This window comes from Desulfobulbus sp., assembly GCF_031547805.1.
Classification (GTDB): domain Bacteria; phylum Desulfobacterota; class Desulfobulbia; order Desulfobulbales; family Desulfobulbaceae; genus Desulfobulbus.
This window is the reverse complement of sequence record NZ_JAVBRQ010000012.1, coordinates 57672-115342: the sequence shown is the minus strand read 5'-3', so window position 1 is coordinate 115342 and position 57671 is coordinate 57672. Positions and strand designations below refer to the sequence as shown.

48 protein-coding genes and 2 tRNA genes (2 of these 50 cut by a window edge) are annotated in these 57671 nt (G+C 61.2%); 18 read left to right on the top strand and 32 right to left on the bottom strand.

The annotated features are described in order from the left end of the window. Both RMR13_RS04475 and RMR13_RS04470 read right to left on the bottom strand, forming a co-directional pair. Positions 1–155: the 5' end (the start) of an SH3 domain-containing protein gene (locus RMR13_RS04475; protein ID WP_310599441.1), read on the bottom strand. 526 nt of this gene lie to the left of the window's left edge; 155 of the gene's 681 nt are visible here — the first part of the coding sequence; its start codon is at positions 153–155; its stop codon lies off the left edge, out of view. A gap of 233 nt (positions 156–388) precedes the next feature. Next, the gene (locus RMR13_RS04470) at positions 389–1423 is read right to left on the bottom strand and encodes a hemolysin family protein (RefSeq protein WP_310599440.1); all 1035 of its coding nucleotides are present in this window, start codon (positions 1421–1423) and stop codon (positions 389–391) included. A gap of 162 nt (positions 1424–1585) precedes the next feature. On the opposite strand from RMR13_RS04470, the gene RMR13_RS04465 reads away from it, so the two are divergent. From RMR13_RS04465 to RMR13_RS04450, 4 genes are all read left to right on the top strand, one after another. Next, complete coding sequence (locus RMR13_RS04465) at positions 1586–3145, top strand: leucyl aminopeptidase (protein ID WP_310599439.1); 1560 nt, start codon at positions 1586–1588, stop codon at positions 3143–3145. A gap of 52 nt (positions 3146–3197) precedes the next feature. After that, positions 3198–4217, top strand: a complete 1020-nt coding sequence (fbp, locus tag RMR13_RS04460) for a class 1 fructose-bisphosphatase (RefSeq protein ID WP_310599438.1) — start codon at positions 3198–3200, stop codon at positions 4215–4217. Positions 4218–4466: 249 nt separating this feature from the next. Then, complete coding sequence (gene leuA, locus RMR13_RS04455; RefSeq protein WP_310599437.1) at positions 4467–6164, top strand: 2-isopropylmalate synthase; 1698 nt, start codon at positions 4467–4469, stop codon at positions 6162–6164. A 1-nt stretch (position 6165) separates the two neighbouring features. Further along, positions 6166–6666: a CreA family protein gene (locus RMR13_RS04450; RefSeq protein ID WP_310599436.1), complete on the top strand. Its 501-nt coding sequence runs from the start codon at positions 6166–6168 to the stop codon at positions 6664–6666. Between the two features lie 42 nt (positions 6667–6708). Here RMR13_RS04450 and RMR13_RS04445 read toward each other — a convergent pair whose 3' ends face one another. Continuing rightward, entirely contained in the window at positions 6709–7224 is a 516-nt protein-coding gene (locus RMR13_RS04445; protein WP_310599435.1) for a hypothetical protein, read from the bottom strand. 81 nt (positions 7225–7305) lie between these two features. Continuing rightward, complete coding sequence (locus RMR13_RS04440) at positions 7306–7893, bottom strand: TetR family transcriptional regulator C-terminal domain-containing protein (RefSeq protein WP_310599434.1); 588 nt, start codon at positions 7891–7893, stop codon at positions 7306–7308. Between the two features lie 195 nt (positions 7894–8088). Here RMR13_RS04440 and RMR13_RS04435 point away from each other — a divergent pair, with 195 nt between their 5' ends. Next, positions 8089–8988: a universal stress protein gene (locus RMR13_RS04435; protein WP_310599433.1), complete on the top strand. Its 900-nt coding sequence runs from the start codon at positions 8089–8091 to the stop codon at positions 8986–8988. Further along, on the top strand, positions 8985–11102 hold the full coding sequence (locus RMR13_RS04430) for a SulP family inorganic anion transporter (protein WP_310599432.1): 2118 nt from the start codon (positions 8985–8987) through the stop codon (positions 11100–11102). Before RMR13_RS04435 ends, RMR13_RS04430 begins: the two co-directional genes overlap by 4 nt. 76 nt (positions 11103–11178) lie before the next feature. Here RMR13_RS04430 and RMR13_RS04425 read toward each other — a convergent pair whose 3' ends face one another. Continuing rightward, entirely contained in the window at positions 11179–12819 is a 1641-nt protein-coding gene (locus RMR13_RS04425; RefSeq protein ID WP_310599431.1) for a fatty acid--CoA ligase, read from the bottom strand. 276 nt (positions 12820–13095) lie between these two features. Here RMR13_RS04425 and RMR13_RS04420 point away from each other — a divergent pair, with 276 nt between their 5' ends. Both RMR13_RS04420 and RMR13_RS04415 read left to right on the top strand, forming a co-directional pair. Continuing rightward, entirely contained in the window at positions 13096–14901 is a 1806-nt protein-coding gene (locus tag RMR13_RS04420) for an LTA synthase family protein (protein WP_310599430.1), read from the top strand. Positions 14902–14923: 22 nt separating this feature from the next. Beyond that, positions 14924–16228 carry a helix-turn-helix domain-containing protein gene (locus tag RMR13_RS04415; RefSeq protein ID WP_310599429.1) on the top strand — a complete coding sequence of 435 codons (1305 nt, stop codon included), beginning with the start codon at positions 14924–14926 and terminating at the stop codon, positions 16226–16228. A gap of 57 nt (positions 16229–16285) precedes the next feature. Here RMR13_RS04415 and RMR13_RS04410 read toward each other — a convergent pair whose 3' ends face one another. From RMR13_RS04410 to RMR13_RS04390, 5 genes are all read right to left on the bottom strand, one after another. Beyond that, positions 16286–17923, bottom strand: coding sequence for a glutamate synthase-related protein (locus RMR13_RS04410; protein ID WP_310599428.1), 1638 nt, complete (start codon positions 17921–17923; stop codon positions 16286–16288). Positions 17924–18423: 500 nt separating this feature from the next. Continuing rightward, positions 18424–19137 (bottom strand): GAF domain-containing protein, encoded by a 714-nt coding sequence (locus tag RMR13_RS04405; protein WP_310599427.1) that lies wholly within the window; start codon positions 19135–19137, stop codon positions 18424–18426. Between the two features lie 16 nt (positions 19138–19153). Beyond that, positions 19154–19396: a hypothetical protein gene (locus RMR13_RS04400; RefSeq protein ID WP_310599426.1), complete on the bottom strand. Its 243-nt coding sequence runs from the start codon at positions 19394–19396 to the stop codon at positions 19154–19156. Between the two features lie 325 nt (positions 19397–19721). After that, positions 19722–21044, bottom strand: a complete 1323-nt coding sequence (locus RMR13_RS04395) for a M18 family aminopeptidase (protein ID WP_310599425.1) — start codon at positions 21042–21044, stop codon at positions 19722–19724. A 34-nt stretch (positions 21045–21078) separates the two neighbouring features. Next, complete coding sequence (locus RMR13_RS04390) at positions 21079–21828, bottom strand: putative metalloprotease CJM1_0395 family protein (protein WP_310599424.1); 750 nt, start codon at positions 21826–21828, stop codon at positions 21079–21081. A 182-nt stretch (positions 21829–22010) separates the two neighbouring features. On the opposite strand from RMR13_RS04390, the gene RMR13_RS04385 reads away from it, so the two are divergent. Next, positions 22011–22697 carry a DUF533 domain-containing protein gene (locus RMR13_RS04385; RefSeq protein WP_310599423.1) on the top strand — a complete coding sequence of 229 codons (687 nt, stop codon included), beginning with the start codon at positions 22011–22013 and terminating at the stop codon, positions 22695–22697. A gap of 62 nt (positions 22698–22759) precedes the next feature. Here the strand turns inward: RMR13_RS04385 and RMR13_RS04380 are convergent, their stop codons facing one another. Further along, positions 22760–23755, bottom strand: coding sequence for a TIGR00266 family protein (locus RMR13_RS04380; RefSeq protein ID WP_310599422.1), 996 nt, complete (start codon positions 23753–23755; stop codon positions 22760–22762). A 419-nt stretch (positions 23756–24174) separates the two neighbouring features. Here RMR13_RS04380 and RMR13_RS04375 point away from each other — a divergent pair, with 419 nt between their 5' ends. Both RMR13_RS04375 and RMR13_RS04370 read left to right on the top strand, forming a co-directional pair. After that, a complete protein-coding gene (locus RMR13_RS04375; RefSeq protein WP_310599421.1) occupies positions 24175–24654 on the top strand; it encodes an SET domain-containing protein-lysine N-methyltransferase in 480 nt (159 codons plus the stop codon). Next, positions 24654–25865 carry a diaminopimelate decarboxylase gene (locus RMR13_RS04370; protein WP_310599420.1) on the top strand — a complete coding sequence of 404 codons (1212 nt, stop codon included), beginning with the start codon at positions 24654–24656 and terminating at the stop codon, positions 25863–25865. Before RMR13_RS04375 ends, RMR13_RS04370 begins: the two co-directional genes overlap by 1 nt. Before the next feature lie 46 nt (positions 25866–25911). Here RMR13_RS04370 and RMR13_RS04365 read toward each other — a convergent pair whose 3' ends face one another. Beyond that, a complete protein-coding gene (locus tag RMR13_RS04365; RefSeq protein WP_310599419.1) occupies positions 25912–27426 on the bottom strand; it encodes a sigma 54-interacting transcriptional regulator in 1515 nt (504 codons plus the stop codon). Between the two features lie 149 nt (positions 27427–27575). Then, a complete protein-coding gene (gene mutY, locus RMR13_RS04360) occupies positions 27576–28682 on the bottom strand; it encodes an A/G-specific adenine glycosylase (RefSeq protein ID WP_310599418.1) in 1107 nt (368 codons plus the stop codon). Positions 28683–28750: 68 nt separating this feature from the next. Between mutY and RMR13_RS04355 the strand changes: the two genes are divergently transcribed. The 6 genes from RMR13_RS04355 to RMR13_RS04330 all read left to right on the top strand — a co-directional run bounded on the left by RMR13_RS04355 (position 28751) and on the right by RMR13_RS04330 (position 34105). Continuing rightward, on the top strand, positions 28751–29881 hold the full coding sequence (locus RMR13_RS04355; protein ID WP_310599417.1) for a TIGR03790 family protein: 1131 nt from the start codon (positions 28751–28753) through the stop codon (positions 29879–29881). Positions 29882–29991: 110 nt separating this feature from the next. Then, positions 29992–31221, top strand: coding sequence for an AmpG family muropeptide MFS transporter (locus RMR13_RS04350; protein ID WP_409070259.1), 1230 nt, complete (start codon positions 29992–29994; stop codon positions 31219–31221). 78 nt (positions 31222–31299) lie between these two features. Beyond that, positions 31300–32763 (top strand): cysteine--tRNA ligase, encoded by a 1464-nt coding sequence (cysS, locus tag RMR13_RS04345; protein ID WP_310599415.1) that lies wholly within the window; start codon positions 31300–31302, stop codon positions 32761–32763. A gap of 40 nt (positions 32764–32803) precedes the next feature. Then, positions 32804–33610 carry an AmmeMemoRadiSam system protein B gene (amrB, locus tag RMR13_RS04340; protein WP_310599414.1) on the top strand — a complete coding sequence of 269 codons (807 nt, stop codon included), beginning with the start codon at positions 32804–32806 and terminating at the stop codon, positions 33608–33610. 111 nt (positions 33611–33721) lie between these two features. After that, a tRNA-Val gene (locus RMR13_RS04335) sits at positions 33722–33796 on the top strand. 235 nt (positions 33797–34031) lie between these two features. Then, positions 34032–34105: transfer RNA gene (locus RMR13_RS04330), tRNA-Gln, on the top strand. A 227-nt stretch (positions 34106–34332) separates the two neighbouring features. On the opposite strand, the gene RMR13_RS04325 is transcribed toward RMR13_RS04330, so the two are convergent. Then, positions 34333–35043 (bottom strand): MFS transporter, encoded by a 711-nt coding sequence (locus tag RMR13_RS04325; protein ID WP_310599413.1) that lies wholly within the window; start codon positions 35041–35043, stop codon positions 34333–34335. A 22-nt stretch (positions 35044–35065) separates the two neighbouring features. After that, positions 35066–35476, bottom strand: a complete 411-nt coding sequence (locus RMR13_RS15370; RefSeq protein ID WP_409070258.1) for an MFS transporter — start codon at positions 35474–35476, stop codon at positions 35066–35068. Positions 35477–36094: 618 nt separating this feature from the next. Between RMR13_RS15370 and RMR13_RS04315 the strand changes: the two genes are divergently transcribed. Next, entirely contained in the window at positions 36095–36310 is a 216-nt protein-coding gene (locus RMR13_RS04315; RefSeq protein WP_310599412.1) for a hypothetical protein, read from the top strand. A 114-nt stretch (positions 36311–36424) separates the two neighbouring features. Here RMR13_RS04315 and aspA read toward each other — a convergent pair whose 3' ends face one another. The 17 genes from aspA to RMR13_RS04230 form a co-directional block, all read right to left on the bottom strand. Next, entirely contained in the window at positions 36425–38296 is a 1872-nt protein-coding gene (gene aspA, locus RMR13_RS04310) for an aspartate ammonia-lyase (RefSeq protein ID WP_310599411.1), read from the bottom strand. A 324-nt stretch (positions 38297–38620) separates the two neighbouring features. Next, the gene (locus RMR13_RS04305) at positions 38621–41062 is read right to left on the bottom strand and encodes a hypothetical protein (protein ID WP_310599410.1); all 2442 of its coding nucleotides are present in this window, start codon (positions 41060–41062) and stop codon (positions 38621–38623) included. Between the two features lie 153 nt (positions 41063–41215). Beyond that, on the bottom strand, positions 41216–42217 hold the full coding sequence (locus RMR13_RS04300) for a hypothetical protein (RefSeq protein WP_310599409.1): 1002 nt from the start codon (positions 42215–42217) through the stop codon (positions 41216–41218). 59 nt (positions 42218–42276) lie between these two features. After that, a complete protein-coding gene (locus tag RMR13_RS04295) occupies positions 42277–44031 on the bottom strand; it encodes a SulP family inorganic anion transporter (RefSeq protein WP_310599408.1) in 1755 nt (584 codons plus the stop codon). Positions 44032–44076: 45 nt separating this feature from the next. Continuing rightward, positions 44077–46599 (bottom strand): glycogen/starch/alpha-glucan phosphorylase, encoded by a 2523-nt coding sequence (locus RMR13_RS04290; protein WP_310599407.1) that lies wholly within the window; start codon positions 46597–46599, stop codon positions 44077–44079. A 50-nt stretch (positions 46600–46649) separates the two neighbouring features. After that, positions 46650–47462 carry a polyphosphate kinase 2 gene (gene ppk2, locus RMR13_RS04285; protein WP_310599406.1) on the bottom strand — a complete coding sequence of 271 codons (813 nt, stop codon included), beginning with the start codon at positions 47460–47462 and terminating at the stop codon, positions 46650–46652. Between the two features lie 230 nt (positions 47463–47692). Next, positions 47693–48781 carry an AI-2E family transporter YdiK gene (ydiK, locus tag RMR13_RS04280; protein ID WP_310599405.1) on the bottom strand — a complete coding sequence of 363 codons (1089 nt, stop codon included), beginning with the start codon at positions 48779–48781 and terminating at the stop codon, positions 47693–47695. A 96-nt stretch (positions 48782–48877) separates the two neighbouring features. Beyond that, the gene (locus tag RMR13_RS04275) at positions 48878–49480 is read right to left on the bottom strand and encodes a PqiC family protein (protein WP_310599404.1); all 603 of its coding nucleotides are present in this window, start codon (positions 49478–49480) and stop codon (positions 48878–48880) included. Next, positions 49473–51104, bottom strand: a complete 1632-nt coding sequence (locus tag RMR13_RS04270; protein ID WP_310599403.1) for an MlaD family protein — start codon at positions 51102–51104, stop codon at positions 49473–49475. The genes RMR13_RS04275 and RMR13_RS04270 overlap by 8 nt, the downstream gene beginning before the upstream one ends. Next, positions 51101–51730 (bottom strand): paraquat-inducible protein A, encoded by a 630-nt coding sequence (locus RMR13_RS04265; RefSeq protein WP_310599402.1) that lies wholly within the window; start codon positions 51728–51730, stop codon positions 51101–51103. Before RMR13_RS04265 ends, RMR13_RS04270 begins: the two co-directional genes overlap by 4 nt. Continuing rightward, on the bottom strand, positions 51727–52431 hold the full coding sequence (locus RMR13_RS04260) for a paraquat-inducible protein A (protein WP_310599401.1): 705 nt from the start codon (positions 52429–52431) through the stop codon (positions 51727–51729). Before RMR13_RS04260 ends, RMR13_RS04265 begins: the two co-directional genes overlap by 4 nt. Before the next feature lie 109 nt (positions 52432–52540). After that, entirely contained in the window at positions 52541–53383 is an 843-nt protein-coding gene (locus RMR13_RS04255; protein ID WP_310599400.1) for a MipA/OmpV family protein, read from the bottom strand. 36 nt (positions 53384–53419) lie between these two features. Further along, positions 53420–54091, bottom strand: a complete 672-nt coding sequence (locus tag RMR13_RS04250; RefSeq protein ID WP_310599399.1) for a DUF3313 domain-containing protein — start codon at positions 54089–54091, stop codon at positions 53420–53422. A 34-nt stretch (positions 54092–54125) separates the two neighbouring features. After that, on the bottom strand, positions 54126–54719 hold the full coding sequence (locus RMR13_RS04245; RefSeq protein ID WP_310599398.1) for a twin-arginine translocation pathway signal protein: 594 nt from the start codon (positions 54717–54719) through the stop codon (positions 54126–54128). Positions 54720–54809: 90 nt separating this feature from the next. Continuing rightward, on the bottom strand, positions 54810–55415 hold the full coding sequence (locus tag RMR13_RS04240) for a hypothetical protein (RefSeq protein ID WP_310599397.1): 606 nt from the start codon (positions 55413–55415) through the stop codon (positions 54810–54812). A gap of 87 nt (positions 55416–55502) precedes the next feature. Beyond that, complete coding sequence (locus tag RMR13_RS04235) at positions 55503–56993, bottom strand: efflux transporter outer membrane subunit (RefSeq protein ID WP_310599396.1); 1491 nt, start codon at positions 56991–56993, stop codon at positions 55503–55505. Next, positions 56986–57671 carry the final stretch of a multidrug efflux RND transporter permease subunit gene (locus tag RMR13_RS04230; RefSeq protein WP_310599395.1) on the bottom strand. 2503 nt of this gene lie beyond the right edge of the window, so the window shows 686 of its 3189 coding nt (coding positions 2504–3189); the start codon falls outside the window, past its right edge; the stop codon is at positions 56986–56988. Before RMR13_RS04230 ends, RMR13_RS04235 begins: the two co-directional genes overlap by 8 nt.

Here is a 57671-nt window from a genome sequence, read left to right as displayed (position 1 = left end):
GCGCCGTCGCCGGGACTCTTGCGCATCAGCACTTCCAGGCTTGGCTTGATATAAAGAATTTCCGCGCAAGCCGGTGCGGCGAGCCAGCCGGCGAGCAGCAGGGGGAGCAATGCGGCTCCTTTCCAACAGTATATGGAAAACAAGGGACTTTTCATGGAATCTTCCCCGGAGGGATGAGCGAGAAGACGATCGGGAAATAGGGGTTTGTTCGTACAATGCCCTGAAGAGCATATCCCGTGTCGATTATCCGGCATGGGATGTACGATTGTTTGCAAGCTTCTTGCCGGAATCTGTTGACAGTATAAAAAACACTGGGCGGCACCCTACCACGAAATGGCAGCACCTGCCAGTTCCGCCTGAACCATGCCGAGTCCTTTTTTCGCAAGGTTCAGATGGTATGGAGCTTCTTGCTCCTGATTATGGCCAGTTCCCGCATGTTGCGGGCCTTGTCGGATTCGTCGACAATCTCCCGGCCGATAATTTCTTCCAGGATATCCTCCATGCTGATCACCCCGGTGACGCTGCCGTACTCGTCGACCACCACGAACAGGTGCTGGTATCGCTCGAAGAAATCGACGAAAATGCGGTCCAGGGGCGCGGTTTCCGGCACAAAATGGACCGGCCGCATGATTTGCGAGAGCTTGAGGGAATCCTGGCCGACCGCCGCCGCCATGAGCACGTCCTGGCTGAGCACGATCCCCACCACATTGTCGGGCTCGCCGTCGTACACCGGCACCCGGCTGTGCATCCGCCATTTGCCCTCCATGCGGGCCGCTTCCTTGATCGTCAGCGACTGGGAGGTGGAAAAGGTGACGGTGCGCGGAGTCATGACCTGGCGGACGTTTTTTGCACCCAACTGGAGGATGTTGGCGATCACCTTTTCCTGGTCGGCCTCGATGCCGCCGGATTTCCGGCTTAAACTGGCGATGGTCTTGAGTTCCTCCGCGGAGAGTTGCTGGGGGGCGTGGCTGTTGGGCACCAGGCGGGTCATTTGCTGCGCCAGCCAGATCAACGGCAGCAGGATCATGATCATGAAACGGAGCGGACCGACGATATGGGGCCCCATCTGTCGGGCAAAGGTGACACCGACGGTCTTGGGCACCACCTCGGTGAACAGCAGGATGGCCAGGGTGAAGATCAGGGAAAACCAAATGAGACCGTCCTGGCCGAACAGGGCGACTGCTGAGGCGCCGGCCACCGATGCGCCGATGGTGTGTGCCACGGTGTTGAGGGTGAGGATGGCGGTGATTGGCTGCTCGATGTTGTCCTTGAGCAGTTTCATGCCCTCGGCCTGGCGGGGATGGGTTTCGGTCATCAGTTCGACCTGCGCCGCCGACAGGGACAGGAGAATGGCTTCGAACAGCGAGCAGGTGGCGGAAACCAGCAGAGCGATACTCACGGCAAGAATGAAAACGAGCAGCACGAATAACCTCCCGAAACCAGGACGCAATTGAGGAGAATTCCAGTAACCGGCGGTTTTGCCGATTGAGCTTGGATCAAGTTTAGTGTATGAAAAACTTACATTAAATCAGTTGTCGTCGCTTTTCAAAGCATTCCGCCATCCGCCCGAGGAGGAACCCTTTCTGTGCCCGATCAGACCGTGACCATTGAATTTTTCGACCAGGAACCGTCCACTTTTGCCGGCGATTTGCTGGTCTTTCTGGTGGAGGAGGGCATCCCCCAGGCTGCCGAGTCCGGCATGGGCATCAACCGGCTGCTGGCCAAGGTGCAGGCAACCGGCGATTTCAAGGGGGAAAAGGATCAGGCCTTTGTGCTGTACCCCGGTTTGGTCGGGACGGATGCAGCTCAGGGCGTGGCGGCGAAACGAGTGTTGTTCGTCGGTTTGGGCAAGCCGGACGAGGCGATCAACAGCCGGAGGGAGCGGCTCCGCCTGGCCGGCGGCACCATCGCCAAGCAGGCCGGCGCGGTGAAGGCCAAGGAAGTTCTGCTCGTCCCGCCCAAGGAATATTTGCTCGACGCGGTCGAAATCGGCCAGTGCCTGTGCGAGGGATTTTTGCTCGGCAACTATCGTTTCGATCTGTACAAGCAGCCGAAGGAGGACGACCCGCCGGTTCGGGTGGAACGCTTGCTGCTTCACGACGGCGGCCTGGCGGCCAGCGCGGTCCGCAAGGGCCTTGAGCTCGGACGGATTCTGGCCGAGGCGACCTGCGCCGCCCGCGACATGGCCAACCAGCCCGGCAACGGCTGGACCCCGGCCGACTTTGCCGAATATGCCAAGAAACTGGGCAAGAAAAGCCGGCTGAAATGCACGATCCTGGACAAGGGCGACCTGCAGAAGCTGCGCATGGGCGGCATTCTCGGTGTCAACCAGGGCTCGGCCCAGCCGCCGTTTCTGGTGATCCTCGAATACAAGACCAACAAAAAGAATCCGACCGTTCTCCTGGTGGGCAAGGGCCTGACCTTCGATTCCGGTGGCATCAGCGCCAAGCCGCCGGCCGGCATGGAAGACATGAAATACGACATGTGCGGCGGCGCGGCGGTGCTTGCCGCCATGCAGGCCATTGTCGAGATCGGGGTGCCGGAGGTGAACGTGGTGGCCCTGGTGCCCGCCACCGAGAACCTGTCCGGAGCGGCGGCCCTCAAGCCGGGCGACATCATCCGCCACTACGGCGGCAAGAGTTCGGAAATCATCAATACCGACGCCGAGGGCCGGTTGATCCTTGCCGATGCCCTGGCCTACGGCATCGAAACCTACAAGCCGCAGGCGGTGATCGACGTGGCCACCCTGACCGGCGCGGTGATCATCGGCCTGGGCCATCACTACACCGGCCTGCTCGGCAACAACGACCAGTGGGCCGATCAGCTGACCGAAGCCGGCGCCCGGGTCGGCGAGCCCCTGTGGCGGCTGCCGCTGGGGCCCGAATACCGTAAGCAGATCGATTCGCGGATCGCCGACATCAAAAACGCCGGCAGCGACCGCAGCGGCGGCACCATCACGGCCGCCTGCTATCTCCAGGAATTCGTCGGCGAGACCCCCTGGGTGCATCTCGATATTGCCGGCACCGCCTGGGATTTCACCGAAAAAACGTATATTCCCAAGGGGCCCTCGGGCATCGGGGTACGCACCTTGGTCGATTGTTTGCGCCAATGGCGGCCAATCCAGTCCGCTGACAAGAACCAATAGACACGCCTTCCGGCCGGCATGCGTCCGGTCGGGAACAGCCAAGGAGAACAGTATGCTTGTCAAGAGAAAGGGAATCACCGTCAGTCGACAGATCATGGACGATCAGCTGCTGCACCCGGGAGCGACCGGCGAGTTGACCGGCTTGCTCAACGATTTGGTGGTGGCCGGCAAGATCATCAGCGCCGAGGTCAACATGGCCGGTTTGGCCGACATCCTCGGCCAGTCGGGCCGGACCAACATCCAGGGCGAAAACGTGCAGAAGCTCGACGTGTTCGCCAACCAGACCATCAAGCGGCGGATGGAACAGTGCGGCCATGTCTGCGTCATGGCCTCGGAGGAGGACGACGACATCATCCCGGTGCTCGAGGGATACGAAGGCAACTACACCATCGCCTTCGACCCGCTCGACGGCTCCACCAACATCGATGTCAATGTCTCCATCGGCACCATTTTTTCCATCCACCGGCGCCTCAGTCCGTCACCGGGCCAGGGCAACGTCGGCGACCTGTTGCAAAAGGGCGGCAAGCAGGTGGCGGCCGGCTACATCATCTACGGCTCCTCCACGGTGATGGTCTACACCACCGGCTCCGGGGTGCACGGCTTTACCCTGGACCCGAGCGTGGGGGAATTTTTCCTCTCCCATCCGAACATCAAGATTCCGGACGCCTCGCTCTACTACAGCGTCAACGAGGCCTATGCCAACCACTGGTTCGACTCCACCCGCCGGTTCATCGACCACCTGAAAACGACCGACGGCGGCAAAGGGGCCTACAGCCTGCGCTATATCGGATCGCTGGTGGCCGATTTCCACCGCAACCTGATCAAGGGCGGCATCTTCCTTTATCCCCGCGACAAGAAAAGCGGCGAGAAATCCGAGGGCAAGCTGCGGCTCCTCTACGAAGCCGCCCCCCTGGCGATGATCGCCGAACAGGCCGGCGGCCGGGCGATCACCGACGATGGCCGGCGCATTCTCGACATCGAGCCGACCAAGCTGCACCAGCGCGTGCCTCTGATCATCGGTTCCAAGCGCGACGTCGACCTGGCGGAAAAATTCCTCCGTGGGGAAATGTGACCGTATCGCGGCGCTCTTGCCCCCTTTTCCCCCTTGACAAATGCGGTTGGGGCTTTAGTATGAAAAAACATTCAACAAAGGGCCACACCATGACACGCACTCTCGCTCTCCTTCTTCTCCTTAGCCGACTGCACGGATTCACCGTGGCAGGGGAGGAAGGTGTGTCCTGACAGGCCGCTGACAATCTGAACCCGCAAAGCCACGGTTATTCAACCGTGGCTTTTTTTTTGACCGAGACAAGGAGAGAACATGGATCAGGAGAAATTGAAGAAATACCGTCCCTATGCGCCGGTGCGGCTGACAGGCCGCACCTGGCCCGACCGGGTCATCAGCAAGGCGCCGATCTGGTGCAGCGTCGATCTGCGCGACGGCAACCAGGCGCTCATCCAGCCGATGAACCTGGAGGAGAAGTTGGAGATGTTTCAACTCCTGACCCAGATAGGTTTCAAGGAAATCGAAGTCGGGTTTCCCTCGGCCTCGCAGGTCGAATACGATTTCCTGCGGCTGTTGATCGACGGCAAGCATATCGCCGGCGACGTGGTGCCCCAGGTCCTGACCCAGGCCCGCGACCATCTGATCAAGAAGACCTTTGCCGCGCTGCAGGGGGCCCCCGAGGCGATTGTCCACCTCTATAATTCCACCTCGACCCTGCAGCGAGACGTGGTGTTCCAGAAGGGGCGCCGGGAGATCGTCGAACTGGGGGTGGCCGGGGCGCGGCTGATTCGCGAGCAGGCCGAGCGGACCGACGCCAAGATCCGCTACGAGTATTCGCCGGAGAGCTTCACCGGCACCGAGCTTGATTTTGCCCTGGAGATCTGCCAGGCGATCATGGATGTTTGGGAACCGACCCCGGACAATCCGGTGATCATCAACCTGCCCGCCACGGTGGAAATGTCGACCCCGAATATTTATGCCGACCAGATCGAATGGTTCTGCCGGCACCTGAAGAACCGCGACTGCGCGCTGATCAGCCTCCATGCCCACAACGACCGGGGCGAGGCGGTGGCCGCCACCGAGCTGGCCCTGATGGCCGGGGCCGATCGGGTGGAAGGAACCCTGTTCGGCAACGGCGAGCGCACCGGCAACGTGGACATCGTCACCCTGGCGCTGAACATGTTCACCCAAGGGGTCGATCCCGGACTCGATTTTTCGCGGATCAACAGGGTGATCAATATCTACGAGCGCTGCACCAAGCTGCAGGTGCATCCCCGCCATCCCTATGCCGGCGAGTTGGTCTACACCGCCTTTTCAGGATCGCACCAGGATGCGATCAACAAGGGCATGACCGCCCTCGAACTGACCCAGAGCGGTCTGTGGGAGGTGCCCTACCTGCCGATCGACCCGCAGGACGTCGGCCGCACCTACGAATCGATCATCCGGATCAACAGCCAGTCGGGCAAGGGCGGGGTGGCCTACATCATGGACCACGAGTTCGGCTTCAAGCTGCCCAAGGAAATGCATCCGGGGTTCGGCCGGGTCATCCAGGAGGTGACGGACACCCATGGCGACGAGTTGTCCGCCGAAATGGTTTTTCATACCTTTGAGAAGGAGTATTTGCTCAACACCAATGGTTATGCCTTGAAATCGTTCAACGTGCTCAAGCGCCATTTCGAGCGGAACGAGGAAAGCTCGATCGCCGAGATCGAAGCGGTGATGGTGACCAAGGATGGGGAAAAAACGATTCGCGCCACGGGCAACGGCCCCCTGGATGCCTTTTGCGCCGCCTTGCGCGACGGATTGGGGCTGCGGTTCGTCCTCCACTCGTACCACGAACACGCCCTGACCCGCGGCAGTTCCTCCAAGGCGGTGAGCTATATCGAAATCCTCGACCAGGACGACGAGAGCTGGTGGGGGGCCGGAGTGGATACCGACATCATCGTCGCCTCGATCAAGTCGCTACTGAGCGCCCTGAACCGTTCGGCGACCAAAGTGAAAAAGGGGAAATGACATGGGAAAAAAACGGATGATCGCCCTGGGCTGCGGCCTGCTGTTGGCCGTGGCCGCCGTGGCATCCGCCGAGGAGATCGGCGAGGTCAGCACCACCTTCAAATTGGTGGGCGCCAACGACAAGATCGTGGTCGAGGCCTTTGACGACCCGGATATCGGCGGCGCCACCTGCTATGTCAGCCGGGCCAAGACCGGCGGCATCAAGGGCTCGATCGGGGTGGCCGAGGATACCTCGGATGCCTCGATTTCCTGCCGCCAGACCGGTCCGATCACCCTGCCGGAACGGGTGGCCTCGGGCAAGGACAACGGCAAAGAGGTGTTCAAGAAATCCGCCTCGCTGATTTTCAAGAAGATCCAGGTGGTGCGCTTCTACGACAAGAAGCGCTCCACTCTGGTCTATCTCACCTACAGCGACCGGATCATCGAGGGATCGCCGAAAAATTCCATTTCCACCATTGCCCTGCCCCAGGCGATTCAGGGCGGGGCAAGTTCGGGCAATTAAGTCCGGCCGCCTTGCGGTTTGGGCGGGATTCCGCCGGTCCGCCTATTTGCTGAAGGCCCCGAACAGGCTGGACATCCCCATCATGTTGGTCGCCTGGGCGCAGGCGTCGAGGATGTCGCTGTCCTTCCAATCGAGGGCGCGGAGGCGCTGGATCTCGTCCTCGTTGATCCGCTCCTTGCGCAGCACCTTGGCCACCGTTGCCAGCAGGGCGTTTTCGGCCTCGCTGAAGGCCTCGACCTGCCGACCGGCGGCCAGATCGATCAGATCTTCGGCCGAAAGTCCGGCCTTGCTCAGCCAGGTCTGGTTGAGATTGACGCAATGGTCGAAGCAGACCTGCTGGGCGGCAAGGAAGCGGATGGCGGCCAACAGGGGGAAGCTGAGAGTCTCATGCCGCATGAAATACGATATCTGGGCGAAAAAGACCTCGAACAGTCCCGGACTGGTGCTCATGAGCTGCAGGGGCGCCGGTACCGGGATGTTTTTTTGCAGGAAGACGTTGTAGGTCTCCGCTACGGTTCCTGTCGCCTTTTCCGGGGTTTGATAATCAAGCACGAACATACGTTTTCTCCTTGTAGTAGACTGGTCGTCTAGTTTTATGGGGGTGCGTGGCCGCACAGGGACACGCGGGTTAAGCTGTCGTCAGGCCAATAGAACCTCGAAGGTCATGCGCTGAAAGGTGTCCAGGGGTTCCGGACCGGCGGCGGCCTTCATTCGGATGAGGGCGCCCTGCCAGGCGGAAAGGATGTAGCGCGCCGTGGCCTCCGGCTCGAGACGGGCCGGCAGTTCGTTTCGTTCCCTGGCTTCCTGGAGCAATCGGGCCACGAAGCGGATCAAGCCATCCAGGGAACGATTGAGTTGTTCGCGGAAGGCGGGGTTGACGTCTCCCAGTTCCTGGACGAGATTGCCGATGGGGCAGCCCTTGATGAATCCTTCCCGCTCGAACTGGCCGCGGAACCAGAGGAAGAAATCGGCCAGCCGCGTTAACGGCGGCTTGGAGTCGTCCTTGAGAATCGGGCTCACCTGCTCGGCGAGCCGGGCCTGATAATAGTCCACCAGGGCGAGGCCGAAGGCCTCCTTGCTCTTGAAATAGAAATAAAACGAACCCTTGGGCACGCCGGCCGCCTGCAGGATTTCCTGCAGGCCGGTGGCGTTGAAGCCTTTGTGGTGGATGATCTGCCCGCCACAAGCCAGGATGTGCTCACGGGTGTCGACTGTCATGGTCGCCATAATAGACCGGTCGTCTATGGCCGTCAAGAAAAAAAGGCGGCCAATATCGGCTGGCGCCGTTGAACGCCTCGGGACGTATCGGGCAGAGCAGGGGGCAGGCAAAGGCGAAACCGGACGGCCGCAAGCAGTGCTTGTTTCGTTCGCGCAAGAATGGTAATGCTTTGAAACTGATTGTTTTTTGCGCGAGGATTCGCCATGGACCAATTTTCCGGCACCCTGCTCGGCCGAGCCAAAACCTTGCTGCTGGCCACCGATGGCTCCCGCTTCAGCGAAGGGGCCGTGCAGGAAGCCATTTTTTTCGGACAAGCCTGCCGGGCCAAGGTGATTGTCCTGCATGTGGTGCCGACCCGAACCGAATCGATCGGGGCCGCCAATTTTGCCGTTCGGCAGAAGCGAAACGATCTGGCGCCGCATTTTGACCGTATCCGGGTCATGGCCGACGACAGCGGGGTGGAGATCGAAATCGTGGTGCTCGGCTCCAGCAATCCGGAAAAGACCCTAGTCGAGCAGGCTCGCCTGCGGCAGGCCGACGTCATCCTCATGGGACGCCGCGGCAAGGCCAACCGCTGGTCGCGGCTGGTGGGCAAGACCACGACCAGGGCGATTGCCCAGGGATTTCCCCGAATTGTGGTGGTGCCGAAGGATTGCACGCTCACCGGCCAGCACATTTTGGTGGCTGTGAACGATTCGCCCAACAGCCGGCAGGCGGCGCTGGAAGCCTTGAGCCTGGGGAGCGTCTGTCCCACGCTCCGGAAAATAACGGTCATGGCCGTTGCCCGGCGCCAGGAGGATCTCGCCGTGGCCAAACTCTTGGCGGACGCGGTCTGCGCCCAGGCGCGCCAAATGAATCTGGCCCTTGCCTGCGAGCCGCTGGCCGCGGAAGGCGATCCGGCGGATGCGGTGGTGATGGCGGCCCGGGAACGGGAGGTGGACATGATCCTCCTCGGCGGCCCCGGCCGGGGCGGGCTGGCCAAGATGCTCACCGGGCATGTGACGGAACATGTCATCGGCCGGACGCCCTGCGCGGTGCTGGTGGTTACCGCCCAGGACGGTGCCGAGACCCCATCATCTCCTTTGTCCGATCCGACCTTATGATCAGCAAGCTGGCGTCGCGTCTTTTTCCTTTCCTGGCCTGGTTTCCCATCGCCCCGCTGGTTTTGCGCGCCGATGTGATCGCCGGCATCACCGGGGCGCTGGTCCTGGTCCCCAAGGCCATGGCCTATGCGCAGCTGTCCGGCCTGCCGCTCCAGTTCGGCCTTTATACCGCCCTGATCCCGGCGGCGATCGGCGCCCTGTGGGGATCGTCGCGGCAGTTGGCCACCGGCCCGGTCGCCATCCTGTCCCTGATGACCGCCGCCGCGGTCGCCCCGCTGGCCCCTCCGGGATCGGAAGAGTACATCGGGCTGGTGCTGCTGCTCACCCTGATGGTGGGCTGCATCCAATTCGTGCTCGGCCTGGTCAAGCTGGGCAGCGCGGTCAATTTCGTTTCCCACCCGGTAATTCTCGGGTTCATGAACGCGGCCGCCCTGATCATCGGGCTTTCCCAGCTGGACATGTTCCTGGGGATTCCCAAGGGGCGCAGCGATTTTTTCCTCAAGGATGTCTGGGAGATGTTCAGCTACATCCCCCTGACCCACCTGCCCACCCTGGCGATGGCCGCTGCCAGCCTGGCGCTGATGCTGATCGTGCAGAAGATCCGGATTCTGGCCAAACCCGGGGTGCTGGCGGTCGTTGTCCTCGCCACTCTGGTGAGCGCCCTCATCGATTTTGAACATACCGCCACCGGCCAAATCGAGGATATTGCGGCGCCGGCGGCCAGGGAAATGATCCAGAACTACAACGCGACCACCCAACGCATCACGGACATGAACAACGCGGTGGCCAGCCTTGCGACGCGGTTGCGCCAAGCCGAGAAGGAATCCGATTCCCGGGTGGCGGCCGATCTGCGCTATCGCCTGGAGCTGCTCGACCTCGACATCAAGGCGGCGGAAAAGGAGGGCCGCAACCAATTGCGCGGCATTCGCAAGCTGTATTTCGTCCGCACTTCTCCCGCCGAGGGGCAGCCGGCCCAACTGTATCGGATGGGCGCGGTCCCGGAAGGCATGCAAACCGACGGCCGCCTGTGGCATGTCAAGAAGGTCGAGCAGGGGGGCTTGAAACTGAGCGGCGGCGGCGATGTGGTCGGAACCATTCCTTCCGGCCTGCCCGCGTTCCGCCTGCCCGCGATCAGTTTCGACGGGGTGCTGCAGTTGATGAGCGCGGCCCTGGTCATCGCCCTGGTGGGCTTCATGGAATCCATTTCCATGGCCAAGGCCATGGCCGGGAAAACCAAGCAACGGCTCGATCCCAATCAGGAGTTGATCGGCCAGGGCCTGGCCAACATCGGCGGTTCGTTCTTCCAGGCCTATCCGGCCTGCGGTTCCTTCACCGGTTCGGCGGTCAATCTACAGACCGGGGCGAAAACCGGCTTGGCCATGGTGTTCAACGGCGGCTTCGTGGCCGTGACCCTCCTGTTCCTGACCCCGTTGCTCCATCATCTGCCGCAGGCGGTGCTGGCGGCCAACAACCTCCTGGCGGTCTCGGGCCTGATCACTTTCCAGGCCTTCAAACATACCTGGAAGGCCAGCCGTGCCGACGGCATCGTGGCCCTGACCACCTTTGGCGTCACCCTCCTGGCCGCGCCCCACCTCGACAAGGGGGTGATCATCGGGGCCCTGCTGGCCATCGGCCATTACCTGTACCGGACCATGGCGCCTCGGGTGGCCATCCTCGGCCGGCACGAGGACGGCACCCTGCGGGATGTCAAATACCATCCCCATCTGGCCACCTCGACCAAGGTGGTGGCCATCCGGTTCGACGGTTCGCTCTATTTCGCCAATATCGCCCATTTCGAGGACGCGGTCCTCGGCGCCATGGCCGACCATCGCGAGGCCAGGTTCCTGTTGGTAGTTGCCGACGCCATCAACACCATCGATTCGTCGGGCGAGGAGATGCTCCACAACCTGGTGGGCCAGCTGCAACAGTCCGGGGTGGAGGTGGTCTTCTCCGGCTTGAAAAAACAGGTGCGCGATGTCATGCGGGCCACTGGCCTGGATGGCTTCATCGGCGAACAGAACATCTTTTCCACCGAGGATCAGGCCCTGGTCGCCATTTCCTGCCGCCTGGGCGAGGAGGGAGAGGCCTGCGCCCTGTTCAGGCCGAGGGGATGAGGCGGCGGCAAAAAAAAGGCGACCGTAAGGGACATTGCCCCGGCCGCCTTCTCCACCCGCCATGCGGGGGGGGATTCTATCCCAGGTGCTTGACGCGCAAGGTTTTCTTGTCGGTCTTGCCCACACTGGTCTTGTCGATGGATTCGACGAATCGGACCTTGAGCAGCATGGCCTGCTTGGACAAAAGCCCTTTGTCGATGAACTGGTTGATGTGGCCCACCAACTGCCGGGGCGTCGGGAGCACCGCATCCTTTTTCGGCACCACCAAGGCCAGGGGCCGTTCGCCCCATTTCTTGTCGAGCATGCCGATCACCGCCACTTCGGCCACGGCCGGATGGAGGCCGATCACATCCTCCAGTTCGAGCGAACTGAGCCATTCGCCGCCGGTCTTGATCACATCCTTGATCCGGTCGGTGATGCTGACATAGCGCCGCGCATCGATATTGGCCACGTCGCCGGTATGCAGATAGCCGCCTTTCCACAAATTTTCCGAATTGCGCTGGTCCTTGAGATACCCCTGGGTCAGCCAGGGCGCCCGCACCACCACCTCGCCGACCTGCTCGCCGTCGTGGGGCACTTCGTTCATCTGCTCGTCCAGCAGGCGCAACTGCACCAGCGGAATCGGCCGTCCGGTCTTGCAGCGCAGGGTCACCTCTTCCTCCTCGTTCAGATCGTCGCGGTCGACATGGGCAATGGTGAGGATCGGACAGGTCTCGGACATGCCGTAACCGGTGAACACGTCGATGCCGCGGTCCAGCACCTTCTTGCACATGGCCTTGGTCAGGGCCGAGCCGCCGATCAGCACCTTCCAGCCGGACAGGTCGAGTTCCTCGAAGCTGGGGTGGTTGACCAGCATGTGCATGACCGTGGGCACGCAATGGGAAAAGGTCGCCCCTTCCCGGGCCACCAGCTGGAGAATCGGGCCGGGGGCGTATTTGCCGGGGTACACCTGCTTGATGCCGAGCGTCGTGGCGACATAGGGCATCCCCCAGGCGTGGACGTGGAACATGGGGGTCAGGGGCAGATAAACGTCCTGTTGATGCACTCTTCCCTGGCTCGTCGGGGTGCCGAGGGCGATCAGGTTGGCCAGGGTGTGCAGCACCAGCTGGCGGTGGCTGAAATAGACGCCCTTGGGCATGCCGGTGGTGCCGGTGGTGTAAAAGGTGGTGGCCCGGGTGTTTTCGTCGAAATCCTGGAAATCGAAATGATCGCCGGCCCGGGCCAGCAACGCTTCGTATTCCCCGGCCAGGGGGAGAAAGGTCTGGGGCGGATGGTCGAGGTCGGAGAGCAGGACATAGCGTTTGACCGTGTCGATGCGGCCCTTGATCTGCTCGATGATCGGTAGGAACTCGTCGTTGAGCAGGAGATAGTCGTCCTCGGCATGGTCGATGGTGTAGAGGATCTGCTCCGGCGACAGCCGGACGTTGATGGTGTGGAGGATCGCCCCCAGCATCGGCACCGCGAAGAAGCACTCGAGATAGCGATGGCTGTCCCAATCCATCACCGCCACGGTGTCGCCCGGCTTGACCCCCAGCGCGGTGAGGGCGTTGGCCAGCCGATGCACCCGCTTGCGGAAATCCCGGTAGGTGTAGCGCAACTGATCGCGATAGACGATCTCCTGGTCCGGGTTGTCGACCGCCGGGGCAAGCAACAGGTTCTTGATCAGCAGGGGATAGGTGTAGGCCGAGGCGGTGCGCTGAATGAGGGTGGCGGTCATGTTTGTCCTTTTCTTGAAAATCGGGCAAGCAACAGGGTACAATTCGGTGCTCACCATTAACTGAACCGGCGGGCGCTTGTCAAACAGGTTCGACGGCAGAGCGCAAAAAGCCAGGAGACGGCGGCCGTGCCGAGGTGGTAAAATATCTGTTGACGGATCATTTTTCTCTTACGATAGTGTCTGCCATCAATGGACCCACCCCAATGCTGCACCGGTCGGTTCGTGCCCGAGACGTGGGCCATCTTTCACTCCATCCGTTTTCTCTGCAAACAATCCATGGCTGTAATCCACATGATCGCGGCAATCGCGCGCAAAACCGCGCGGGGTGTCGTCAGTGCAATCGTTTTTTTGCTTTTCAACCGCTACACCGCCTTCATCATCGGGGTCTACGCCTACTCTCTGCTCATCCTGCACCTGGGCGGACTGGGGGGCATGTTCGGAGCCATCGAGATCCGGTCGATGTGGCTGTTCCCCCTGGATCAGGTCCGGGGAGCATACCTCAAGAAGGAATATCTGGAGCTGTTTTTCCTGTTCTACCTGTACTGCTATTTCAACGCCATCTTGCGTCCATCCCGCTGGCAGGCGCTGCTGGCGGCGTTGCCCCTGTTGTTGGCCTATCTTGGCCAGGACATTTATTTTTTGATGTACAGCAACGTGTTTCGGGCTGCGGAGCTGGGCGAGGTGCCCGAGTTGATCGAGGTGATGACCTGGCCGTATCTCCTGGGCCTGCTGTTCCTGGTCGGGCTGCCGCTGGGATTCTTTCTCTGGTCGATCGACTATCGCAAGTATAGGGTCATCGTGTCCGGGGCGTTGCCGCCGGCCCTGCTGATCGCCGCCACGGTCTACTATCCCGGGCAGTATATCGAGATGTACCGCAAGGTGGGCCAGGAGATTGTCGATTGGTCCGACAAGGACACCCTGGAGAACAACGGCCGCTTCATGATGTTGCTCTACCGCGAGGCGGAGCGGCATCTGGCCCAGGTCAAGACCGAGCTGTTCCGCAACCGCGCCCAGTACGAAGAACAGGCGAGGCAATTTGCCACCTGGCTCAAGGAAAGCGGCGGCCCCAAGCGCAATGTCCACCTGGTGGTGATGGAAAGTTTCTTCGATCCCACCCTGTTCAAGGGCGCCACCTACACCAAGAACCCGCTGCATCCGAGTTTCAGGAAGCTGTTCGGCAACAAATGGGGCTTTTCGCTTTCGCCCGTGGTGGGCGGCAAGACCGCCCAGGCTGAATTCGAGGTGCTGTGCGGCGTGCCGGCCTTCGAGGAAATGAGCGGGGTGGAGTTCAACAGCTTCACCGGGGCCTCAGCCTACTGCCTGCCCGGTAAGCTGGAGTTGGCCGGCTACCAGACCATGGCCTCCAACGCCTTTAACCCCAGCTTCTTCAACACGCCCAACGCCTACCGGGGCATGGGCTTTGGCAAGATGTTCTTTCCCCGCGAATTTGCCGGCGGCAACGATACCTATTTGATCAAGGGCGATACCACCGGCGAAGGGGAATATATGTTCGACAGCGTCATCTTCTCCCAGAATCTCGACTATGTTGCCAAGCTGCTGCACGAAAAGAACGCGCCGCCGCTTTTCAACTACGTGCTGACCATCTACGGCCACTTCCCGCACAAAATAAACGAGGAAAAACGGCCGAAGGTACTGAAGATGATTTCCGACTTCGAGGATGAGCAGCTCGAGCGGGGGGCGAATCAAATGTACTACCGCACCCAGGCCGTGGCCGACTACGTCAACCGCTTGATCGAGCTCGATCCCAAAAGTCTGATCATCCTGGTGAGCGACCACCTGCCTCCGGGACAGCACGGGCGAAGAAGCTTCCAGAAACTGCGTTATCTCGACAACAGCAACGAAAGCCTGAACATGAACCGGATCATGGTCATCGAGGAGGGCAAACCGAAAAAATACGCGGTGGTCCACCACTACGACATCCCGGCCATGGTGTACAATTTCGTCTCCAACGGGGCGTACTGCAAGGTCAACACCTGCGGCTTCGTGGAGAACAAGCTGCTCGACGATCGCATGCAGCGGCACGACGACTACATGCGGACCATGGCGCACGCGGCCAAATGAGGAGGATGGGCACGGTATGGAGATGATGAAGAAGAAACCGGTTTCCTCGGGCATTGCCCAGCTCGACAATCTGCTCGGCGACCTCTACATCGGCGACAATGTCCTGTGGTATGAGGATGCGGGCAGCCTGACCTCGGTGTTTTGCATCCACTTCATCCGCGAATCGCTGGCCCTGAAAAAGCCGACCATCTACGTCAGCTTCGACCGGTCGCCGAAAAACGTCGTCACTTTCCTCGGCCCGCTGGCCGAAAGCCAGAATTTTACCATCCTCGACTGCTTCACCAACGGCAAAGGCGATCGCTCCGAAGTATTCGGCAAATTTTATGAAAAGGACGGAGCCCAATGGCCCTATCAGGTCATCCGGGTCAACGATCCGACGCACCCTGGCCAGGTGGCCGAGGCCATTTACGGGCTGCATGCCAACCTATCCGGCGACACCCGCTTCATCATCGACAGCCTGACCGGCATGCAGGATCTCTGGGGCGGCGAGGAGCAGGTGATGAAATTCTACGCCCGCACCTGCCCCCGCCTGTACGAACTCGACACCATCGCCTACTGGATTGTCGAGAAGGATGCCCATTCCAGCCGCCTGCGGGCCAATATCAACAAGATAACCCAGGTGGCCATCGATCTGGCCATCAAGAACGACAAGCCGGCGCTGAAGATCATCAAGGCCGAGAAACGCAACTCGCGTTTTCTCAACGAGCCGCAATCCTTCACCTGCACGGGTACCGAAATCGTTTTCGAACTGCCCAAGCCGCTGCCGGAACGGCTGGATTTGGGCGGGAGAATCAAGGCGATGCGGAAGAAGCAAGGGCTCAGCCAAAAGGACTTGGCCGAGAAAATCGGGGTGACGCCGAGCAGCATTTCCCAGGTGGAAAAAAACCTTATCTATCCGTCCATACCGGCGCTGTTTCGCCTGGCCGAGAGCCTTGCGGTCGATGTGGGCTATTTTTTCGAGGGGACGCAAGCCGCCGGCTGGTCGAGGTGCGTGTTTCGCCTTGGCGACGGGGTGGGGGCGCGGCTCGAAGGCGCCGCCAGGGGCCAGGTCGAGGGCATCCGGCTGCTGCCGCCGTCCATCCGGGATGCCGAAACCGAACCGTATCTGCTCAGGATCGAACCCGGCAGAAAGGTGGTGGGGCATTTTTTTCGCCACAAAGGCGACGAATTGGGCTATGTCCTGGCGGGAACCCTGGTGTTCTGGGTGAACGGCCAACGGCAGGAGGCGGTGGCCGGCGATCTCATCTATCTGAAAACGGATTCGCCGGAGCAGTGGGAAAATGCCGACGAAACAACGGCCGAACTGCTCTGGTTGATCGTCAAATAGGGCTCGGCCTCGATCCGGGCGGGAGAGCCCCGCCCGGAAATGAAGCCGTACTACATTTCACGCGGCAAGAATTTTCTTGGCGCTCTGGTCGTTGGCATCGGTGATGTACGTGATGCCCGTTTCCTTGGCTGTTTCCCGGTTGCCGGCAAACAGGTCGTTGCGGCTGAGGGTGTTCATCCGGAACTTGCGGGCCCCGGCCATCAGCTGCTGCAGGCCGCAAGCCAGCTTGTCGGCCATGGTCCACATGGCGACGGCACCGAACGGAATATTTTTCATCTCGTCCTTGCCCACCTTCTTTTCCACATCGTAATAGGAGGCAAAGATCTCCTCCGCCGAGTTGCCCATGGCGGCGATGCTGGCCGGCAGCTTGTCCCAGTTGCCGTTGACCTTTTCACGCCGCTCCGGATGGAGCGCCCCTTCGATGTTGGCGCCGAGGAAGCCGGGGATCATGATGCCGCGGCCCATGCAGATCAGTTTGGTGAAGGGCGCGCCCAGGGCCAGCCCCTTGAAGATGCTGTCTTCCAGGGCAAAGCCGCCGGCAAAGGAGAGATCGACCACCTTTTTGCCCTGGGCGGCGAGGAGGCTGGCGTACTCGTAGGCCTTGGCGTGCAGGTTGATCGAGGGCACGCCCCAGCTCTGCATCATGTTCCAGGGGCTCATGCCGGTACCGCCGCCCGCGCCGTCGATGGTCAGCAAGTCGAGCTTGGCTTCGGAGGCGAACTTGATGGCCATGGCCAACTCTTCCATGCCATAAGAGCCGGTTTTGAGCGAGATGCGCTTGAAGCCGATCTTGCGCAAATAATCGACCGTTCTCATGAAATCCTCGCGGACCAGGTCCACGGTTTCGAGGTTGGTGCCGCCCAGCCTGCTGTGGCGGGCAAATGCCTTGATCGCTTTCTTTTCAAAGGCCTTCTGCACTTCGGGCAGGCTCGGGTCCGGGTCGACGATGTAGCCGCGATTCTTGAGGAATTGGGCATAGTTGATGCTCGTCACCTGGATTTCGCCCCCGATATCCTTGGCGCCCTGGCCCCATTTCAACTCGACGATGCAGCGGTCGCCGTATTTCTCGACCACGTACTCGGCCACGCCGTTGCGGGTGTCCTCGACGTTCAACTGGACGATGACGGCGCCGTAGCCGTCATGGTAGCGCAGATAGGTGTCGATGCGCCGGTCCAGTTCCGGGGCCTTGGAGATTCTGCCGTTCTTGATCTCCGAGTTTTTGTCCACGCCGACCACATTCTCGCCGACTACGATGGGGATACCGATCAGGGCGCCGCCAACGGCAAAGGAATCCCAGTATTTGGCGGCGATGAAGGTCGAGCCCAGGGCGCCGGTCATGAGGGGCAGGCGGGATTTGGTCTTGATCTCGTTGCCGAACTCGGTGGTCAGGTCCACGTTGGGAAAAATACAGTTATCCGGATCGTTGGGCAATCCCTCGGGCAGCCCCTGGGCACCGTAGGCGTAGCCCTGGATACGCAGGGAGTTGTAGGACACGCCCACATGGGTGACATTGTTGGCGCCGGCTGTGACCACCCCGAAATCGCGGGGATAGAGCAGCTTTCTTCCGACCAGGCTCGATTTCCAGGTCTCGCATTGGCCCATGCAGTCGGCACGGCACAGGGTGCACAGTCCGGATTCCGCAGGATTACCCCTGTTGGTGGTTCCCAATACATCGTTATTTTTCGCAAAACGCATGGCTTTCCTCCTTAGTTTTCTTAATCCGATTGCCAGCGAACTTCAGCCAGGTTCCAACTCGGAAACTCGGCGTTGTTCTTTACGGCTGTGAGAGCCGGTTGATTGCAATGAGCTCTCTTGCGGCGTTCGAGATGACAATGTGGTGAGCGTTGTCATTGTACCGAACGTCCCCCGTTTGTCATTTCTACGAACGCAAAAGGGAGAAATTTCAAGAAATTTCAGCAAAATGCCGTCCGAGATGGAGTCGGCTGAATTTTAGTGGCAATCGGTTCTTTTATGGGACGAGTTGTTTCAAAAAAAAGGTACTAGCGCTGCCAGCGTGAGCGCACATGCCGAAAAAAAAAGGCGTCTGCCCCCGTAAAGGGAGACAGACGCCTTTGTCGTGTCGGAATATGCGAAACTGAGGAGGGATGCACGCCATTGTGCACCCGGTCTCTACGTAATTCCTTTATTCAAACTTAATTTATTTGTCAACAAATAAATTTTAATCGATTGTCGGTTCAGTACAACTCGTCGGCGAGCAAAATGGCTTCCGCCACCTCCAGCATGGTTTTGCGCAAATCCATGCTCCGCTTCCGCATCCATTTGTATGCATCGTCGCCGTTGAGCGATTGGCGCTCCATGACGATTTCCTTGGCCCGTTCGATTTTTTTCCGCGCCTTCAGCTCTTCTTCGATGATCTTGGTGTTGATGATCAACTCGGTGTTGCGAATGGCCACCGCCGCCTGGTTGGCCACCGCGGTGAGTAGATTGATGTCGGTGCTGGAAAAATCGTGTGGGGCGGAGGTGAAGCAATTGAGTGCGCCGATAATTTTTTCCTTCTTGCCTTGCAGGGGGACGCCAATCATGGAAACCAGGCCCAGTTTCCGGGCCATGGCCTTTTCCTTGAAAATATCGCACTGCAGGACATCGGCGATGATCAGGGGCTTTTGGGTGGACACCACGTATCCCACCACGCCTTCGTCCAGATTGAGCGAACGATCGATCATGTATTCGGGCTCAATGGCCTGGGTGGCCTTGAGGCGGATCTTGGGCGGCGTGGAGTTCTCGTCGATCAGCCACAGCGAGCAGATGTCGACGCCGGTGACCTTGGCGACCACCATGACGATCAATTTGAAAATATCCTCGAGGAAAAGATCCGAGGTGACCGCCTGGCTGATATCCATCAACGCCTTGATATAGTGGTCGTAACTCTGGTGATGATGTTCGGTCATGAGCTGGCGGGGACGATCAGTTGACGCTTTGCCGTTCCAGGTATTGGAGGCCCTTGCGGGTGATCAGCGACAGGCGGTGATCGACGTTGCTCTCGATCACGCCCATGTCGTTCATGATTTTCAGCAGCAGATGCGTCTCGGACATGCTGAGGTTCAAGTGGTTGGCAATGTGGTCGGAGTCGACCAATTGCGGGCTCGGGTTCCGCAAATTCTGCGACAGGATCTGCAGCACCTGGATTTTTTTGGCTTTGAGTGGCATGGCAAACCTCTTGGCCGGATGGGCGGCGCAGGTGGCTACGGTTGTCTGCCGCTGGAGGCGGTAATGCGGGCCGGGGCTGTCGTTCCGGCGTGAATAAGCCCCGCGACGAGAATGAATACGATCAAAAATCGTACCGCGACAAGGGATGGCGGGCAAGGGAAATTAAATAAAAATTAATTTTTATTTGCATAAATTATTTTTAATAATACGTCGGGCGACGGCCATAAACAGCGGCTTCGGCCGGCAAGGATGCGGGAAAGGAGAAGGCGAAACGTGCCGGAAATTTGCGGTGTTGCCGGTGCGGACAGGTAAGAGAGGGAGAGCTTCAGGGATTGATTTCGGGGCAGCGGATGCCTTGGTCTTCTGCCGAGAAGAATGCGGCCAGGGCCCGCAGCAGATACCAGCCGTCGAGATGGCCGACTGTTTCCCGGATCGAGTGCATGGCCAGTTGCGGCACGCCCACGTCGACCGTGGCAACGCCGATTTCGGCCGCGGTGAGGGGACCGATGGTGGAACCGCAGGCCAGGTCGTTGCGCATGACGAACTGCTGGCAGGGCACGCCGGCCTTGTCGCAGAAACGGCGGAATAGGGCACCGGTCAGGCAATCGGTGGCGTATCGCTGATTGGCATTGGCCTTGATGACCGGTCCGCCGTTGAGCCGAGGCAAATGTTCGGGGTCGTGTTTCGCGGCAAAGTTGGGATGCACCGCATGGGCATTGTCCGCCGAGACGAACAGCGAGCCGGCGATCACCTGCCGGCGCAGGTCGGTGTCGGGGTACAGGCGTTCCAGCACGCTCTGGAGGAAGGGGCCTTGCGCCCCGGCGGCGGACACGCTGCCCACCTCCTCGTGATCGTTGAGAATAATGAGCCGGTTCCGGTCGGTTCCGGATTGCACCAAGGCTTGGAGGATGGCGTGGCAGGAAAGCAGGTTGTCCAGCCGGGAGCCGGTGATCAATTCGCCTTGCAGACCGACCCGGCCCAACGGCTGGGTATCATAGAGGAACAGATCGAAGGCCAGAATGGCCGCCTGGGCGGCTTCGGGGTGGCGGCCGGCAAGTTCGTCGCGCAGCAGGGCGTGGAAATCCGGCGGTACGGTTGCAGTCGACAACGCCACCAGCGGCACCAGGTCGGTCTGCTTGTTGATACTTCTTTTGTCGTTGGCCTCGCGGTCGAGATGGATGGCCAGGCTGGGGATGACCGCCAAGGGCCGCCGGCAGTCGATCAGGCTGCATCGCAAGATGCCGTCGTTTCCGCTCCAACTGACCCGGCCGGCGATGGACAGCGGGCGGTCGAACCAGGGAGCGAGCAGGGCGCCGCCGTACACCTCGATCCCTATCTGGACGCAGCCGTGCCGCATCTGGATGGGGTTGGGTTTGATCTTCAGGCCCGGGCTGTCGGTGTGGGCGCCGACCATCCGAAGCGGGGTGCCGGTTTGCGGGCTGTGGCTCAGGGTGAAGGCGATCAGGCTGGCGTCGTTGCGGGTGAGGTAATAGGAGCCCGGGGCGAGGATACCCCAGGTGTCGGCCTCGCGCAGGCGTCGGAATCCGCGGCTTTGCAGCAGGGCCGCGCTGTTTGCCACCGCATGGTAGGCGGTCGGGGAACGGTCGATATAGGCAAAGAGGTCGTCGAGATAGTCGCTGGCTTGCATGGCTGGTGCCGTTGGTTGGGCTGGGGAGGGCGAGTCAGGCGAATACGTCTACCGGCATGTGTTCCTCGCTTGCCGCTGCGGAACGAACAGAGGAAGATGGCTGGTCGTCCCGATTGTCCGGAGCGTCGTTATCCATCTCTTGGCGGACATCGGCGGCCTTTTGGGCCTGCAACTCCTGGCGGGCCTGGCTTGCCGTGGCCGCGGCGGTGGCGGCAATGGCGCGGTCGGCCGCCGAGGGTTCGGCCGGAGCCAGGGCGGCCTGCTTGACCGCTTCCATTTTCTCGATGGTTTCTTCCGGCGTGGCTGCCTTGCCGGTGTCGATTGGCACCTCGCCGCCGATCGCATACTGCCGTCCGTCGGGTCCCTGCTGGTAGGTATAGCTGGCGCCGCCCCGGGCGTGCTGTCCGGCGCTGGCAAGATGCGCCATCTCGTGCGCCCTCACCTCGCGGTCGCGGGACTGGAGCTCCCTAATCATCTTCGTTTCCGCCGCGGTCAACTCCTGGGAACCGGCCGAAGTGCCTTTTTCCTGCGCCGCGCCATCGGTTTTCGCCTCTCCGGCTGCCGCTTGGCCCTCCTTGCCGGAGTCTCCGTTTTTCCTCGATTTTTCGATGCCTGCCGCCGACAGACTCACTTGATCTCGATAGGTGTCGACGCTTGTGCTCCCCTGGTCGCCGAGGACCGCCACGGGACGCACCGGCTCCGAGCGCAGCGAAACGTCCGTCCGTCCGCTGCGGTCGTAGGCGGTGTTCAGGGAGGAGTGGGCAAAAGAGGTGGCCGTCAACATAAGCAACAGGAAAAAATGGTATAGTTTACAACTTGACTATACGCTATCATAACCCCTGGAGACAAGCCGAATTTTTCGTGGAAGCGAGGTTGGTTGGTTGGGTGGAAGGGGCTCGGAAGCCGGAGGTCTGGCGATTCCGTCGAGCCGCCGCGATGCAACAGATTTCAGCAGGAGGTGAGACTATGTTCGATGTGGAAAAGCTGTTGGGAAAGATGGTCGGCGAAGTGGTCGGCAAGAGCGGTTCGTGGGGAGGCGGCAAGGCCTCGAAGCTGGGCGGGCTGGGAGCCGGTTCCGGTTTGATGACGCTCATCGGTCTCGGTGTCGGCGCCTATGAGATATTGCAACAGCAAAAACAGCAGTCCTCGGCCGGCGGCCAAACGCAGCCTCCTCCTCCGCCAGGTGCCGGCATGGGCGGTTCCGTGCCACCTCCCCCGCCGCCGATAGCGACTCAAGCCGCCCAATCTAGTCCGCTTTTGCCCGGGGGCGAGGTGCCGAATGCGGCCGCGCTGCCGGCCGGAGGATTGGGGGCCAGGGAACTGGCAACGCGTATGATCCAGGTCATGGTGGCCGCCGCCCACGCCGACGGCGGCATGGACGCCGACGAGGAAAGGGCCGTGCTGGATCGGCTGCGGGGCGCGGAATTGACCCAGGAAGAAAAAATGTTTCTGCTGGAGGAACTCCATCGGCCCCAGCGCCTCGAGGCATTGGTCGCGGGCATCGACGACCCGGCGGTGGCGAAAACCATGTACATGTTGGCCGTCGCCGCCATCACCATCGATACCGAGGCGGAACGGGCCTGGCTCGATCAACTGGCGGAACGCCTCGGCATCAGCCAAGGAATGCGGTCGTTTCTCGAAGAACAGCGCTGAAGGCGATATCGGCGGGCAGGGGGAATGCGCCGGTTTCCTGCCCGCCGGTGGCGATAGAATGTTTATCGCTCAAAGATATTGGCCAGGCCGCCCAACACCGAACCTTCACCCTTGCCGCCGCCCCCGGTCTGGGGTGCGGCTTCCCAGATGCGTCCGGCCAGGCGGGAGAAGGGCAGGGATTGCAGCCAGACATGCCCCGGTCCGCGCAGGGTGGCGAAAAAGAAGCCTTCGCCGCCGAAGATTGCTGACTTGATATTGCCGACAAATTCAATGTCGTACTCCACCGAGCCGGTCAGGGCCACCAGGCAGCCGGTATCCACCCGCAGAAGTTCGCCGGCCGCTAGTTCTTTTTCGACGATGGTGCCGCCGGCATGGACGAAGACCAGGCCGTCGCCGTCCAGCTGTTGCATGATGAAGCCCTCGCCGCCGAACATGGCCACCCCGATTTTCTTCTGAAAGGCAATCCCCATTGAAACGCCCTTGGCCGCGCAGAGAAAAGCGTCCTTCTGGCAGACGATCCGGCCGTTGTATTTGGTGAGTTCCAATGGGATGATCTTGCCCGGATAGGGAGCGGCAAACGCCACCTTGCCCTTGCCGCTGCCGATGAAAGTGAACATGGTGATGAACAGGCCTTCGCCGGTGATCAGCCGTTTGCCGGCACCAAGCATCTTGTCGAGGAAGGAGCCGGAATTGCCGGAACGGGAGCCGTCGCCGAACACCGTTTCCATCGCCACCTGATCGTGCATGTACATCATCGCCCCTGCCTCGGAAACGACGCTTTCCTGGGGATCCAGCTCGATTTCGACGAACTGCATCTCGTTGCCGAAAATGGTGTAGTCGATTTCGTGCGCTTCCTGGCCAAAGACCGGCGGGGGAACAGGGGCGCCTTGGCCGGTCCGCAGTTCCGCCACCTTGCCTGCCGGTTGCCAATCGGCAAAGCCGTCGCGCCAGACCAGGGTTGTCTCGTTGTATTGGCCCGAAGCCAGGCCGCCAAGAAGCTGTTGCAGGGTGAAAGGGCCCAGGGATTTGCCGTCTGCGGCAACAAACCAGTTTGACATGGAGAACCTCCGGCCTACTGTGGGGAAATGAGGGAATGCCTTCTTTTGAACAATGGTACCGGGATTGGTTGGCGGTGCAAGGAAAATGTTTATATCTCCTGGCAATTGCACGATTTTTTCGCTTGAATGCCAGGTGGTGCGAACCGGAGTCCGGAGCGGTTGAAAACGTTTTGCGCTTCTTTTTCATCCGGAGTCTGATGGCTGCCGCCCCATCCCGGTTGACGTCAAGACGGTGCTCATATTTTTTTGAGTAATATTAACACGTTAAATGGTAAATTATTTTTTATGCCCACCTGTTTATAGTCCTTGCCAAGGACTCGGAAGAGCTGTATAGAGCACTGCTTTTATATGGCTGCCTTTTCCCATGCAACAGCGCGCTGTTGATGCAGTCTGTACTTCCACATTCGAGGAAAACGCTCATGTTGTACCCGGACCTGTTCGGCAAAGATCCGCTCTTTCCCAAAAACTCTGATTTCGCGGTGGTGTTCAAAGACGATGCGGTCGGTCGGGGCGTAATGACCTACCGTGGCTTCAATAAAGGCGAGGTCATCGCCAGGATGGCCGGGCACGTTGTCCACGATATCAGGCAACACACCCTGCAACTCTCACCGGATACTCATCTGTACGACCCCTATTTTTCCGGATTTTTTCTTCATTCCTGCTCGCCCAATATTTCGCTGAACATGGTGGATTTGATCGTCGTGGCCCTCAGGGATATTCCGGCCAACAACTACCTGTACATGGATTACGCCGAAACCGAGGACGTGCTGTTCAAGCAATTTCCCTGTTCCTGCGGTGCCGACTGCTGTCGCGGCTGGATCACCGGCCGCAAGGAAATGATCAGCGGGGAGATCATTCCGCCCGATTACCTGGCCCAGCTCAACCAGGGCCTGCGTTGATGCCGGACGCCTCTTTGCCCTGGTGGCAACGGGAGGATCTGGGCTACCGGGACGGACGCCTCGTTTTCGCCGGCCGGCCGGTCCAGGCCCTGGCTGATCGGTTCGGCACGCCATCTTTCGTATATTCCGCTGCCCGGATCCGGGCGAACCTCGACCGGCTGCATGGCGTGCTTGCCGCCGCCGGACTGGCCGGTCGGTTTTCGCTCTACTATGCCATGAAGGCCAACCGGTTCGCGCCGCTGCTGACCTTCCTCAAGCAAAGCGGCCTGTGCGGCATCGATGCCTGTTCGCCGGCAGAGGTCGAGCATGCGGTGAGCTGCGGTTTCTCGCCCGAGGAGATCTCCTTTACCGCAACCAGCCTCTCCGCGCGGGATCTGGGTTTGCTCGCCCGTTACGACGGCCTGTTCATGGATTGCGATTCCCTGCATGCCATCCGGAGCTGGGGCGCGCGCAAGCCCGGCACCGCCATCGGCCTGCGGGTCAACCCCGGCATGGGAATCGGCCGGGCCGCCAACGACAAGCTCCACTATGCCGGCGCGGTCACTACCAAGTTCGGCATCTACGAGGAACAGTTCGCCGAGGCCCTGGCAACGGCCAAGGCGTACGATCTCAGGGTCGTCAAGATCCATTTTCATACCGGCTGCGGCTATCTGACCCCGCAGTTGGAGCAGCTTTCGCGGATTATCGGTCATTGTCTCCGATTCGTGGAAGCGGCGGGGGAGGTGGAACGGGTCAATATCGGCGGCGGCCTGGGAGTGCCCCATGTGGCCGCCGACCAACCTCTTGATCTGCGGCAATGGGCGGACGTGCTCCGGCGCCAGTTCGGTGACAGGGGATTGCACGTGGAAATCGAGCCGGGGGATTACATCGTCAAGGATGCGGGCATCCTGTTGGTGGAGAAAACCTACGTCGAGCGGAAAGAGGATGTGCTGTTCGTTGGGGTCGACGCCGGTTTCAACATCGCCCCGGAGCCGGCCCACTACAGCCTGCCGTTTCTGCCGTTGCCGCTCCGCGATGCGGACGGTCCGCGCCTGGCGGCCCAGGTGGTCGGCAACATCAACGAAGCCTTGGATGTATGGTATGAAAATGCCCAACTGCCCGACCTGGCCGACCACACCCACCTGGCCTTGATAAACGCCGGGGCCTATTCCTCGGCCATGGCTTCGCAGCACTGCCTGCGCGGCCAGTTCAAGGAATTTCTGCTGTTCTGAACAACCGCCTGTGGCGTACCCGATCGGGGTGCGGCCGCGGGCGCGATCAGTTACTCTTCTTGGACTGCTTGATGCTCTTGGCAGAGATGCCGTGCTGCTTGATTTTGTCGTACAGGGCTGTTTTGCCGATCTTGAGCTGGTTGGCGGCGGTGGAGACGTTGCCGTTGTACTTGTGCAGGGCGCGTTGGATGATGGCGGCCTCGAAATCGGCCACGATGGACTTGAGGGCAAGGGCTCCGAGCTTCTCGTCGATATCGAAGCTTTCGGCCTTTTCCGGGGTCATGCCGGGATCCTGGTCGAAGATCAGATCGGTTTCGGTGATCATCTTGCCCTTGGCCATGAGGACCGCGCGCTGGATAAGGTTCTCCAGTTCGCGGACGTTGCCCGGCCAGTCATGGGCCAGCAGCCGGTTGATGGTCGATTTGGGCACGAAATCGATCTCTTTCTTGAAGGCCTCCCGGTAGTGGTTGACAAAGTGGGAAACCAGCTCGACGATGTCTTCCTTGCGCTCGCGGAGCGGGGGGATGTCGATGTTGATGATGTTGAGCCGGTAGTAGAGATCCAGCCGGAATTTTTTCTCCTTGACCGCCTGGGCGAGATCGACGTTGGTGGCGGCGATCACCCGGACACTGACCTTTACCGGTTCCGTGCCGCCGACCCGAATGATTTCGCCGTTTTGCAGCACGCGGAGCAGGGCGACTTGCATCCTTGGGCTGATGTCGCCGATTTCGTCCAGGAAAATGGTGCCGCCGTCCACCACTTCGAATTTGCCTATCTTGCGGCTTTGCGCGCCGGTGAAGGCCCCTTTCTCGTACCCGAACAGATCGGCCTCGAGCAGTGAATCGTTGATGGCGTTGCAGTTGATTTTCAGAAACGGCTTGTCGTCGCGGGTGCTCGTGGCCTTGACTAGGTTGGCCACCAATTCCTTGCCGGTACCGGATTCGCCCGTGATGAGGATGGTGGCGTCCGAACTCGACACCTGATGGATCATTTCCCGCAGTTCGCGCATCTTGCGGCTGCGGCCCACCATTTTGTCCGCCTTGTGGTAATGGCCCAGCTGGCTCTTGAGGCTGTTGACCTGGCGGGAAAGGCGTAGCCGCATCTCCTCGCTGGCCTGCAATTCATTGATTTTTTGTTCCAGAATGGTTTCGATGCTGGTGTTGAACTGGAGCAGCTCGCGTTCGAAATTCTTGCGCTGGGTGATGTCGCGCATGATCAGCATGATCAATTGCTCGCCGGTGTAGCCGACAAAAGGAACCGCGGAATATTCCACCGGCGTGGAGGCGATGAGGTCTTCGACGATGGTCCCCTCGCCATTGGGCGCCGCGGGATGCAGTTTCTCCCGGTAATTGTTGCGGGCCTCTTTCAGGCTTTCGTGGACAGACTGCGGGCACGGATTGCCAAAGCACGTCTTGGCGCTTCTGTTCATGTACTGGACGGTGCCGTCGTCGCGAAGCAAAAACACCATCTCCGGCATGGCGTCGAGCAAGGTCTGCCAGTTGGTGCTGAGCCGCAGGACTTCGTCTTCGGCGTTGGAAAGTGTCAGGTTCTTATAAGGCATATTGTCGCAAAAAATCCACGGGTGTGAACTAAATTTCCTTATATTAACACCGTCGACTATGAATGCCTATTTTTTTCCGGTATTTTGTACTTTGTTTAGTTATTTTTTTGTAACTATTCGTTTTTAAAAAGAAATAGATATAGGTAAACTTACCTAATTTCCGGAAAACGGACGCGAAGGGCTGCCACCAGCTGGCGATGGCCGGCCGGGAAGGGGTAGTCGCCGAGGTGCTCCAGGGATACCCAGGCGCAGTGGCTGGCGGCGGTCAGAACGGGCTCCGGGGCCGTGGGGGGCAGGCGGGTGAAAAAAGCGTGGAGGGTAACGCGGTAGCGGGTGTAATGGTGGATGACCGTGGTGAATGCGGTCAGTTCGCCCACTTCCCAACCGGTTTCTTCCCGAATTTCACGCCGGGCGGCCTGTTCGGGAGATTCTCCCGCTTCGAGGCGGCCGCCGGGGAATTCCCACAGGTTGCCCCAGATGTCGTCGGGCAACCGCTGCTGAATGTAAAAGGCCTCGCCCTTGCGAAGAATGCCGCAGGCCATGGCGATGTCGATTTTTTTCTGCTTGCCTGTGGGGACGGGGCGGAACTCGACGGTATCGACCCGATGGGCCTGGCAGAACGGCTGGAGCGGGCAGACGGGACAGTCCGGATTCCTTGGAGTGCAGACCAAAGCTCCCAGTTCCATCAGCGCCTGGTTGTGGATTCGGGGGTGGTCCCGGTCGAGCAGGGTTTCGGCCATGGCGGCGAGTTGTTTTTTGGTCGCGCTCTGTTTGAGGGGCCGGTCGATATCGGCCAGCCGGGCAAAAAGCCGCTCGACATTGGCATCGAGGAGCGGATGGGGCTGGTTGAAGGCGGTCGACAGGATGGCGGCGGCGGTGTAGGGACCGATGCCGGGCAAGGCCAGCAGGCGCTGGCGGTCGGCAGGTATCCCGGATTCGCCGGCTGCGATCAGCTGTTGCGCGGCCCGGTGGAGGTTGCGGGCTCGGCTGTAATAGCCCAAACCTTCCCAAGCTTTGAGAATGGCCTGTTCCGGAGCGGCGGCTACTGCGGCCAGATCGGGAAATCGCGCGAGCCACCGCAAGAAATACTGCACAACCCGATCCATCTGGGTCTGCTGGCCCATGATTTCCGCAATCCAAACCTGGTAGGGATCGTAGGCCTGCCGCCAAGGCAGGGGGCGTTGGTGGGTCGTGAACCAATCGTGCAACCGTTGCTGCAGCTCATGTATTTCTGCGGGATTTTCCTTGTCAGCCATACGCATGCGTTTATTTTGTACGATATGTTTTTTCACCGGCAAACAGGGCTGAACAGTAAGGCATTATAATGCACCGCGCCACTCGTCTTCTGATGATCATGCTTCTTCTGGTTCTGGCCAGGTACTTGGCGCCGCCCGCCGCCTGGGCGCTTGCCCCGGAAGAGGTGGCGGTTGTCGTCAATACGGAAGTCGGCGACAGCCTGGAATTGGCCAAATATTACATGCAGCGGCGCCGGATTCCAGACGACCATTTGATCCGCCTCAGAGTTGCGGCCAACGAGCGCTGTTCGCGGCACGAATACGACAAGCGGATCAGGGAGCCGGTGCGCCAAGCCCTGGCGAAGCTCGACCCGGAGCGGCGCATTCGCTGCTTGGTGGTGATGTATGGCGTGCCCCTGGCTGTTTTGCCGATCCCGACCAAGCAGGAAGATGAGCCGCAAGCCCAGGGCGTCAAAGGCGAAACCGCCGCCGCGGTCGATTCCGAACTTGCCCTGGTCCTGGCCGACGACTATCCCCTGGCCGGATGGCTGCCCAATCCGTATTTTATCGGTTTTGGCGGCAAGGCAACCCAGCTGGCTCGAGATTCGGTGCTGATCGTGGGCCGTTTGGACGGACCCGATCCGGCGACGGTCCGGCGGATCATCGACGACACCCTGTATGCCGAGCAGAAAGGACTGCGCGGCCGGGCCTATTTCGATGCCCGGTGGCCCAAGCCGGCCGACACCAAGCTTGACGGCTACGCCATGTACGACGCCTCGATCCATGCGGCGGCGGAAGGTGTCCGCGCCAGCGGCCGGATGGGGGTGCGGCTTGACGACAAGGAGCAGCTTTTTCAACCCGGCGACTGTCCCAAGGCCGCTCTTTATTGCGGTTGGTACAGTCTATCGCACTATGTCGATGCCTTTGACTGGGTGCGGGGCGCCATCGGCTATCATATCGCCAGCGGCGAGTGCGCGACGCTCAAGGGAAAGGATTCGCAAGCGTGGTGCAAGCGCATGCTGGAACATGGCGTGGCCGCGACCATCGGCCCGGTGAACGAACCCTATGTCCAGGCTTTTCCCTTGCCGGAGCTGTTTTTCACCCAACTGGTCGAGGGCTACCTCAGCCTGGGCGAGACCTATCTGGTCAGCCTGCCTTTCCTCTCCTGGCAAATGGTCCTGATCGGCGATCCCCTGTATCAGCCGTTTTCGCCGCGCTGAGTTTCCTGTCCTTTTTTACCCGGCTAAGTCGGTCCGGCCGGATTCCCCTTTGCAAACAGGGCGGGTGTGGTAGAAGGGAGCTTTTGATTTTTCAATCCACCCCGGCCACGATGAACACGCACCTGATCCGCCAATTTTTCACGCCGCGCATGCTGGTCGCCTTTTTGATGGGCTTTGCCTGCGGCATGCCGCTGTTGCTGACCTCCACCCTGCTCCAGGCCTGGATGACCGACCAGGGGGTCGATCTGGCCACGATCGGTTTCTTTTCCCTGGTGGGATTGCCCTATACCGTCAAATTTCTGTGGGCGCCGATCTTCGACCGGTTCTCCTTGCCATTTCTGGGGCGCCGGCGCGGTTGGCTGCTGGTGATGCAGATTCTGCTGATTTTCGCCCTCGTGGGGTTGGGCATGACCGATCCCGGCCAGACCCCGTGGCTGGTGGCAGTGGCCGCCTTTTTCGTCACCCTGTTCTCCGCCTCCCAGGATACCGTGGTCGATGCCTATCGGCGGGAAGACCTGAGTGACCATCAATTGGGGCTGGGCAGCTCCCTTTATGTCAATGGATACCGGTTGGGCATGCTGCTGGCCGGCAGCGGCGGCCTGATTCTGGCCGATCATCTCGCCTTCGACCGCGTGTATCTGCTGATGGCGGCCACGCTCCTGCTGGGCGTCGCCACCACTTTGCTGTGCCGGGAACCTCCGCTGACCAGGGGCACCCCCTGCACCTTCCGGGAGGCGGTGGTCGAGCCCTTTGTCGAGTACTTCAGCCGCGACCGGGCACTGTGGCTGTTGCTCTTCATCCTGCTGTACAAAATCGGCGACCAGATGGCCTCGACGCTGACGACCCCCTTCTATTTATCCCTGGGCTTCAGCAAGACCCAGATCGGGGTGGTGGCCAAGCTGTTCGGTTTCTGGTCGGCCCTGGCTGGCGGCCTGCTCGGTGGCATTATTCTGCTCCGTATCGGCATCATTCGCAGTCTGTGGCTTTTCGGCATCCTCCAGGCACTCACCATTCCCAGCTTTTCGGTGCTGGCCCTGATCGGCAATTCGATGCCCGGCCTAATCACCGCCATTGTCCTGGAACAGCTGACCAGCGGCATGGGCACCAGCGCCTATGCGGCCTACATGGCCTCCCTGACCAACAAACGATTCACTGCTACCCAGTATGCCCTGCTTTCCAGTTGCATGGGGATTCCCAGGGTAATCGTGGCCGCGCCGGCCGGTTGGCTGGCCGAATTGACCGGTTGGCCGCTGTTTTTTCTCGGCTGCACCCTGGCGGCGATTCCCGGCCTGCTGCTGCTGCCCCTGGTGGCCAGGCAATACCGGCAGGACGCGCAATAACATTTTGAGTTCTCGCCCGGTTGTAGTACATTATTCGATCATCCCATCAACTTGTCCCGACCATTCCGCGAAATTCAGATGCCACCCAAAATATACAATACCCTGACCCGCAAGAAGGAGCCGCTGCAACCTCTTGAAGAGGGGCACGTCAAACTGTACGTCTGCGGCATCACCTCCTACGATTACTGCCACGTCGGCCATGCCCGCTCGGGCCTGGTATTCGACATGGTGGTCCGCTATTTGCGCCACCGCGGCTATAGGGTCACTTTCGTCCGTAACTTTACCGATATCGACGATAAAATCATCAGGCGTGCCGGCGAGCAGGGGATCGAGAGCGCCTTGCTGGCCCAGAAATTCATCGAGGAATTCTATACCGACATGGATGCCCTCGGCACGCTCAGGCCCGACATCGAACCCAGGGCCACCGAGCACGTGGCGGAAATGATCGGTCTGATCGGCGAGTTGATCGACAAGGGCATGGCCTATCCGGCCAATGGCGACGTGTACTACCGGGTGGAGAAATTCGCCGGCTATGGACAGCTCTCCGGCCGCAGCCTGGACGACATGCAGGCCGGAGCGCGGGTGGAGGTCAACGAGAAGAAAGAGCACCCCATGGATTTCGTGTTGTGGAAGGGCGCCAAGCCCGGCGAACCGAAATGGCCCAGCCCCTGGGGCGAGGGGCGGCCGGGGTGGCATATCGAATGCTCGGCCATGAGCCGCAAGTACCTGGGCGATACCTTCGATATCCACGGCGGCGGCAAGGATCTGGTCTTTCCCCATCACGAAAACGAGATCGCCCAGAGCTGCGGCGCCTCGGGCAAGCCTTTTGCCAAGCTGTGGATGCACCACGGATTCGTCACGATCAAGGACGAGAAGATGTCCAAATCGCTGGGGAATTTTTTGACCATCCGCGACGTGCTCAAGGCCTATGAACCGGAAGTGCTGCGGTTGTTTATTTTTTCCACCCATTACCGCAACCCGCTCGATTTCACCGAGACCGCCCTGCAGGATGCCCGTTCCGGCCTGGAACGGATGTACGAATGCCTGGCCCAGATTGATGCCCTGCCCGCTGGCGAGTCCGACGCGTCCGGCCGCATCGCCGCCGCGGACCGGCAAGGTCTGGAGTCACTAGCCCAGCGGTTTGACCAGGCCATGGACAACGACTTCAATACCGCCCAGGCCCTGGCGCATCTCTTCGACACGGTCAAGGCGCTGAACAAACTGCTGCGCACCCTGCCGGAGCGGCCGGCGGAACAGGATGTCCGGATTCTGCGCGACGCGGCTACGGTTTTCCGCGAACTGGCCGAAGTGCTGGGGCTGGTGCGCCGCGACCCCGCGGCGGTGGTCGCCGCCGCCAAGGCCAAGGTCCTGGCCGGACTCGACCTCAGCGAAGCAGAGATCATGGAATTGATCGCCCTGCGGAATCAGGCTCGGGCGGCCAAAGATTGGGCAACTTCCGATCAGGTGCGGGATCGCCTGCTGGCGCATGGGATTGTCCTGAAGGACAGTCCGGAAGGGACGAGCTGGGAAGTCGGGAAATAGCAAATTCCCGTGGAATCTCCACGAGGGCAGGAGGATAACCATGACGCGCCTACCGGCAGTGGCTGACCGTTTTTATCCCGGAGATCCCGAACATCTGCACTCCGCCATGAAAATGCTGGTGCCGTCCGTGCCCAAGACGGAAAAGCAGCAGGCCCTGGGGGTGGTCATGCCCCACGCGGGCTACATTTATTCCGGGGCGACCGCCGGCAACACCATCAGCCGGGTGCGGGTACCGGAGACGGCTCTGGTCCTGGGGCCCAATCACCACGGCCGGGGGGCCGCATTGGCGCTGGGCACCGACGATTGGCAAATGCCGATGGGAACGGTACCGATCGACAGGCAGCTGGCTACGGCCATCCTTCAGCACTCTCCCGGGATCACCGAGGATTCCGAGGCCCATGTGCCCGAACATTCGCTCGAGGTGCAGGTGCCTTTCCTGCAGCAGGTTCAGCCAAGATTGCACCTCGTTCCCCTGATGGTTGCGCAGGTGTCTTTCGAGATCTGCCAGTCAGTAGCCAGGGGGCTGGCCGCTGCCATCCGGGAGTTCGGCAAGCCGGTCTTGACCGTGGCCTCGACCGACATGACTCATTACGAGTCGAGGCCGCAAGCCGCCAAGAAAGACCGGCTGGCAATCGAACGTATCCTTGCCCTTGACCCGCAAGGCCTGTACGCGACCGTACGCGGCAGCGGGATTTCGATGTGCGGTGTGATCCCCACCACTCTGGCGCTGCTGATCGCGCTGGAGCTGGGCGCCACCCGCGCCGAATTGGTTCAATACACCGATTCCGGCGAGGCCAGCGGTGACATCCGCCAGGTGGTCGGCTATGCCGGCTTGATTATCTCCTGACTGGAGCGCGCATTTTCGGAACAGTTGCACGGTTTTTGCGACAGGGAAAATGTCCGTGCAGAAAATGCTTGATTTTCTTTGTGGTTTGTTTGTATTTTTGCGATCTCTTCAGGGCGATTAACTCAGCGGGAGAGTGCCACCTTCACACGGTGGAAGTCACAGGTTCAAATCCTGTATCGCCCACCAAGCGATCTGCCCAAGGGGTTCTTGCTCGTGCAAGAACCCCTATTTTGCTTATCGACGCATCATGCATCGTCTCGCATGATTCGAGTACGATGAATTGGCTCGGCCCGAAAAGGCTTGGTTCCCTTGCCTCGGTCAGAGCAGGGTAGAACAGAAGGAAAACGGGCGGTCCCGGACATTGGGTTTTCCCTTGACAATCGGGACTAATCTTTCTATTTTCACCGCACTTCTCGCCTGCTGGGGGATGGTCTAACGGCAAGACGGCGGACTCTGACTCCGCTTATCGGGGTTCGAATCCCTGTCCCCCAGCCAACAGCATGTGCAAGCGTTTATCGAGCAATCGGTAAACGCTTTTTTTGTGCCCCAATCCAATCACGTCACTTTGGCGCGACAGGAGCGACACAGACCTTCCTCTCTTCTCCAAACGTTAGCTGGGAGGACAATCGACAAATGCTTTTTTGTGCTCCCATCGCCGATGGCCAAAGCGTTTCGGCTGCTAGAGCGCCACTCGATTGTCACTGATCGGGATGCGGGCCGAATCACGAAGGTTGTCTCTTACCCTGGCAAAGAGAAAGGATCACTCCCAGGCAGGAAAAGGCCGAAAAGATCACCAAGGCTGTCTGCATGCCCAGCAGGAACCGTGGCAGGTTGGCGTCGGTGACGCCCTGATCGCCCAAAAACAGCGAGAACACCAGGGTAATGGTGGTGAAACTGGTGGCCATGCCCAAGGTACGCATGGCGCCGATCATGCCCGAGGCCACCCCGTATTGCCGCCGCTCGACGCTGTCCATGATCGCGGTGGAATTGGGGGTGATGAAGATGCCGAAACCGGCGCCGATCAGCATGAGCTCCAGGCCCACCAGCCACAGCGGAGTATGCACGCCGATGGTCATGGCGGTGAGCAGCAATCCGGCGGCACTGATCAACATGCCTACGGTGACCAGTTTGGCGATCGCGATCCGTCCTGCGAGGGGCGAGGTCAGAACCTGCATCAGCGGCTGGAGCAGGAGAATGAACCCGGCCTGGCGCGCGGTCAGCCCCTTGGCGTACTGGAGAAAGAGGCTCATGAAGAACACAATGCCAAAAGTGGCGGCGTAGTTGCCCAGGGCGGCCAGACAACTCAAGGTGAAAAAGCGGTTACCCGACAGCAGCTTGACATCCAGCAACGGGTTTTTGCTTCGGCTCTCCGTGACCAGGAACAGCCTCATGGCGACGACCCCAGCGACCAGCAGGGGCACGCCGAATTCCACCTGCTGCCATGGGTGGCACCGATCATGATGCCGCCGATGCTGAGCGCGTAGACCAGGCTCCCCGGCCAATCCATCCGCTCGCCTGGGCGTTTTTCTCCATTTCCTTCATCCCGAACAGACAGGTCAGGATTGCGGCTATGCCGATGGGGACCGGCATGAGAAAGATGTGGCGCCAGCTGAAATGAAGGGTGACGTAGCTGCCGATTACCGGGCCGGTGGAAAGGCCGACGTAGGTGCAGGCCGAGACCAGTCCGATCTTGCTCGCCCGTTGCAGCGGTGGATAGGCGGCCGCCACCAGGGCCATGCTGCCGGAGAGGACCATCGAGGAGCCCAATCCCTGGAAAAAGCGAAGGACGATGACGGTGAGGATGCTGGTGGCGTGCCCCAGGAACAAGGTGAACAGGGTAAAAACCACCAGGCCCATGAGGAACATGATCCGCTGGCCGACGATATCGCCAGGCGGCCGAAGGGCAGCATGAACATGATGGCCAGGGACAGGGTATAGCACTGCTCGATCAGACCGATCTGCATGGCCGAAGCTTCGAGTTCCCGGCCCAGAGAGGGCAGGGCCATGCCGATCGAGGTCAGCATGAACGGGACCATGAATTGGGCGATGCAGACCGTCAGCAGAATCATGGTCGCCGATGTCGCGTTTTTTTGTTCCATGAAAAGTGTATCCTGGCTCCGGCAAAAAGCGGAAAACTGTCGGATCATTCCGGAAAGGGGTGGTGTCCGTTGAGGTCGGTCGCATTGGGCGGCAATCCGACCAAAATTCAATAATTCCCGATGGATGAAAAGTCAACTCCGGCCTTTTGTCGGTATGTTTCCGTGTTTTCCGGCAAGAGAGGCTGCACAAGGCACCGGGTGGCGCGATCTTGCCGACAGCAGGACGGAACAGGGCGGATGCTGGTGCGAGCCGCATAAACGGTTTCTCCATCGTCTGATTTGATGTATAGTATCTCAACAGGGAACAGGCTGGGGCTGTGGCGCGAAAGGCTGGTCAGGCACAGGCACCCCGCAGGCATTGACCCCCTCTACATTGGAGCATGACATGAATATCGGTGGAATCAGCGGATCGATGATCGGCGGCCAGCTGTATCAGCCGCAGGAACAAAAAATTGGCGGGCAGGTGGTCCAGCAGGCGCGGCCGGTGCAACAACAGGGGCCACCCGAGGAAAGCAAGGAAAGCGTCGCCGCCGTGCAGGGCCGGGAGGTCGGCACCGAGGGCGGGACTCCGGAAACGCGCTCGATAGATATTTACGCCTGATACAAGAAACAAGAAAAGAGACCGCGTTGCCGAGGCCGCATTCCTCTGGCAGGCGTGTTCAAAGTTTTCCGGGATGGACGAAGGGAGACGGCATGGTGCCGCCTCCCTTCTTTTTTAGATCCCGTTGGCAATCTCCCGCGGGTCGGTCATGTTTTCGGGCCTGAGCATGTCGTCCAGTTGCGTTTTCGAGAGCAGGCCCTTGTCCAAAATGAGGTCGTACACGCTGCTGCCCGTCTTCAGGGCTTCCTTGGCGATGGCGGCCGACTGCTCGTAGCCGAGGACCGGCACCATGGCGGTGACCAGGCCGATGCTTTGCTCGACATACTTGCGGCAGATGTCGCGGTTGGCCTCAAGCCCGGTGATGCAGCGCGAGACCAGCATCACGCAGGCGTTTTTCAAAATCATCATCCCGTGCAGCAGGTCGTAGGCGATCACGGGTTCGGCCATGCACAACTCCAGCTCGCTCGCTTCGGCGGCCATCGACACCACCATATCGTACCCCATGACCTGATAGCAGACCTGGTTGACTACCTCGGGAATGACCGGGTTGACCTTGCCCGGCATGATCGACGATCCCGGCTGCATGGGCGGCAGGTTGATTTCGTTGAGTCCGCAGCGCGGCCCTGATGAGAGCCAGCGCAGATCGTTGCAGATCTTCGAAATCTGGACCGCGGCCCGCTTCAGGGCGGCCGACATCTGCACGAAGACGCCGGCGTTCTGGGTGGCTTCCACCAGGTTCGGGGCGCGGCGCAGGGCAAAGCCGCTTACTTCGGCCAGTTTGCTGGTAATCAGGTCGGCATAGCCCGGCGGGCTGGTGATGCCGGTTCCGATGGCGGTGGCCCCCATGTTGATGTCCAGCAGTTCCTCGGCGCCGCGTTCCACCGCCCGCATGGCGCTGCCGATCATGACCGCGTAGGCGCTGAACTCCTGGCCCAGGGTCATGGGCACCGCGTCCTGGTTTTCGGTGCGGCCCATCTTCAAGACATCCTTGAAGGCTTCGGCCTTGTCATTCAAGGCCCGTTCCAGCTCCCGCATGGCCCGGATCAGGTTGCGGCACGAGAGCAGGACCGCCAATTTGATGGCAGTGGGATAGGCGTCGTTGGTCGATTGGGAACAGTTGACGTGATCGTTGGGATGGAGGTGCTCGTACTCGCCTTTCCGGTGGCCCATCAGTTCCAGGCCTCGGTTGGCGATCACCTCGTTGGCGTTCATGTTGGTGGACGTGCCGGCTCCGCCCTGGAACATGTCGACGGTGAACTGGTCGTGGAGTCGTCCCTTGAGGAGCTCGTCGCAGGCCCCGCAGATGGCCTGCGTCTTGGCGACATCCAGCCGTCCCAAGTCGCGGTTGGCCATGGCCGCCGCCTTTTTCACCATGGCCAGTCCTTCGATCAGATGCTCGAAATTGCGGACGAAAACTCCCGAGATGGCAAAATTTTCCATGGCCCGCAGGGTCTGCACGCCATAGTACACCTGATTGGATATCTCCCGCCGTCCCAGCGAATCGTGCTCCAGGCGGTAGCCGCCGACATGGTTCGTGCCCTGTTTGTTCTGATACAGCCGTTCGGAAACCAGCCGCATTCTCCTGAGCACGCTCACCGCCACCCGGGAGACGATCCGGTAGAAGGTTTCGGGATGGCGATCGCGAAAGGCAAGCAACTGTTCCCTGTCGATTTGCCAGACCGTCGCGCCGGCACGCGTGAACGCGCCGTTGCCATGGGCCTCGTCCTCCAGGAGCAACCCTTCGCTGATCAGGGAACCCTCCAGCAAAGTGGCGACATGATGCGACGATCCATGCAGCCCCAGGACGATCTCGACCTCGCCTTCCAGCAACAGGCCGGCCCATTGCCGGGGAGTGGATTCGTGGAAGAGCCATTCGTTCGGGGCGTAGCGACGCGCTTTGCCCACGGAAAAAAAAGCGGTCAAGTCTTCCGGGCTGATGCCCGAAATGCTTGCCGCCTGCGCAAAACGTTTACTTTCAAGCTTCATCGCGAATCTCCTCGGCGGGGTGTTGGTGCGGACGAAATCATGTCGGCAAAAAGCCGGCACAATGCGGCAAAAGAACGATGGCTGCCACAATAATCAAAAGTGGCGATTGGGAAAATGAGAAAGAGGGGAGCGAAGAGGTGGCAGCCCATCCGATTGCAAGCAATGGGTTGCCCGAGGCCGAATCGGGCGCATAAAACGAAAAAAACAACAGAGAACGAACCTCCACCATGGGTCCCCTGCCGTTGGCGTCGGATGCCGCCGGCAGGAAGAGAGAGGGCCTGGCCAGGGGAGCAGGCCCTCTCTTCATTGCACGAACGATGAGGGCTATCTTCTTAATCCGCCACCCCCATGGCCGCCGCGCCCGCTACCGATGGCCCGGCCGCTGCCACCTCCGCCAATGGCGCGCTGCTGACCCTGCCATCTGGGTTGGCTGAGTTGAGCGCCGCGGCTCGGACGGTTCTGCATTTGGGCGGCAAAGCTCGACCGGCGTTCGCTGAGCTGGTTGCCGCGCGAGCGTGCAAAGGCTTGCGAGTCCAGCTCGCGGGTGCGGGTACCGAATTGCCTGTTGGCCGACGGCTGCTGCACCCGGGGCCAATCCTGCCTGCCTGCGGTTCGGGATTGCACCTGGGAGCGTCTGGCCTGCACCGTGTCCGCCCGTTGCTGGGTGCGTTGCTGCACGGCGCTTCTCGGTTCGGGTCGATTGACCGATTGCCAGCCGTTGCCGGAATTGGTACTCCAATTGCCGTTGCTGTCCCGGTGGTAGACATTGCCGTCCCGGCCCGCATAGACGTTGCCATCCCGGCCCTTGACCACCGCTCCTTCGCCGTGTGCGGTGTTCCAGGCGAGCGCTCCGGTTCCCCTGTTGGTCTGCACGCCGGCGACGGCTCCGTAGGCATTGCTTCGGTAGCCGCCCCGGGCGGCGGTGCCGGTCGTCGGGTTGTAGCCGGCAAACCTGCCGGCCGAACCGTAGAAGGTATCGACCCGGGCTCCGGCGGCCCGGGCTCCGGTGGTGGGGTTGTAGGCGCGGCCCCAGGAGGCGGCGCCGGCCGGTCCGTAAGCGTAGCCGCCGCGGGCATAGGTGCCGGTGACGGGATTGTAGGCAGTGGCAAATCCGGCACCGCGGTACGGCCCGTAATAGTTGGCATAGGGCGGCCGGTAATAGCCGCCGTAGGCATAGTTGTAGCTCGCGCCCCATCCGTAGGAATAGGGGACCGGATAGTGGTAATAATCGTCATCCCAGTGATCCTCGAGCAGGGCACCGGCGATCATGCCCGCCCCGAACATCAACACGCCGGTGGCGGCGACGTATTCACCGCTGTATCCCGCGGTCTGCGAGTAGACCACGGTACTCGGCGTGCTGTCCTGCACCGTGACGTAGGTGACGTTGTAAGCGGGGTGGGAAGGAGGAATGGTGTAGATCGCCGCCGGCACGTTGGTGCAATAGCGCCATGGTCCGGAAGGCGAGTTGGCGGTGTACCACACGCCGCCGTCACAGCAGTAGTAGGCGCCGTTGACCAGAAAGACCGCGTTTGAGGTGTTGGTCGCGTACTGGACGGTGGTGGAGGGAATGGGCTGGAAATTGGGCTGGCCGTCGTAGGCGACCTGCAGTTTCGGCTGGGAGTTGGCATCCACCGATTTGGTGGTGGGGATGGAAGCGAGCAGGACCGCATCCTTGGCATCGGTGGTGCCGGGGACCGATGCCTTGACGAATGCTGCCGGGTCGTTTTCGGGTATTTTAGCGAAATCCTGGGGCAGGTCGTTGCTGGCAATGGCCCAGGGGCCGTCCAGGCTGGCTGAGCGGAACCAACGACCAGCCGTCAGAAAGTAATACTGGGCGTCGCCCGAATTGAGGAAGACCACCGCGTCGGTATTGGTCAGCTGCATCAGCTTGGTCTCGGCAATCGGGCGATAGGTCGGGTCGCCCTGGGTCAGGATCAGCTCGGCCGGACCGGTGCTGACCAGCACCTCGGGCATCTCCTTGACCGGCTTGCCTGGCACGTTCTGGCGCACGTCTCCCCAGTTGTCGTCATTCGGCAGGGTGGAGAGCAGCGGCGGCAGATTTGCGGCCGGACTCCAAGGGCCCTTGAGCAAGTCCTTGGTGGTCAGCCAGCCGTCCCGGTTGAGGAGGTAATAACTTTGACCGGCGACATCGTAGAGGATGTCCCAGTTGGTGTTGGCCACGAACATCAAGTCGTTTTTGTCCTTGAGCACCGGTTTCAACTGCGGCTGGCCCATGATCATGACCAGGATCGCGGGTTTGCTGCTGTGATAGATCTTGGGTGGATCGAGGTTGAGCTGCACCGCGTGCTGCAGTTGCTGTTGATCCGGATTGAGATAGGCGAGGACTCGGTCCAGCGACAGGGTCAGGCCCTGGCTCGGGGGATGCAACTCCTCGACGGTGCGCCGCAGGGCGTCGGCCTCGGCATCGGTGGTGTTGGGAAAGCGCAGGTCGCGCTTCTTGGGGATGACGGCAACCACCCGGGTGGCCTGGTCCACCACGGTGTCCGCCTCTATCTCGGCCACCCCGAAGGTCTCCTTCTTGGCCTTGGCCGGCTTGACCGCAATGGCGAAACGGACATGCAATTTCTTGTAGTTTTCCCACGAATCGATCTGGGGTTGATAGATGGTCAACTCCTTGCCGTCTTGCATGAATGTCCGCGGCCAGCCGGGATCGCCGGCCGGTTGGTCGGCGGCCTGCAGCAGGGGCGGCATGCCGGCCGGCAGCACCAGCAACGCCAGGAGAAAAAGCCATAAACGTGTTTTCATGATGCACCTCCAATCAAAGAAAAGATGGTGAACAACGCCTTGATACGGGAAAAGATAGGTCGTGTCATCGGTCCCGGCTCCGGTGGCATGGAATTAATCTTCATCATTCGCCCGATTCCGTGCGCGCGAGCGGCGGGTAGCCGGGAAGCGGGGTCATGGCTCCGGGGGCGAGGCGACGGTGAACCGCACCAGCGCCGCCCAGCGTCGGGCCTCTTCCAGGGCAAATTCGGCCAGGGTGATGTCGTGGCCGTCATTGCCCGGTTCGTTGCCGACGCGCACCCCCATCCAGTTCAAACGAAGGGTTTGCTGATGCACGCTCAGCAGTTTTTCCGGCTCGCGTAAGACCGCCGCGAGGTGGTCGAGCGACTGTTCCGGCAGGCCGATTTGGCTGCCCGCATCCTCCAGTTGTCGGTTGGTTTCGGTCAACATTTCTTCAACCTTGTGTAATTCTTCCCGGTTCTGTCCCGTGGGTCCGGTAAACAGTTCCTGGCGATGGGTCCGGCCACCCAGGATTTTGACCATGCCTTGGAGATATTCCTTCTTGGCCTGCAGTTCCGACTTGCGGGCCCGCAAGGCGGTGATCCGTTCCATGGCGACCATGGCCAGCACCTCGATCCCCCGGCTGACGATGCCCTCCTTGGTGGAGGCAAGGTCGCCGGTCGGGGCAACGATGCGGTGGTCCGAAAAGCTGATTGCCTGCTGGCGCACATCCCGCAGCAAGAGTTCGCCTTCCTGCTTATGGCCGAACAGGGTCCGCTCGTTCTGCCGCATGGTCAAAAGGGCCACCATCTCGCCCTGGGTTCCGTTTTGCCTGAGTTTGTTGATCTCCGGGCTGAGGCGCAACACCTCGGCCAGTTCGTCGGGCGAGGCGAAAAGCGCCTTGACCAGGGGGTCGTCGTAATAGCGGTTCGGCGCCAGCAGCACGGGGCCCGGCACCTCGTCGATCAGGACGCGGAAATAGGCCATGGCCTTGGCCACCGGATCGTGCAGCGACTCGCGGTATCGTTTCGCTTGGCGGATGACCGGATCGGCGATCTGCACCACCTGGTCCGTCATCGGGAAGATGGGATCCTGTTCCTGCTCCCGGGGCTGGAATGTCCGCCAGACACTCCGCAGCCAGCCGCCGATGCCGGTGCTGTTGTCGTTGTGGTCCATGGATCACCTCCTTGGGGTGCAAAAAACGGATGCGGCCGGCTGGGCGGCCTCCGGATCCGTCACGGACCGGCTTTCGCCGTGTCGCTTGTGCCCTGTTCCCACCGGACAAAGGCCTCGGTCGCCGCGTCCAGGCTGTCGTATCGGGGGGCGTCGTTGATCAGGGGGTTGCTCTTGAGCCAATGGATATCGAAAAAACTGCGCAAGGATCGCCGTACCCGGGCAAACTTGAACTGAATGCCGCGTTCCTTGAGTTCTTCCGTCAGATCGATCAGGTTGTGCAGGGCGGTAATGTCGATCATGCTGATCGGGCTGGCGTCGACCACCACCCATTTGACCGGCGTCTTGGCCGCGGTGATTCGGCACATCAGACGTTCCTTGAAATAATCGCTGTTGAAAAAGACCACGTTGCCCTCGAAGCGGTAGATGAGCAGGCCGGGGACCGTGATTGCGTTGGGATAGTCGGCGATACTGTGGAACGTCGATTTGCCGGGAACCTGGCCGAGGACCGCGTCGCGGGGGTGGGAGGCGGCGAGCAACAGCCAGAGAAAGGTGAACATCACGGCAAAGCTGACCGCCGGCAACACGTCGAAGTAGAGCACGCTTGCGGTGGTCACCAGCGAAAAGGCCAATTCCCGCCTGCTGGCCGCATAGAGCTCCCGCAGCGAGGCAAAATCGAAGAGGCCGAGGCAGGAGACCGCGATGATCGCCGCCAGAACGGCGGTGGGCAGCAAGGACAACGGCGCGGTGAAGAACAGCAGGAACAGGAGGATGACCCCGCCGGCAACGATGCCGACCAGCTGGGTCCGGCCGCCCATGGCGCTGTTCACCGCGGTCCGGGAATCCGCGCCGGTGACCGGAAATCCTTGGGCCAGCCCGGTGATAATGTTGCAGACGCCAAAGGCGATCAACTCCTGATTGGCATCGATGGGGTAGTGGTTGCGGCGGGCAAAACTCTTGGCGGTCATGATGCCGCTGACAAAGCTGATCAGGGCGATGCCGGCGGCGTGTCGGATCAGGGTCTCGAACCGGGCGGGATCGAAGCCGGGCAGATGCAGGGAGGGGAATCCGGTCGGGACCGCGCCCAGGACCGCGACGCCCTTGGGCGAGAGTTGCAGCAGATACACCGCGGCAATGCCGAGGACCGCGACGATCAGGGGCGCCGGCAGGCGAGGGGCCCATCGCTTGAATCCCAGCAGGATGCCGATCGCCACGATGCCGAGCAGGAGGGTGGGGACGTGGGTGGCGGGCACCTTGTCGATAAAATCCAGGAGCTTGTCCCCAAAATGGCCTCCGCCCCCCTGGTAGCCGAACAGCGCCGGCAACTGGCCGGCGAGCACGATCAGGGCCACGCCGTTCAGGTAGCCGATGAGAATGGGGTGGGAGAGGAAGTTGGCCATGAAGCCGAACCGGCAGAGCCCGAAGCCGATGTTGAACAGGCCGGTGATCAGGGTGAGCGAGATCATCAGCTCCATATACCGTTGGGGATCGCCCCCGGCGAGCGGACCGATGGCGGAGGCCGCCATCAGGCAGGTGGCCGCGTCCGGCCCGGTGATCAGTTGCCGCGACGAGCCGAACAGGGCATAGGCAAACAGCGGCAGCAACGAGGCATAGATGCCGTAGACCGGAGGAACGCCGGCGACTGCGGCATAGGCGATGCCCACCGGCAGGGCCACCGCGGCCACCGAGCAGCCGGCGATGCAATCGTGCCGCAGGTCGGATCGTTGGTAGCGCACCAGGGGCAGCAGGCCGGGAACGAACCGTTTGAGCAGCCTGGTAAGCGCATGGGTGCGGGAGAGGTGGATGGACTGTGACATGGGTGGCGCGCTCTGTTGCCGATTGCTCTCTTGAAAAGTAAGTGGTTAAAACCTCGGCGCTGCCGGCCGTTTCGGGAAAACGATGCCCTGGCTGGGCAGGCGTTCCCACTTGAGGGCGACCGGCGACCGCCGCACCTGCCAGATCTTCTCGCAGTATTCGGCAATCGAACGATCCGAGGAAAACAGGCCCATGCGGCTGACGTTGAGGATCGACATCCGGCACCATTGCTCCTGGTTGCGGAACATCGCGCCCACCTGCTGCTGGCAGTCGAGATAGGCCTGGTAATCGGCCAGGACCAGGAACGGATCGTGTTCGAGCAGCGAGTCGATAAGGGGCCTGAACATGTGCCGGTCGCCCCCGGAGAAGCGGCCGTCGGCGATCAGATCGATCGCGGCCCGCAGCTCCTCGTTGGCCTCGTAGATCGACCGGGGCCGGTAGCCGGCGGCCCAAAGGGCCTCCACCTCGTCGACCCGCATGCCGAACAGAAAGAAATTCTCCGCGCCGACCTGGTCCCGGATCTCCACGTTGGCCCCGTCCAGGGTGCCGATGGTCAGGGCGCCGTTCATGGCGAACTTCATGTTGCCGGTCCCGGAGGCCTCCTTGCCGGCGGTCGAGATCTGTTCGGAGAGGTCCGCGGCCGGGTAGATGGCATGGGCGTTCTTGACGTTGAAATCCGGGAAAAAGGCCACCCGCAGCCGGCCGTCGACGTCCGGATCGTTATTGACCGCCTCGGCCACCGAATTGATCAGCTTGATGATCAGCTTGGCCATGAAATAGCCGGGCGCGGCCTTGCCCCCGAAAATGAAGGAGCGGGGCGTCAGGTCCAGGCCGGGGTCGCGTTTGAGGCGGTTGTACAGGGTGATGATGTGCAGCAGGTTGAGATGCTGGCGCTTGTATTCGTGAATCCGTTTGACCTGGATATCGAACAGGGAGGCCGGATCCAGGACGATGCCCGTACGTTCCCGCAGGATGCGGGCCAGCCGGATTTTGTTGTCGTGCTTAATCGCCCGCCAACGCTCCCGGAACGCGGGCCCGTTGGCCAGGGGCTCCAGTTCGCGCAGCCGGTCCAGATCGGTGAGCCACTGTTCGCCGATGGCCGAGGCAATCAGCTCGGTGAGGCCGGGGTTGCTGAGCGCCATCCAGCGCCGCGGCGTGACCCCATTGGTGACGTTGACCAGCTTCTCCGGCCACAGGCGGTGGAAATCGGCCAGGGTGTGCTGCTTGAGCAATTCGGTGTGGAGTGCGGCCACGCCGTTGATTTTGTGGCTGCCGATGCAGGCCAGATGGGCCATGCGCACACAACGCTCTCCGTTTTCGTCGATGATCGACACCCGGCGGATCAGGTCTTCGTCACCGGGGTACTGGCTGCGGACCGTGTCCAGGAAGCGGCGGTTGATTTCCAGGATGATCTCCAGGTGCCGGGGCAGCAGTTGCCCCAGCAGGTCGACGGACCATGTTTCCAGGGCCTCGGGCAGGAGGGTGTGGTTGGTGTAGGCAAAGGTCATCGAGGTGATGGCCCAGGCCTGGTCCCAGGCATAGCCGTGCACGTCCACCAGCAGGCGCATCAACTCGGGGACCGCGATGGCGGGATGGGTATCGTTGAGCTGAATCGCAAAATGTTGGTGGAAGCCGTCCAGGTCACCGTATTGCATCCTGTGCAGCCGGATCATGTCCTGGAGCGAGGCGGAGGCGAAAAAGTACTGCTGCCGCAGACGGAGCACCTTGCCCTGGAACGGCTGATCGTTGGGATAGAGCACCTTGGTGATGTTTTCCGCCTGGATTTTCTCCTCCACCGAGCCGAAATAGTCGCCGACGTTGAAGTCGTCGAAATCGAAACTCTTAGGGGCCTCGGCGCTCCACAGGCGGAGCATGTTGACCGTATTCACCCGGTAGCCGGGAACCGGGGTGTCGTAGGGAATCCCCTTGACCACCGAGCCCGGCGTCCAGCACACATGCACCCGGCCTTCCTGGTCGGTAAAGGTCGCGGTCTGGCCGCCGAAACCCACTTCCACCGCCAGGTCGGATTTCTTGAATTCCCAGGGATTGCCCGGCAACAGCCAGCGGTCGCTCAACTCCTTTTGCCACCCCTGTTCGAAGGTCTGGTCGAACATCCCGAACTCGTAGCGGATGCCGTAGCCGATGGCCGGGATTTCCAGGGTGGCCATGGAATCGAGATAGCAGGCGGCCAGGCGGCCCAGGCCGCCGTTGCCCAGGCCCGGCTCCTCCTCGTGCTCGATAATCTGCTGCAGGTCGAGTCCCGTTTCCCGCGTTGCCCGGGCAAAAGCGTCGTACAGGCCGAGGTTGATCAGGTTGTTCAGCAGGTGCGGCCCCATGAGGAATTCGGCGGAAAGGTAGCAGACGATCCTGCTTTTCTTTTCGGCCATGGCCGCCACGGTATTGATGAACAGGGCCTGCATCCGGTCCCTGAGGGTGCAGCTGACCGCCAGGTAATAATCGTTGAGCGAGGCGGAGATCGGGAGCGAACCCTGCTGAAAAAACAGTTTGTAGGCAAAGGCCCGTTTCAGCTTTTCAATGGCCTGGCCGTCGACTTCCATTTGTTTCAGCATCTTGTCCTCCCGTATCGTTATCCGCGTTGCCGCTTGTGCCCCGGGGCCGGTCAGTACAGTTCCGGAATGAATCTGAACTGGTAGCCCGTTTCTTCGTAGTCGTGCCCGATTTTCCGTTTGGGCAGTTCTATTTTTTCCTTCTTCAACTCCTTGTATTCGATGGAGTGGAGGAGGTGGCTGATGGTGTTGAGCCGCGCCCGTTTCTTGTCGTCCGAGCGGACCACGTGCCAGGGCGCCCACGAGGTGTCGGAGGCGGCGAACATCTCGTCGCGCGCCCGGGTGTAGTCGTCCCACCGGTCGTAGGATTTGAGATCCATGGGCGAAAGCTTCCATGTTTTCCGGGGATCGTCGATCCGGGAGGTCAACCGTCTGGTCTGTTCCCCGGGGCTGACCTCCAGCCAGTATTTGAGCAGGATGATCCCGGATTCCAGCATGATTCGTTCAAAGGCGGGAACCATGGTAAGGAAGCGTTTGGCCTGCTCGTCGGAACAAAAGCCCATCACTCGCTCGACCCCGGCCCGGTTGTACCAGCTGCGGTCAAAGATCACGACCTCCCCCGCCGAAGGCAGGTGGGGGATGTAACGCTGGGCGTACATCTGCGATTTTTCTCGTTCCGTGGGCGCGGGCAGAGCGACCACCCGGAATATTCTCGGGCTGACCCGCTCGGTGATCGCCTTGATGGTGCCGCCTTTTCCGGCGCCGTCCCGTCCTTCGAAGACAATGCACACCTTCAGTCCCTTGTGCACCACCCATTGCTGCAGTTTGACCAATTCGCCGTGCAGCTTGGCCATCTCCCGCTCGTAGGTCTTGCGGTCGAGCTTTTCGGCAAGGGGTTCTTTTTTGGCTGCTTTTGCTTTTTTCATTGTGGTCCTCCGTGTGGGGTTCGGTGTCCGCCTTCAAGGGAAAAACAGTGTGCACCGATCACCGGGCCTGTCCGTTGGGGACAGGCGTCGGCAACACCGCTTGGGCGGAAAGAGTATGTCGGAATGGGCCCGGATGGGCTCCCGGCGCGATTGTCGGGCCGCATCGGGGCGATTCGGAAGCCTGGCCGGCGGCAAGGATGTCTTTTGTTGCAACGACTCGATTGTTCGTCTCAACCATTGTTCTCCTCCTCCGGAACGATCGGTATCGCGGTCTCCGCGCCCTTGATCCAGGCCAGCAGCAGGGTGTGGGTGACCGCCAGCATCACCGGGCCGAGGAACAGGCCGATCACCCCGAAGGCGATCAGGCCGCCGATCACTCCGGCCAGGATCAGCACCATAGGCAGATCGGCCCCTTTCCGGATGAGGAGCGGGCGCACGATGTTGTCGCTGACCGCCACCAGCAGTGACCAGACCAGGAGGATCGTGCCCCACAGGGCATCGCCGCTCCAGTAGAGCCAGATCACGGTGGAAAACAGCACCAGGCCGGGGCCGATCTGGGCGATGCACAGCAGAAACATCGCCGCGATCAACAGGGAAGGCGCCGGCACCCCGACCACGATCAGGCCGATGCCGCCGAGCGCCGATTGGATGGTCGCCGTGCCGACGATGCCGATGGCAACGCTGCGGATGGCCGCCGCCGACAGCAGGGCCGCAGCGTGGCCGCGCTCGCCGGCCAAGCGGCGGGCAAAGGCGCGCACCAGCTCCGATGCTTGCTCGCCCTGGGCGTAGAGAATCGCGGCCAGGACAACCATCAACAGAAACTGGACCAGCAAAAGGCCGATGCTGCCCACCTGGCCCACGACCCATTTGAGGACCGTGCGGACGTGGGGAGTCAGCTTGGCGGTGAGTTCCTGGGCGCTGATCGCCGAAAGCTGCTGCCAGCGTTCGATGAGCTGCTGGGAAAAAACCGGGACCTTGTCAAACCAGGCGGGCGGGGCGCCGAATTCGACGGCCTTGAGCTTGTCGGGGATCGCGGCCAGGTCGCTGGTGTTGTCGAGGAGGGTGACCAGGGCGAGCGAGAGCGGTACGACCAACAGCAACAGCAGCGCCAGCGACATCAGCAGCACCGCCGGCCATCGCCTGCTGCCGCATATCCGCTGCACCTTCAGCATCAGCGGCCAGGTGGCGATCACGATCATGACCGCCCAGGCGAGCGGAAAGAGAAAGGGGCGCAGAATCCACAGCGAGGTGCCGATCAGCAGGCCGATGAACAAAACCGCCAGGGTGGAACGGACGATCTCCGGAGGATGATGGGTCATGGTGGGGCGAGCCTCCCGATCTGAATGGATTGTTCCTCGCGGCCAGGGGCGTGGTCCGCCGCGCGCGGTCGACGGATTTCGTCCGCCGGGACCTGCTCAGCGGCTTGCGCGAATCGCGGCCGCTATTTCCTTGCCCAGCTTGGCGATGTTGCGCCGCTGGGCCTCGATCCAGGCGTCGTAGCCGCTGTCGGCCGGCTGTTCGGCAAGCGTTGTGCGGCGGGTCAGCAACGCGGTCTTGCTTTTGGGGTCGACCAGCGACCAGCGCACATCCAGCTTTGCTTCCTTGCCCAGCTCGCCCTCCATGGCCACGACGTCGAGCACGATCTGCAGCTTCGGCTGCAGGTATTGCCCGGCGGGATAGAGAGACACCTGCTCGGTGTCCAGCCCGCGAACCAGTTGTTCGGCAATGGCGCGGGCGAATTCGCGGTCGACCTCGCCGGCCCACCGATGCTGTTCGCTGAGCCGGTATCGGCCGCCCGTGCCGCCGGTGGCGATCTGCGAGTTCTTGAGCAGATCGGGAATCGAAACCGGCCCGACCACCAGGGCCATCCGGCTCTCCTGCGGCGCCGAGACGTGAGGCGCGGGATCGGCCGCCACCAGGCTGTGGTAGGAGACCGGGGCCGAGGCCGGGGCGCAGCCCGCGGCCAGCGCGAACAGGACGCCGGCCACGGCCACAAGTAGGTGCAGGGATTTATTCATTGGCTTGCTTCTCCTTGCCGAAAATGATCGATTGCGGCTGGTTGTCCAGGGTCTGGGCGAGTTCACGCAGCGACCGCAAGGTCAGGGACAGTTCTTCCAGCGTTTTGGTGGCGGTATAGTTCAAGGGCGAATCCTTGCCTACTCCCTGTTGCACTTCCACCAGGGTTTTTTGCAATTCGACCAGGGTGGCCTGGAGCTTGGGCGTGGTCTCGGTATTGACTTTCCTGGTCAGGGCGCTGAGTTCGGCCAGGGTGTTTTTCGCTTCCTTCAGGGTCTGGGCGAGTTCGCCGCCGATCTGGTCGAACTTGACCTTCTCGAGGTTGGCGACAATCTTGCCAAGCCCTTCCTGCATCCGTTCAAACGAGCCCGGTACGGTCGGGATCACCCGCAGGCCGTCGCGGGTGGTGATGGTCGCCTTGGGGGCATCCGGGAGAAAAACCAGGTTGATCATCATCTGCCCGGTCAACAGGTTGGCGCTTTGCAACTGCGCCCGCAGCCCCTGCTGTTCCACCAGCATCTTGGTCAGGGCCTCGGGATCGCCGGCAAACAGTTCCTTGGCCTTGTTGACCTGAGCGACGCCCAACCGCTCCGGTTCCACCACCACGGTGACCGGCACCAGGAACTTCTTCCGGTTGGCATCGAATTCGAGTTTGAGATCGACCACTTCCCCGAGTTTGATGCCGTAGAGTTCCACCGGTGCGCCGACGCTGAGCCCGCGTACCGATTCGTCGAACAGCAATACGTAATAGTTGTGGATCGAGTATTTCTTCTCCTGAATGGCCGCGTGGTCGGCATACAGGTAATAGGTGGCGTTATCCGCGGCCGCACCGCCCGGTGGGCTATCCTTGGGCAGGTCGAAGGCAATCCCGCCGGAAAGAATCGAGACCATGGATTGGGTCTCGACTTTGAGGCCCTGGGCGTTGAGGCTGATATCGAAGCCGCTGGCATTCCAGAAGCGCGTGTTCTCGGTGACCTGGGTGTGGTGGGGCGCCTCGATGAAGATCTTGACGTCGACCGATTTGCCGTCCGGATCGAAGCCATAGCCCACCACCTGGCCCACTTGGATCTGCCGGTAATAGACCGGCGCGCCGATATCGAGGGAGCCCAGTTCGTCGGCCTTGAGGACGAAATGCCGTCCCGGCTGGCCGACGGTGACCACCGGCGGCACCTCCGAGCCGATGAAGTCGCGGGCCGGAGAACCGGCCCGGTTGCCGTCGATGCCGATATAGGCGCCGGAAAGCACGGTGCCCAGGCCGGAAACCGAACCGCCGCTGATGCGCGGACGCACCACCCAGAATTTGCTCTGATCGGTCAGGTAGGGTTCGCTGCCCTTGATCATCTTGGCGGTGACCACCACCTTGGAGGCGTCTTCGCTCAAGTTGATGGTCTCGACCTCGCCGATCTCGACATCCTTGAACTTGATCTTGGTCTTGCCGGCTTCCAGACCGTCGGCAGTGGCAAAGGTAATGGTGATGGTCGGTCCCTTCTCCCGAATCGCCTTGAGCGCAAGCCAGCCGCCCAGGACAAGGGCCACCAGGGGCACAATCCAGACCAGAGAAACCCTTCGTTTTTTCTGCATAACTGCGGTCGCGGCGTGGCGCTCGAGTTGTGAGCCGTCGCTCATACATCCTCCTCAACAACATCCCATATCAATCGTGGATCGAAACTTTCGGCGGCGAACATGGTGATCACCACCACCGCCGCGAAATAAACGGCCGCCGGTCCCGCCTCGATGGCGGCAATGGCGCCGAGTCGCACCAGGGCCACCAGGATGGTGACCACGTAAATATCGACCATGGACCAGCGTCCGACCAGTTCGGTCAGGCGGTAGAGCACGGTCCGGTCCCTTGGCCGCCAGGCGGAGCGGAAGCGCACGCTCAGCAGCAGGTAAATCAGGATCAGCAGCTTGGCACACGGCACGAAGATGCTGGCGACGAAGATCACCGTCGCCACTTCCCAGGAACCGCTCTGCATGAAGTAGATCACCCCGCTCATGATGGTGTCGGCCTGCTTGGTCCCCAGGGCGGTGGTGATGGTCATCGGCAAAAGATTGGCCGGAACGAGGCAGATCAGAGCCGCCCAGACCAGGGCCCAGGTGCGGGCCAGGCTGTTGGGCTTGCGCAGGTGCAGGTGGGCGCCGCAGCGGGGGCAGTGGGGGTGGGCGTGGACCTGTTGCGCCTCGATCAGCAGGCGGCAGTCGTGGCAGCTGACCAGGCCCAGTTGCCGGGCGGTGAGAAGTTGGGCGTTCATCGGCGCAAATCCAGGCGATCCCAGAGCAATGGCGGATCGAGGCTTGAGTAGGCGGCGGCCATGACAAAGATCAGGACGGCGAAGGAAAAGACCGAAACGCCGGGAACAATGGTCGCCATGTGGCCCAGCTTGACCAGGGCGACCAGGACGCCGATTAAAAAGACTTCCATCATCCCCCAGGGAGCGACTTCCTGCACCAGGCGGAACACCCGGCCCGCGTGGCGGGCAGGCGGACGGTTGCCGTACAGCGGTGCCAGGATATAGAGCAGGCCGAGCATCTGCGCCAGCGGTACCAGCACGCAGGTCAGCAGCACCAGGAAGGCCAGTCCCTGCATGCCCTCGTTCCATAATTCGCGGATGCCGGTGAGCAGGATGGTTTCCTGGACCAGGCCGCCGCTTTTCATTGCCAGAAACGGAAAACAGTTGGACAGGACGAACAGGACCAGGGCGGTCAGGGTCAGGGCCAGGCCCCGTTCGATACTGTTGGGTTTGTCGCGGTACAGCACGGCGCCGCAACGGAAACAGAGCAGGGTCGCATCCCCCTGCGGGGCGAGCCGGTGCAGCAGGTCGCAGTTGGGGCAGGCGACCAGGAAGGGCTCTGTCCTATGGCCGGATGCACAAGCGGCGGCATCGGCGGGCTCTGCCCGCTCGGGGAGCCGGTGCTGCGGATGCCGGTGGCGTGAAGTGGAATGCGAGTTCATAAAAACGAAAAAAAGAGCGCCGGCGGGTCTGGGACCGTCCGGCGGGTTTGCGGCCCGGCCCCGCCAAGATCCGCGGACCTTGGCGGGGATTCGGGCCTTGAGTTTTTGCTCACCAAAAGGCGTAGCCGATGCCGATGCCGCCAATCCATTGGGTCGCGTCGCCCCGTTGGTCGACGATCGGGCTGTCGGCCGGATCGCCGGCAATGACGGAGCCGCGCACGCCGACGGTCATCAACCAGTTCTTGTTCAAGTAAAAGAGACCGCCCACGACCATGTAGTACTCGTTCACCCCGGCTCCGGCATTGAAGAAGGGCAAGCCGGAGGAGCCGACGTTGTCGGCGTTGACGCCGAAGTAATGGTTGGCATAGTCGTCGTTTTGGTAGATGACACCGGCGCTGAGATTGAAATCGACCGGTTTCGCCACCGGCAGCCAGTAGCGGAAGCCGACATTGGCGCGGAACCCGTCGCTTTCGTTGCCGACATCCTGGTAGAGCCTGGCGCCGAGGATGAAGCGGTGGCGGGGATCGTCCGCCAGGGTCCAGACGATGTCGGCGAAGGCGCCGAGTTCGACCGTGTCGTCGATTTCATGCATCCTGCTGACCATGGGATCGTCGACACTGTCGGTGCGGCCGAAGTGGTAATTCGCCAAGGGCCCGAAGCGAAACATTTTATCGTCAAGGACATTGATCGTCAATTCATTGGCCATCAGTTGAATGTAGCGCTCCTGGCCGGAAAAGGTGTAGCGGATCATGGGCGCGAACCCGACGGTGTAGTCGTCCGAGCCGCGATAGTCGGGCATGGCGCCGACGGCCACGCCAATGATCGTGGGCACGGTATCCATGTCCAGTTCGAGCATCCCGGCGGCGCCCGCCGGGCGGGTGGGAGCGAGGAAAACCGCTCCGGCCGCGCCACAAGCCAGCACCGTCAGCTTGAGCATCTGCATGGTGTTCATCTCTCTCTCCTTGTGTTCAGTTTGAGGGCGGCTAGGTTACTGGGCCATCTTGCCGTGGGTCTTGTCCAGGGTGACCCGCAGCCGCTTCGCCCAAAATTCGAACGCTTCCTCGGCGGAGCCCAGCTTGCTGAACCCGCTCATCTTCGAGCCGTCGAAGGTGTCGATGCCGGCGGCCAGACGCTCATTGGTCAGGGAATCGAGCAATTCCACCTCCATGCTCGCGCCGCCCACGCCGGTATACCCTCCGGTCGTCGCCTTCTTGGCCACGCTGATCGCCAGACCCACCGGAATCACGGTGGTGATGCCGTTCATGACCGGGCTGCTGGTTTCGATATCGGTGATCGCCATGCGAATGCGCAATACATCCGGCCCCGGTTCGGTGACCAGGGGATAGGCATTGCCCAGGGCCTCGAAAATGGAGCGATGGAAGGAGTCGGACAACGCCTTCATGTCGCTGGCCTGGAGGCCTTGGTCAGCCCCGTTTTTCTTGAGGAAAAATTGCACTTCGTCGATCATCACCTTGTTGTATTTGCCCAACTCCATTCCCGGCTTGGTGTAGACCTGGTCGATCCCGTCGGATGGCCCGGGCTGAAATTGCGGGTAGGTGCCGAGAAAACCGGACGGTTTTGCCTTCGAGGAGGCGCAGCCGATGAGTGTGCCGCAGGCCAGGATCAGCAGGCCTGTCATCAGTACGTGGTGTATCTTCATGGTCGTTGTCCTTTCCTGAGATTGACCGAGGAACCTATTTCCCCGGATGAAATGGCGTAATCTTACTGCCTTGGATACCGATGCCGGCCATCAAACCCTCCTGGTCGAAAAAGAAGGCGTAGGTGCCGGCATGGGCGGTGGTCGTGGAGAACGATCGGGCCATGCCCTCGTCCATGATCACGATGGTGGGGCCGACGCCAAGCTCCCAACCATCGCTTTTCTTCAGGTACTTCAAATCATCGTCGGACAGGAAAAACAGGGCATAGCCGAACTTCTGCGCCCCGGCCTGCAGGCCGTAGGAAGCGGCGATGGACCGGTAATACCCCGTGGTCCTGCCGCCCACCCGCAGGGCGCCTTCTCCGTATTGGCCGCCGATGATGAAACCGCCCTTGATGATGTCGGGGAAGACCAGGATGCCCTTGGCAATTCCGGCCATCTTCCGGGCAGAAGGTGTGCTCTTGTAGAGTGATTGCAAGGCGATGTCAACATCGCGGTTGATTTCCGCGGCGGTGTCGGCTCGTGCGACCGTGGGCGGAAGCAGGGCCAGCACCGCGATGGCGATGCACAGAGACGCGAGCATGATCCCTCGCATTTTCAGGGCGGAATGCATGATGCTTGCGGTTTTCATATATGACTCCTTGTTGGTGGTTGTCCATTTGGGGCCCGCATGTTGTCCGCGTCCGCGGCGGGCTGGCCGGCGTCACGGAACACGGCCGGTTCAGCGTTTCTTGGTTTTAACGACAATGTCGATGGCCTCGATATAGGTGATGGCAATGGTGTCGCCCACCTTGACTTTGTCGAGGTTGGCCGGATTCTGCACCTTGACCGAGGTGACCACACCGTCGGCGAACTTCAGGAGTACGCTCTCGCCAGTCTTGTCAATATCCATGATGGTGGCGGTGACATGGGCTTCGGTGACGCCGATGCCTCTTGGCTTGGCGCCCGGTTCGGCGTTGCCGATCACCCGGGTGACGTCGTTGAGCACCTCGCCCGGTTCGGCCATCCGCACTTCCAGCTCCTGGGCATAGGTGATTTCAACCGTGTCGCCCCGCCTGACCTGGTTCAGGTTGACCGCCTCCTTGCCCACATGGATATCGAAAAGCCTGCCCTCGAAGCTCCGCAGCTTGACCATTCTGGTCTTGAGGTCGACGGCCTCGACCGTGGCCGTGGTCGAGCGGGCGGTGGAGCGCTGGATGTCGAGCGTCGAGGCGTTCGCGTCCTTGGCGGGAGCCTGCGAAGTCGGGCCCGTGGTTTCGTGCTGGGCGCAGGAGATCAGGGTTGCGGCCAACAGCGCCATTATTGCGGTGTTCAACAGCTTGTTCATAGATCCCTCCGATTGGTTGTGGTGGTATGGCTTGTGTGTTTCAGATGCGGCCGGAACTGAGCCCTTCTGTTCGATCGTACGGCGAAGCTATTTTTTCGTTCGTTCGTCTGCCCGGTTTTTTTCCGTCTTCGCCTGCCCGGCCGCCGTCTCTGCGGGAAGCGGCTGGGAGAGCGCGTCGGCCTTGTCCACCCAGCCACCGCCGACCGCCTTGTACAGGGCGATTCGCGCCAGGTGCAGTTCCCCTTGCGTCTGGGCATAGGACAATTCGGCGCTGAAGAGGCTGCGCTCGGCGTCGAGCACGGTCAAAAAGTCGGTGTAGCCGTTGTCGTAGCGCAGGCGGGCGATGTCGGCGTACTGGCGCAGGGCGGCCACCTGGCTTTTTTGCGTTTCCAGCTGTTTGTCGGTCTGCTGTTGGGCCACCAGGGCGTCGTTCACCTCGCGGAAGCCGTTCTGGATCGCCTGCTGATAGCCGAGCAGGGCCTGCTGTTGCAGGGCCTCGGCCTCCCGCACGCTGCCGGCGATCTTGCCGGCGGTGAAGATGGGCATGGAGACCGGGACGCTGTACTGCCATATCCGCGAAGGCCCCTTGAACAGGTCGCTGAGTTCGCCGCTGGCCGTGCCCAGGGCGCCGGTAAGGGAGATGGTGGGAAAATAGGCTGCCTTGGCCACGCCGATCTGGGCGTTGGCCGCGATCAGGTTCTGCTCGGCCTGCCGGATGTCGGGCCTGCGTTCGAGCAGATCCGAGGGGATGCCGGCCGCCACGACGGGCAGGATAAGCTCGTCGATGGTTTTGCCCCGGGCGATTGGGCCGGGATTGCGGCCAAGCAGCACGCACAGGCTGTTTTCCTGCTGGGCGATCGCCTTTTCCAGCGGCGGAATGGAGGCCAGGGCCTCCTGGTACTGGGAGCGGTTCTGGCTGAGTTCGAGATCGGAAACGATCCCGCCGTTGAACCGCTCCTGGAACAGGGCGTAGGATTCCCCCCGGCTTCTAGCGGTGTTGCGACTGATTTCAAGCTGCCGGTCGAGGTCGCGGAGATTGATATAGGCACCGGCGACATTGCTGACCAGGGTCAGGACGACCGCCCGCCGACCTTCCTCGCTGGCGATCAACTGGGCCCGGGCCGCCTCGGTGCTGCGGCGGATGCGGCCCCACAGGTCGATTTCCCAGCCCGCGTTGAGGGCGGCGGAAAAGGAATTGGTGGTCACCTTGTAGCCGGGGACCAGCGCGTTTTCCCCGGTTTCGGTCACCCGCTGGCGGGTGTAGTCGGCGCTGGCGCCCACCTGGGGAAAGAAATCCGCCCGGACAATGCCGTAGCGGCCCGCGAATTCCTCGATACGAGCCGCGGCGATCAAGAGGTCCTTGTTTTCCTGCAAGGCGGTGGCGATCAACTGGTCGAGCACCGGGTCGTTGAATTGGCGCCACCAATCGGTGTCGGCCAATTGCCGTGCCTCGTGCTCCGGCAAACGCCAATCAACGGGGACATCCACCGTCGGCCGTTTGTAGTCCGGCCCCACGGTGCAGCCGGCAACGCCGCCCATGGCAAGGGTGAGAAGAAGAAAGAACCGAAGGTTACGCATGATGACCGCCTCCCTTGCTGCTTTCGTCGGCAGGCGAGGAGAGTTCCTTGCCGTTGGTGGTGCCGGCTGCCTTTTTCTTCGAATGGCTCAATTTTTCGACCACATAGAAGGTGACCGGAATCAGGAAGACCCCGATGCAGGTGGCGGTGAGCATGCCGCCGATAACCGCGTTGCCCATGACCTGGCGCGAAATCGCGCCGGCGCCCGAGGCGGTGGCCAGCGGCACGCACCCGAGGATAAAGGCGAACGAAGTCATGAGGATGGGCCGCAGGCGCAGCTTGGCGCCTTCCAGGGTGGCATCGATGAGGGGTTTGCCTTTTTCGTATTCCATTTTGGCGAACTCGACGATGAGGATGGCGTTCTTGGCCGAAAGGCCGATCAGCATCACCAGGCCGATTTGGGCATAGACGTTGTTTTCCTGGCCCCTGAGAAAGAGCGCCGCAAACGCCCCGGCTACCGCGATCGGCGTGCCCAGGAGCACCGAAAAGGGCAGCGACCAGCTTTCATACTGGGCGGCCAGGATCAAAAAGACGCACAACAGCGAGAAACCGAAGATCACCATCGGTGAAACCCCTTTCTGCGCCTGCCATTCCTGGAAGCTCATGCCCATGTAGTCAAAACCCATTTCCGTGGGCATGGTTTCGGCAAAAACTTCTTCCAGGGCCTTCATCGCCTGGG

Excerpts from the sequence above, each read along its gene's own strand:
- fbp (WP_310599438.1), top strand. The coding sequence starts at position 3,198 with ATGCTTGTCAAGAGAAAGGGAATCACCGTCAGTCGACAGATCATGGAC.
- leuA (WP_310599437.1), top strand. The coding sequence starts at position 4,467 with ATGGATCAGGAGAAATTGAAGAAATACCGTCCCTATGCGCCGGTGCGG.
- RMR13_RS04450 (WP_310599436.1), top strand. The coding sequence starts at position 6,166 with ATGGGAAAAAAACGGATGATCGCCCTGGGCTGCGGCCTGCTGTTGGCC.
- RMR13_RS04445 (WP_310599435.1), bottom strand. The coding sequence starts at position 7,224 with ATGTTCGTGCTTGATTATCAAACCCCGGAAAAGGCGACAGGAACCGTA.
- RMR13_RS04440 (WP_310599434.1), bottom strand. The coding sequence starts at position 7,893 with ATGGCGACCATGACAGTCGACACCCGTGAGCACATCCTGGCTTGTGGC.
- RMR13_RS04435 (WP_310599433.1), top strand. The coding sequence starts at position 8,089 with ATGGACCAATTTTCCGGCACCCTGCTCGGCCGAGCCAAAACCTTGCTG.
- RMR13_RS04430 (WP_310599432.1), top strand. The coding sequence starts at position 8,985 with ATGATCAGCAAGCTGGCGTCGCGTCTTTTTCCTTTCCTGGCCTGGTTT.
- RMR13_RS04425 (WP_310599431.1), bottom strand. The coding sequence starts at position 12,819 with ATGACCGCCACCCTCATTCAGCGCACCGCCTCGGCCTACACCTATCCC.
- RMR13_RS04420 (WP_310599430.1), top strand. The coding sequence starts at position 13,096 with ATGGCTGTAATCCACATGATCGCGGCAATCGCGCGCAAAACCGCGCGG.
- RMR13_RS04415 (WP_310599429.1), top strand. The coding sequence starts at position 14,924 with ATGATGAAGAAGAAACCGGTTTCCTCGGGCATTGCCCAGCTCGACAAT.
- RMR13_RS04410 (WP_310599428.1), bottom strand. The coding sequence starts at position 17,923 with ATGCGTTTTGCGAAAAATAACGATGTATTGGGAACCACCAACAGGGGT.
- RMR13_RS04405 (WP_310599427.1), bottom strand. The coding sequence starts at position 19,137 with ATGACCGAACATCATCACCAGAGTTACGACCACTATATCAAGGCGTTG.
- RMR13_RS04400 (WP_310599426.1), bottom strand. The coding sequence starts at position 19,396 with ATGCCACTCAAAGCCAAAAAAATCCAGGTGCTGCAGATCCTGTCGCAG.
- RMR13_RS04395 (WP_310599425.1), bottom strand. The coding sequence starts at position 21,044 with ATGCAAGCCAGCGACTATCTCGACGACCTCTTTGCCTATATCGACCGT.
- RMR13_RS04390 (WP_310599424.1), bottom strand. The coding sequence starts at position 21,828 with ATGTTGACGGCCACCTCTTTTGCCCACTCCTCCCTGAACACCGCCTAC.
- RMR13_RS04385 (WP_310599423.1), top strand. The coding sequence starts at position 22,011 with ATGTTCGATGTGGAAAAGCTGTTGGGAAAGATGGTCGGCGAAGTGGTC.
- RMR13_RS04380 (WP_310599422.1), bottom strand. The coding sequence starts at position 23,755 with ATGTCAAACTGGTTTGTTGCCGCAGACGGCAAATCCCTGGGCCCTTTC.
- RMR13_RS04375 (WP_310599421.1), top strand. The coding sequence starts at position 24,175 with ATGTTGTACCCGGACCTGTTCGGCAAAGATCCGCTCTTTCCCAAAAAC.
- RMR13_RS04370 (WP_310599420.1), top strand. The coding sequence starts at position 24,654 with ATGCCGGACGCCTCTTTGCCCTGGTGGCAACGGGAGGATCTGGGCTAC.
- RMR13_RS04365 (WP_310599419.1), bottom strand. The coding sequence starts at position 27,426 with ATGCCTTATAAGAACCTGACACTTTCCAACGCCGAAGACGAAGTCCTG.
- mutY (WP_310599418.1), bottom strand. The coding sequence starts at position 28,682 with ATGGCTGACAAGGAAAATCCCGCAGAAATACATGAGCTGCAGCAACGG.
- RMR13_RS04355 (WP_310599417.1), top strand. The coding sequence starts at position 28,751 with ATGCACCGCGCCACTCGTCTTCTGATGATCATGCTTCTTCTGGTTCTG.
- RMR13_RS04350 (WP_409070259.1), top strand. The coding sequence starts at position 29,992 with ATGAACACGCACCTGATCCGCCAATTTTTCACGCCGCGCATGCTGGTC.
- cysS (WP_310599415.1), top strand. The coding sequence starts at position 31,300 with ATGCCACCCAAAATATACAATACCCTGACCCGCAAGAAGGAGCCGCTG.
- amrB (WP_310599414.1), top strand. The coding sequence starts at position 32,804 with ATGACGCGCCTACCGGCAGTGGCTGACCGTTTTTATCCCGGAGATCCC.
- RMR13_RS15370 (WP_409070258.1), bottom strand. The coding sequence starts at position 35,476 with ATGTTCCTCATGGGCCTGGTGGTTTTTACCCTGTTCACCTTGTTCCTG.
- RMR13_RS04315 (WP_310599412.1), top strand. The coding sequence starts at position 36,095 with ATGAATATCGGTGGAATCAGCGGATCGATGATCGGCGGCCAGCTGTAT.
- aspA (WP_310599411.1), bottom strand. The coding sequence starts at position 38,296 with ATGAAGCTTGAAAGTAAACGTTTTGCGCAGGCGGCAAGCATTTCGGGC.
- RMR13_RS04305 (WP_310599410.1), bottom strand. The coding sequence starts at position 41,062 with ATGAAAACACGTTTATGGCTTTTTCTCCTGGCGTTGCTGGTGCTGCCG.
- RMR13_RS04300 (WP_310599409.1), bottom strand. The coding sequence starts at position 42,217 with ATGGACCACAACGACAACAGCACCGGCATCGGCGGCTGGCTGCGGAGT.
- RMR13_RS04295 (WP_310599408.1), bottom strand. The coding sequence starts at position 44,031 with ATGTCACAGTCCATCCACCTCTCCCGCACCCATGCGCTTACCAGGCTG.
- RMR13_RS04290 (WP_310599407.1), bottom strand. The coding sequence starts at position 46,599 with ATGCTGAAACAAATGGAAGTCGACGGCCAGGCCATTGAAAAGCTGAAA.
- ppk2 (WP_310599406.1), bottom strand. The coding sequence starts at position 47,462 with ATGAAAAAAGCAAAAGCAGCCAAAAAAGAACCCCTTGCCGAAAAGCTC.
- ydiK (WP_310599405.1), bottom strand. The coding sequence starts at position 48,781 with ATGACCCATCATCCTCCGGAGATCGTCCGTTCCACCCTGGCGGTTTTG.
- RMR13_RS04275 (WP_310599404.1), bottom strand. The coding sequence starts at position 49,480 with ATGAATAAATCCCTGCACCTACTTGTGGCCGTGGCCGGCGTCCTGTTC.
- RMR13_RS04270 (WP_310599403.1), bottom strand. The coding sequence starts at position 51,104 with ATGAGCGACGGCTCACAACTCGAGCGCCACGCCGCGACCGCAGTTATG.
- RMR13_RS04265 (WP_310599402.1), bottom strand. The coding sequence starts at position 51,730 with ATGAACGCCCAACTTCTCACCGCCCGGCAACTGGGCCTGGTCAGCTGC.
- RMR13_RS04260 (WP_310599401.1), bottom strand. The coding sequence starts at position 52,431 with ATGAACTCGCATTCCACTTCACGCCACCGGCATCCGCAGCACCGGCTC.
- RMR13_RS04255 (WP_310599400.1), bottom strand. The coding sequence starts at position 53,383 with ATGAACACCATGCAGATGCTCAAGCTGACGGTGCTGGCTTGTGGCGCG.
- RMR13_RS04250 (WP_310599399.1), bottom strand. The coding sequence starts at position 54,091 with ATGAAGATACACCACGTACTGATGACAGGCCTGCTGATCCTGGCCTGC.
- RMR13_RS04245 (WP_310599398.1), bottom strand. The coding sequence starts at position 54,719 with ATGAAAACCGCAAGCATCATGCATTCCGCCCTGAAAATGCGAGGGATC.
- RMR13_RS04240 (WP_310599397.1), bottom strand. The coding sequence starts at position 55,415 with ATGAACAAGCTGTTGAACACCGCAATAATGGCGCTGTTGGCCGCAACC.
- RMR13_RS04235 (WP_310599396.1), bottom strand. The coding sequence starts at position 56,993 with ATGCGTAACCTTCGGTTCTTTCTTCTTCTCACCCTTGCCATGGGCGGC.